This is a genomic window from Acinetobacter sp. YH16053 (assembly GCF_013417035.1).
Classification (GTDB): domain Bacteria; phylum Pseudomonadota; class Gammaproteobacteria; order Pseudomonadales; family Moraxellaceae; genus Acinetobacter; species Acinetobacter towneri.
The window spans coordinates 1-56,937 of record NZ_VPEP01000011.1 but is presented as its reverse complement, the minus strand read 5'-3'; the positions used below and the strand labels follow the sequence as shown (position 1 = coordinate 56,937).

The window sequence follows — 56,937 nt, the reverse complement described above, 5'->3', positions numbered from 1 at the left end:
AAATCCTGAAAAATTCTACGATGAATGGGGAATTGATACCAATTATGCGCATGTCGGTGGTTTAAAAGCAGCAAAAGTTGAAGAATCGCCACGTGAAATTTATTTATTGCAACGTAAAGCATCATCCGTGGGTGCTGGCTTGGGTAAAACAACAGGCTGGATTCATCGTACAGGTTTAAAAAACCGTGACGTTAAAATGATTGCAGGGGCAAGTTATGACCTGATTGATGATCAAGGCTTGCACATCACCGTCAATGGTCAAAGTACAGTGCTCGAAGTTGATCATGTGGTGATTTGTGCAGGGCAAGAGTCTTACACCGCCATGTATGAGCAATTACAGGCAGCAGGCAAAAATGTGCATTTAATTGGTGGGGCGAAAGAAGCAGGCGAGTTAGATGCCAAACGTGCAATTCGTCAGGGTGCTGAATTGGCAGCGAAAATTTAATGTAATTCCTTCTCCCTCTCCTTTGGGAGGGGGCTGGGGAGAGAGTTAATAATCGCTTCTGCCCAGTGCAGCAGTGCTTCAGTCTCACTCAGGGACTCTGCATAGAAATGAAATATCAAAACAAAAAAAAGGAACTTAACATGACTTTGGAAACAACAAAATTAGCGGTACAGCGTTGGCATACAATGCTGCAAAACCATGATATGTCTATTTTGAGTGAATTGCTGGCAGATGATGTGGTGTTTCGTTCACCTGTAGCGTACCAACCTTATGCGGGTAAACAAGTGGTATTTTTTATTTTGACCAATGTAATTCAGGTCTTTGAAAACTTTACTTATCACCGTGAGTTTTATACTGAAGATGGTTGCAATGTTGTACTTGAATTTTCCGCCAATGTGGGAGATAAAAAACTTAAAGGAATTGATATGATTCAATTCAATACACAAGGACAAATTGTGGACTTTGAAGTGATGATTCGCCCGAAAAGTGGTTTAGAGGCATTGGCTGTGCAAATGGGACAACGTATGGCTGCCTTTATGCCAACCGAAAAATAAAATACCGCGTGTGTATGGCAATGAAGTTGTTTTATAGAAATCGGTTTCGGGTTGGCATGCTTGAAAGTGCATGTATTGCTTGGGAGTAAAATGATGTCTACATTACAAAAAATAGCGAAAATTACACAAGCGGTTTTAGATCAGGTCACAGGCGCAGATTTACCGACGTTGTATTATCATCCACATGGAGAAATCCGTCGGGTATTGGATTATTTACCACAGCTCAAAGAAAAATACCGTCCAACACCGTGGCTGTCCAATACACATGCGCATCTTTTATATTTTGATTTAATTAAAAAGAAAACCATTCGTCAGCAGTATGATCGGGTTGATCAACTCACTATGCAAGATGGCGGTATCACCGCAGTTGCTTGGGTGGGTTATGACTTACCTGCAGATACTCCCACAATTGTTTTAATGCATACCATTACAGGTTCTTTGGAAAGTATGCGTGAGTTGGTGCGCGATTTACATCAGCAGACACAGTGGCGTATTGCCTTATGTTTACGTCGTGGGCATGGCAATTTACCTATGCCTGTACCACAAATGAATCTGTTTGGTTCGACGCATGATTTGCGTGAACAAATAGTGTTTATTCAGCAACAATTTCCACAATCTGAATTATATGCTGTTGGTTCTTCCGCAGGGACAGGATTATTGGTGCGCTATTTGGGCGAAGAAGGCGAGCAAACCCCAATTAAAGCCGCGTTTGCACTGTGCCCAGGATATAACACTGAACTAGGCTTTCAGCATGTGCATCCTTTTTACAGTAAAGTGATGACCAAAAAATTATTCCAGTTTTTTATTCAGCCCCATCAGGACATTTGGCAAAACGTAAAATCTTTATCGCAAGTGTTAAGTGCGACTACATTGGCAGAGTTTGAAAAGGCGTATTTTGAATTGGCGGGTTTTGAAGATTATGACAGCTACACACAAGCCATTAACCCAATTTATGTGTTTGAGAATGTCAAAATTCCGCTTATGGTTTTAAATGCAGAAGATGACCCAGTGTGCCACATCAAAAACTTTGACCCTTATAAAGAAACCATACGGAAAATGCCAAATATTATGGTAGTGACGACCCGTAAAGGCAGTCATTGTGGTTTTTATGAAGGTGTCGGTTTTACTAAATCTTGGGCATCGCGTTTAATTTCTAATTATTTTAAAGTGCAATCGCAGTTGCTGCAGGCAAGTTAAAGTGAAGCGCACAAACCTATATAGAAATAGGTAGCTGTATTGCAAATGTATTCACGAGTTATCTCAGCGAAGACTCATCCAAATGAATAAAAAACCCAGTACACAATGACTGGGTTTTTTAACGTCAATTCAAATCTAAGATAAGAACTTACACCTTAAAACTGACTTTAACTTAAAGCTTAGTTTTAAGTGAGCACTTAGTTCTCAAGTGCTGGGGTTGCAGCAGCAATCGCAGCGGCAACAGCATCATCTTCAGATTGAGCACCTGTGTTATTGCTTGGACGTGCTTGAGTTGGTTTATCTTCTGCTACAGGAGCTGCCGCTTTCGGCGCAGGCGCAGGTGCAGCAGCAGGTTGTGCAGGTGTTTCACGACGGATTTCAGTTGTGGTGTTCACTGTTTCAGTGCGCTCCACTTCTACCTGTGCAGGCGCTTCTGGTTCAGCATCTTGAATGTTTTCAACAGGTTCTAGTGGTTCAAATTGAGCAGTTTCAGTAGTTTGTTCAGTTTGAACCTCTACTTGTTCTTGCTCATCTTGCTTTGGCTGTTCTTTTTTTACACATGCAGTTAATAACAATGCCGTTGCAATTGCACCACAAATTAAAAGTTTCTTATTCATAATTGCACAAAATAAAAGATCGGATAGACGGACGTATTATAGCAATAAAATGACAGATGAAAATCCTCTCAAGAAGTTCTAATTTTTTATAGGAAATGCTGATAGAATAACCAATTGTTTATTGTTCTATGAATTGATGCGGAATGAGTTTGCTTTATTGGTGCAGAGTAAAGTAAAATTGCGCAACATTGCAGGCCGATTTAGGCTCGATTGTACGAGAAACCCAATGACCCATTTTATTTTCGTGACTGGTGGTGTAGTTTCATCACTAGGTAAAGGTATTTCAGCTGCTTCAGTTGCTGCACTTTTAGAAGCCCGTGGTTTAAAAGTAACCATGGTCAAAATGGATCCATACATTAATGTCGATCCAGGGACAATGAGTCCTTTCCAACATGGTGAAGTTTTTGTCACAGAGGATGGTGCCGAAACTGACTTAGATTTGGGTTATTACGAACGTTTCTTGCGTCGTGCGAAAATGACCAAGTTAAATAACTTTACATCTGGTCGCGTGTATCAAGACGTTCTAAACAAAGAGCGCCGTGGTGATTACTTGGGCGGTACTGTTCAGGTGATTCCACACATTACCGATAATATTAAAGAACGTGTACTTCGCGCTGGCGAAGGCTACGATGTCGCAATCGTAGAAATTGGCGGTACAGTAGGCGACATTGAATCTCTCCCATTCATGGAATCTGTACGTCAATTGATGGTGGAATTAGGGCATAAGCGTACTATGCTCATGCACTTAACTTTATTGCCATATATCAAATCTGCAGCAGAGTTAAAAACCAAGCCAACTCAACACTCAGTTAAAGAATTGTTATCTATCGGTATTCAGCCAGATATTCTCATCTGCCGCACTGAACATGATGTTGATGCTGACACTACCCGTAAAATTGCGTTATTTACCAACGTAGAAGCACGTGCGGTTGTGGTATGTAAAGATGCCAAAACCATCTACCAAATTCCGCGTACATTCTATGAACAAGACGTTGATGATTTAATTTGTGAGCGTTTTGGCTTCAATGATCTTCCAGAAGCAGATTTATCTGATTGGGATAACGTAGTTGATGCATTATTGAACCCTGAATACAGCGTTCGTGTGGCGATGGTGGGTAAATATGTTGAACTGCCAGATGCCTATAAATCTGTAAACGAAGCATTATTGCATGCGGGTATTCAAAACCGCGTCAAAGTTGAAATTGACTATGTCAATGCAGAAGACCTTGAAAGCCAAGACGTTAATACTGTACTTAAAGATGCCGATGCAATTTTAGTTCCGGGCGGCTTTGGTGAGCGCGGTACCGAAGGTAAAATGCAAGCCATCAAATATGCACGTGAAAACGGTGTCCCATTCTTGGGAATCTGTTTGGGTATGCAATTGGCTGTGATTGAATATGCACGTAATGTGGCAGGTATTGCCGATGCAAGTTCAACAGAGTTTAACCGTTCGACTAAGTCGCCACTTATTGGTTTGATTACTGAATGGTTAGATGAGCGCGGCGAAGTTCAACAGCGTTCTGTCGATTCTGACTTGGGCGGCACTATGCGTTTAGGTGCACAAAAATCTGAATTGGTTGAAGGTACCAAAACTCGTGAAGTGTATGGTTCTGCAGAAATTGTAGAGCGCCATCGCCATCGCTATGAAATGAATAACCGTTATATTCCTGTGCTTGAAGAAGCAGGTCTTAAAATTTCGGGTTATTCACCAATTCAGCACTTGGTTGAAACTGTTGAAATTCCGCAACATCCTTGGTTTATTGCGGTACAATTCCACCCAGAATTTACCAGCTCGCCACGTGATGGACATCCATTGTTTGCTGGCTTTATCGGTGCGGCAAAACAACAGCATCAAAAAACCAAATAAGATGGCTTTAGGGATAAACTAGGAAGTTGAAATGTCACAATTAAAACCACAAGAAATTGTACGTTTGGGTGATATACAAATGGCGAATCATTTGCCATTTGTATTGTTTGGCGGCATGAATGTACTTGAGTCTAAAGACCTTGCATTTGAAATTGCTGAAACTTATGTGGATATTTGCACACGCTTAAATATCCCGTATGTATTCAAAGCCAGTTTTGACAAAGCCAACCGTTCTAGCCTGAACTCATTTCGTGGTCCCGGTTTAGAAAAAGGCATTGAATGGCTGGCTGACATTAAAAAGCATTTTAATGTGCCAATTATTACCGATGTGCATGAGCCGTATCAGGCTGCGCCTGTGGCAGAAGTGGCAGATATTATTCAGCTTCCTGCGTTTTTAAGTCGCCAAACCGATTTGGTTGAAGCGATGGCAAAAACTCAAGCCATTATCAACATCAAAAAAGCACAATTCCTTGCGCCGCACGAAATGCGTCATATTTTGCATAAGTGTTTAGAAGCAGGGAATGACAAATTGATTCTTTGTGAGCGTGGTTCAGCATTTGGTTACAACAACTTGGTTGTCGATATGCTGGGCTTTGACATCATGAAAGAAATGAATGTACCTGTGTTCTTTGATGTAACCCATGCTTTGCAAACTCCGGGTGGTCGTGCAGATTCGGCAGGTGGTCGTCGTGCACAAATTACCACCTTGGCACGTGCAGGTATGGCAACTGGCTTGGCAGGTTTATTCCTAGAAGCACATCCTGAACCAGAGCAGGCAAAGTGTGATGGCCCATGTGCATTGCGTCTATCACAACTTGAGCCGTTCTTGGCACAGCTTAAAGAATTGGATACCTTGGTAAAAGGTTTCCAAAAGCTAGATACACACTAAATTAGATCCATATTAAATTATAGACTCATTGATGCCTAAAGCATCACGTTATTAATCAACTGAGGAATTGTTCATGAGCCAAATCGTTGACATTCGTGCACGTGAAATTTTGGACTCTCGTGGTAACCCAACCATCGAAGCAGACGTAATCTTAGCATCTGGCGTAGTTGGCCGTGCATGTGCACCATCAGGTGCTTCAACTGGTTCTCGTGAAGCTCTAGAACTTCGTGATGGCGATAAAGCACGTTACTTGGGTAAAGGCGTTAAAACTGCGGTAAATAACGTCAATACTTTAATTCGTGATGCTTTACTTGGTAAGTCTGTGTTTGAACAAAAAGACATCGACAACACCATGATTGCGCTTGATGGTACTGAAAACAAAGAAAAATTAGGTGCTAACGCAACTTTAGCCGTGTCTTTGGCTGCTGCGCGCGCTGCTGCTGATGAAAAGAAAATTCCTCTTTTCCAATACATCGCAGACCTTCGTAACAACAGCATTTTAACCATGCCTGTACCAATGATGAACATCTTAAATGGTGGTTCACACGCAGACAACAACGTTGATATTCAAGAGTTCATGATTGAGCCAGTGGGCTTTACTTCATTCTCTGAAGCATTACGTGCTGGTGCAGAAATTTTCCACTCATTAAAATCTGTATTGAATCAAAAAGGTTTAAACACAGCAGTGGGTGATGAAGGTGGTTTTGCGCCAAACTTACGTTCTAACGAAGAAGCAATCACAGTTATTCTTGAAGCTATTGAGAAGACTGGCTACAAAGCGGGTTCTGACATCATGTTGGCGCTTGACTGTGCATCTTCAGAATTCTACAAAAATGGTCAGTACATTCTTGCAGGTGAAGGCAACAAAGCATTCACAAGCAACCAATTCTCTGACTATTTAGCTGGTCTTGTAAATCAATATCCAATTATCTCAATTGAAGATGGTTTAGATGAGTCTGATTGGGAAGGTTGGTCTTACCTCACTTCGATCTTAGGTGACAAGATTCAATTGGTCGGTGATGACTTGTTCGTTACTAACCCGAAAATCTTACAACGCGGTATCGATGAAAAAGTAGGTAACTCAATCCTGATCAAGTACAACCAAATTGGTACTTTGACTGAAACGCTTGATGCAATTTACCTTGCGAAAGCCAATGGTTACACAACTGTTATTTCACACCGTTCAGGTGAAACTGAAGATTCTACAATTGCGGATCTTGCAGTAGGTACAGCAGCAGGTCAAATCAAGACTGGTTCACTGTGCCGTTCTGACCGTGTAGCAAAATATAACCAATTACTTCGTATTGAAGAATTGACGAATGCTGCATATCGCGGTAAAGCTGAGTTCAAAGGTTTGAACTAAGCGAAATCAGTAGATGTCATTATTAAATGTATTTGACTCCAAAGCGAGTAAAGCATTGTTGGGCCTTGCGATCTTTTTGATCGCAGGGTTTCAATATTTACACTGGTTTGGTGAAGGTGGTTATCGTGACCATGCTGCACTGACAGAAAAAATCCAACAACAAATAGAATTAAATACAGAGCTGAAGGAGCGCAATCGTGTACTTGCAGCAGAAGTTTATGATTTAAAAAATGGGGTAGAAGCCATTGAAGAGCATGCCCGTTTAGATTTAGGCTTAATTAAGCCACATGAAACCTTTGTGCAAATGAGCACCATCAGCACACAATATAAACCAATTTATATTCAACCGAATTCCACAGTAGATTTACGCACCAATGAATCACAACAACTTGCAGCAGCAACCGCCCCGACACCCTAAACTTTGGGCGGTTATTCCCGCAGCGGGTTCTGGTAGTCGTTTTTCTAGAACTGAACTTAAACAATATCAGTATATTCAAGATCAAACAGTCTTAGCGCACAGCATCGCACGTTTAAATCACTTGCCTTTAGCGGGTTATGTTTTGGCGATTGGTCAAGCAGATGATGTAGCGCAAAACCTAAACTTGGCACAAAAAGAAAAAGCACATTTTTGCGTAGGTGGTGCAGAGCGAGTGGATTCAGTCTTAAATGCACTGCATTATTTATCTGAAATCGCCCATGTAGATGACTGGGTTTTGGTGCATGATGCAGCGCGTCCTTGTGTGACAGCTGCTTGCCTTGAACAGTTGTATCAGACTGCACTGGCAACAGATCAAAGTGCAATTTTGGCTATTCCAGTGCGTGATACTTTAAAAAAGGTAAGCCAAGGCACAAAAATTGAAACCACGGTAAGCCGTGACCAACTTTGGCAAGCGCAAACTCCGCAAATTGCTAAACTTGATGTGCTTAAAACAGCCATTGAATCTGCATTAAAACAGCAATTGACGATTACCGATGAGGCCAGTGCTTTAGAAGCAGCAGGGCAAATTGTAAATGTTGTGCACGGTCGTTCGGATAATATTAAAATCACCTATCCCGATGATTTAGAGCTGGCACGTTTAATTTTAGCCTCACAACAACATGGATGATAAAAATCTAGTGTAATTAACACCGCGTTAAACTTGAATCTTCAACGATTAAGCTTTAATGATTCACTCTGTGCCGCTTTGCTTCTATAATTGTCCATCCTGTCTATTTTAAATACCTTTGAGTCGCATGAATCCATCGCAGCAGTATCGTTTTTTACGTCACTCATTACGTGATGGTAGAAGCATTAAAAATGATTCCTCACGCTGGACTAAATTACATTTAGATCCATGGTTGCTGTGTTTTCTGATTTTAAATGCGATTCTGGGTTTAATGGTGGTATATAGTGCCACCGCGCAAGATATGGGGATGGTGCTGCGTCAAGCAACCAGTTTTGGCATTGGTTTTATCGCCATGATTATTTTGGCGCAAATTCCGCCTAAGGTATATCAAGCTGCCAGTCCATATTTTTATATCTTTGCAGTCATCATGCTGGCTTTGGTTTTGGTCATTGGTGAAACCCGTATGGGGGCAAAACGCTGGATCAGCTTGCCGGGTATTGGCAGTATGCAACCCAGTGAATTTATGAAATTTGCCATGCCATTGATGATGGCGTGGTATTTTTCGCGTCGTGCTTTCCCGCCTAAATTGATCCATATCATTGTCGCTTTAGTGATTATGATGATTCCTTTTGTCTTGGTGGCATTGCAACCCGATTTAAACATTGGTTTGATTATTCCCGGTGTCTTTGCGCTATTTTTAAGTGGCATGTCATGGCGATTAATCTTAGGAGCAATCACTGCATTGGCGCTCGCAGCACCATTGCTTTGGATGTTCTTTTTGCAGGAGTACCAAAAGAAAAGGGTACTAACCTTATTTGACCCAGAGTCGGATGCCTTGGGGGCAGGCTGGAATATTATTCAATCTAAAATTGCCATTGGTTCAGGCGGCTTTACAGGTAAAGGTTATTTAGAAGGAACGCAATCACATTTGGGTTATCTGCCTGAACATCATACTGACTTTATTATGTCGACCTATGCCGAAGAATTTGGTTTTATTGGCGTATTTTTACTGTTCAGTTTGTTTGCTGCCATTATTTTACGTTGTTTGATGATTGGGATGAATTGTTTCCATAATTTTGGACGTTTGTATGCAGGCACGGTTGGTCTGACTTTCTTTTTCTTTGTATTTCTAAACTCAGGGATGGTGAGTGGTATTTTACCTGTAACGGGTGACCCATTGCCGCTGATGAGTTATGGTGGAACGGCTGTTATTTCCATGTTGGCGAGTATGGGGATTGTGATGTCTATCCATACTCATCGTTAATACAGAATCCATCTGAAAGATGATGTAGGTGAGTTTTGCTATTATCATCTTTTTCTCTTTTTGTGGTTTTAAAAAGCCTAAGCAATTAGGATAAACACAAAACAATCCTTATAATATCCAGTAAATTTACTTTATTTATTAAGCAATAATTTAAAAAGAACAGCATAACAGTAACACAGAGCACCCCATGACCCATTTAATTTTTATTGCACTTTTCCCTTTGATTGCCTTAATTGCAATGGGTTATCTGCTTAAGCAATCACGTATGTTGGATGAGCCATTTTGGAAGGGTGCAGAAAAGTTAAATTACTATATTTTGTTTCCTAGCATGTTGTTTTTAAACCTCGCTACAGCAAACATTGAAGCGAAATCAATCGCACAGATTTTGTCGGTCGTAGGGATTATTGTGGCTTTAGTAAGTTGTCTGTTATATGCCTTGCGCGGCTATTTCAAAACACCCGCAGTCCGTTTTGGGGTGTATATGCAAAGCATGGTACGTTTCAATACGTATATCGGTTTGGCTTTGGTCGCAGCATTGTTTCAGGTGCAGGGCATGGCGCTGTTTGCGATTATTTTGGTGTTCTGCATTCCATTGGTGAATGTTTTATCTGTGCTGGCTTTAAGCGATACTAAGACTTTACAGGCAAAGCAAATCCTATGGTCATTAATGAAAAATCCATTAATTTTAGGGTGTATTGTTGGCGGTCTATTTAATTTATCAGGTTTGAGCTTGTGGGAAGGTGCAGCGCATTTTATTCGTCAAATAGCGTTATGCAGTTTGCCTTTGGGATTAATGTGTGTGGGCGCAGCATTACAATTTAATGGCTTGCAACGAGATGTATTCGCATTGGCATTGAATGTGTTCGGGCGTTTGTTATTTATGCCTGCTTTGGCTTGGCTAATTTGTCAGAGCTTAAATGTTCCAGTGTTGGAGTCGCAAATTTTAGTCTTGTTTTTTGCTTTACCTACTGCATCGGCAGCTTATGTACTTACACAAGTTTTAGGGGGAGATAGTCGTTTAATGGCTTCAATTATTAGCTTGCAAACCGTATTCGCCGCATTAACTTTGCCAATTGTGTTGTGGTTGCTCATTTAATCTGTCTAATACAATCTATTGTTCAGCATTAATCGTATAAACGATAGATGCCCGCAAAGCGTTCACAACCTTTTTGTTTGGTTTGAATTTTTAAGATTGCTTTAGAATAATTAAACTCATAACTGCAATCGTGCTCATTGTCGATGATTTTGTTTTTTTGATCAGGTGTTGTATAAGCTAAAAAGGCAATACTTTGGCTTTCAAGGCGGTTATTTGGATTGCGATAAGCAATACCTTCAATTTTAATGCTGTTTTTATTGAGTTGATGAATTTGTAAATGTACGGGTTGTGCAGCAAATTGACCATTTTCATATTTTAAATAATGTTGAGTCATGCTTTGATTCATTGAAGTGAAAAAATTCAGTTGATCAATTCTAAAATCAAATTGCTGAGTATAACAATTTAAGCTTTTGCATTGCTGTAAGCGTTGGATCCACAATTGCTGAGTATCTTCTAACAAGCGAATAGGCGCATCACTCATCAAATAAGCTGTTAAATGTTGATCACTTAATTTTTCACGCAATTCTGAGAAATTTTCTGTGCACACCTGCGCCAACTTTTTATTGGGTGTAGATCTACAATCAATCCCTTGTGCATAAGAGAAAGATGAATATAAACAGCCAAATAACAGCAGTGTACTTAAGTTTTTGATAAGATGAATCTCAGATTTCAACAGCATGATCGCTTATACTTTCACTATGTTGCGCTAGGTCTAATATAGCGAAATCGAAAGTATGAATACAAGATTTCAATGATTTATTTCTACAGGAGTTGAACATGGTTGCACAGATTCGTATTGGACAAGGATTAGATGTTCATGCCTTTGAAGCGGGAGATTTTGTGACGCTTGCAGGTGTTCAAATTCCTCATACACAAGGTTTAAAAGCACACTCAGATGGTGATGTAGTGCTGCATGCACTATGCGATGCATTATTAGGTGCTTTGGCGCTGGGGGATATTGGGCAGCATTTTCCAGATACCGATCCAAATTATAAAGGTGCAGATAGTCGGGTATTGCTTAAACAGGTTTATCAACTCATTTTAGACCGTGGCTATAAACTGAATAACGCCGATATTACTGTGGCGTGCGAACGTCCTAAACTTGCACCGCATACGCTAGAAATGCGCCAAAGTGTCGCTGATGTATTGGGTGTAGAGGTCACGCAAATTAGTATTAAAGCGACAACTACTGAAAAATTAGGTTTTACTGGACGTCAGGAAGGTATTTTAGCAACCGCGACTGTATTGATTTCTCATACAAAATAATCGCATTGCAATTTAACTAGGTAATCTGCTGAATTAAGAAAGTTCAGCAGATTCTAAAGCTTGTTGTAAATCTTGCGTGGCTTTACGACCTTGTAATTGCAAAGAAACGGCGTGAATTAAGCCTGTCCAAGTTTCATTGGGTTTCCAGATATCATGTAAAAAGTCTTGAGCCGTTGCAATATCCACATCCATAAAATATTGACGATACAAATACATTAAACTACTGACGTGGTTGTTATTGCTGCAATGTACCCACACCATTTGGCTTTCTAATAAATGATTGACCAAATCGAGCAATAATAAACATTGATCAGAGGATGGTGTTTCCCATGAAATTGGCAGTTGAATATAGTTTAGTCCAACATCCAGACAAATTTTGTCTTCATGGGGAAGGGCGTGTTCCGCATCACTTTCAGCCAAATTAATGACAGTGCCAATACCATATTCTTTAATTTGTTTTAATTCTTCAGCCGTAGGCTGACCTGAAGAAAACAAACGCTCATGAATGAACTGGAAATTTTTAATTTGGCTAAGTTGGGTTTCAATGTCATTCATGCGCGCAGAATTTCCTATGCTACAAATAGAAACGCCATCATGAAGATGGCGTTTTTAAATCTTAACGATTCACTAAAACGTCTTTTAATGCTTCATGCATTTCAAGCAATGCTTTTTCAGTGGTATCCCAGTCGATACAACCGTCAGTCACAGACTTACCATACTCTAAATCGCATAAGTTTTCAGGAATATCTTGACGACCACCTTTCAGGTGACTTTCGACCATAATCCCAACAATAGACTTATTGCCATCTAAAATTTGCTCAGTGATATTTTTTAATACCAATGGCTGTAAGAATGGGTCTTTGTTTGAGTTAGCATGGCTGGTGTCAATCATGATTTTGGTGCTGACTTTGGCTTTGTTTAATGCATTTTCAGCATCTGCAACAGAGCCTGCATCGTAGTTAGGCTTGCCATTACCACCACGTAAAACCACGTGTGCATACGGGTTGCCGCTAGTACGAATTACTGAAACCTGACCTTGATCATTAAGACCCAAGAAGCTGTGACCGTGTTTTACCGACTGCATGGCATTGGTAGCAACTGTTAAGCCGCCATCTGTACCATTTTTAAAGCCGACTGGAGAAGAAAGACCAGATGACATTTCACGGTGCGTTTGGCTTTCTGTAGTGCGTGCACCAATTGCAGACCAAGAAATTAAATCTTGATAATACTGCGGAGAGTTTGGATCAAGTGCTTCAGTCGCACATGGCAAACCTTTTTCATTTAACTCAAGTAAAAGTTTACGACCAAGACGCAAGCCTTTTTCAATGTTAAAAGAGTCATTCATGTCTGGATCGTTAATTAAGCCTTTCCAGCCCACTGTAGTACGTGGTTTTTCAAAATAAACACGCATCACAATATAAAGAGAATCTTTTACTTTTTCGCTTAATACTTTTAAACGATCTGCATATTCATGTGCAGCAGCAGGGTCATGAATAGAACATGGACCAATCACCACAAATAGACGCTTGTCTTTACCATCTAAAATATTGCGGATTGTTTCACGACCACGAAGAACGGTTTGATAAGCATTTTCAGTCAAAGGTAACTCAGTTTTTAATTCTGCAGGAGTCACGAGTGGCTGAATACTTTCAATATTCACGTCATCGATGTCTGATTGTGTAAGAGGATTAGACTGTAAAGTATTCATTGCCGTCACTGGTTTGATCATACAAAAGATTGTTTAATAGTCTGAATATAACATGAATTTCACTGTATTTTGTTATAAAAAGATGAATACTTCTTTAAAAAATAAGTGATGAATCGGGTAGATAAATTAAACGGTCTGTTTTAGCAAAATCCTGTCAGATAAAGCATTCATTATTGGCTGGCTTGTGCCTCAGAAACTGCTGTTGCAGTTTCTGGTGTGCTGATAGGTTTTGATTTCACAGGATTGACCATAAAGTTAATCCCGATAATAAATAAGGTAATACCTAAAACTTTACGAATCACTTTTTCAGGTAAACGTGAACTGACTAAAGTTCCCACCACAATTGCAGGAATCGAGCCAACCAACAACCAAACCAATAGGTGAAAGTCGACATTGCCTGAACTCATGTGACCTAAGCCTGCAACTAGGGTAAGTAAGACGGCATGCACGACATCTGAACCGATAATACGAATCATCGGTAGATTCGGGAACATCAGCACCAATGCCATGATGCCAAAAGCACCTGCACCCACTGAAGAAAGTGTGACAAATACACCCAGTACAACTCCCATAATTACAATGAGGGCACGCTTATCTGCAGCCTGTAGTTTGACCTTTTCAAGGTCTTGGGTCATATCGGGCAATTCTTGTTTACGGTATTTATTAAAAAACGTTTCAATTTGACTGCGAAACACAATTGAGATGCCAGTTAAGGTCAACATAAAGCCCAGTACCACGGTCAGTACCATTTTGTAATGGGTAGATTGGCTTAAATAATTCTCTAAAACCCAGTGGGTCGCAAATGAAGCAGGGATACTGCCCACCGCAAGCCAAATGACAATGGGCCATACAATATTCATTTTTTTGGCATGAACCAATGAGCCGCAGAATTTTGAAATGGCGGCATAAAGTAGGTCTGTTCCAATTGCGATATGCGGTTCAATTTTAAACAAGCTGATCAGAATGGGAGTCATCAGTGAACCGCCACCTACGCCAGTCACACCCACGCAGAAGCCGACCAATACACCTGCCAAAATAAACTCTAAAGGACCAACCATGAAGATATGCCGAAGTCAAAAATCGTGAATATATTATGACTTTTGGCAATAAGCTGTTGTCTTGATTAATGATTTACTTATTCTTAAAACAGATATAGTCAATGTGGAAAATCAGTGCAAAAGATCGCAGATTCAAGCCACGGCTTACTTTCTGTTTCTTACAAAATACAGTGGCTATGCTAAAATGCGAAAATTCATATCCATTAAAATTTAGAGGACAAAACGCTTGCAAAATCGAGAACTTAAAATAGGTATCGTTGTGGGAGAAGTATCGGGTGATACTTTGGGGGCACAACTCATGCGACGTTTTCGTGAGCAAGGCATTGATGCTGAGTTTGAAGGCATTGGTGGTCCGCAAATGATTGCGGAAGGGTTTAAAAGTTATTATCCGATGGATATTTTATCGGTAATGGGCATTGTTGAAGTGCTGAAAGATTTGAAAAAACTCTTTGCAGTACGAGATGGTTTGGTCGAAAAATGGACTCAAGATCCAGTTGATGTCTTTGTTGGGGTTGATGCACCCGATTTTAATTTACGTCTTGCCAAAAGTTTAAAACAGAAAAACTTGCCAATTAAAACCGTGCAATATGTTAGTCCTTCGGTATGGGCATGGCGACAAGGTCGAGTGCATCGCATTAAAGCCAGTATAGATTTGGTGCTGTGTTTATTTCCGTTTGAAAAAGCCTTTTTTAAAAAATGGGATGTGCCTGCAGCCTTTGTCGGACATCCTTTGGCGAGTCAGTTGCCGTTGGAAAATCCAATTGCTGCAGCAAAACAAGAATTGGGTTTAGACCAACAGCAACAACATATTGCGTTATTGCCTGGTAGCCGACGTGGTGAAATTGAGCGTTTAGGGCCGTTAGTTTTAGATGCGGCTTATATTTTGACGCAAAAATATCCGCAGTTTAAGTTTTTAATTCCTGCAATTAATGATGCACGTAAACAACAAATTGAAGCGTTACTGCAGTCTTATCCGAGTGCATTACAAGACAAAGTGCAATTGATGGAAAATCGTGGCACAGAATCCAAAATTGGTCGTCAGGTAATGAATGCGTCCGATATGATTGCACTGGCTTCAGGCACGGCGACGTTAGAAGCGATGCTATTACATCGTCCAATGGTTACGTTTTATAAGCTCAATCGCATTACGTACTGGATTGCGAAACTGTTGGTGAAAATTCCTTATTATTCATTGCCAAATATTATTGCAGGTAAAAAGGTTATTCAGGAATTAATTCAGGATGATGCAACACCAGAGCGTTTGGCAGCAGAAATTGAAAAGTTAATTTATATCGAAACTGCACAAATTCAAGTGATGCAACATATCACTATGCATAAGCAATTATTGTCCGATAACAGCGAAGACCCTGCACAAGCAATTTTGGCGATTTTAGATCGTTAAACTGTTCATTTCGTGATTGCATTGTTGTTTTGAAACTGCTGCCGATACTGGCTAGGTGTTAGCTCGAATTGCTTTTTAAAAGTTTGGCTAAAGGCGGTTTCGGAAGAATAACCGACACGATGGGCAATTTGTTGAATCGACAATTGTCCTTGCTGTAAATAATGCGATGCCAAGCGTAGCCGATGTTGTTGTAAGTATGCCAAAGGCGGCTCACCAATCACCTGATTAAACAAATTGGCAAATTTAGAACGTGACATGCAACATTGTTCTGCCAAACTTTCTACCGTCCATGCTTTTTCGGGTTGACCATGAATAGCTGCGAGCGCATTGGAAAGTTCAGGATGTGCCAAAGCGCCGAGCCAGTTATTTGAGTCATCAAGCTGAAAAATATAATCACGCACACATTCAATCAGTAAAATACTGACCAAGTGATCTAATATTTTATCCCGTCCCGGTCGGATTTGATGACTTTCCACCGCTAAAAATTGCAAGCCAATTTGTAACCACTCGGGCGCTGTGCTGCACATGATATGCGGAATATGCAGATATTCGGGTAGGGCACTTAAAAGCGGTTTTGCCATGGTGGTGTCCATGTGGCATTGAATCACCAAAATAAATGCGTCTTCAGCTTGTGTGTGATTTATCGTGCCAAAATTTATTGACTGCTGTGACTGAATTTGAAATAAATCCGAAATATCAAAGTGTTCTGTCCAGTGAGTGTCTGCAGTTGCACTTGCGTAATGACTGCAACCCGATGGAATCAGGACAATATCACCTGCATCAATGTGAAGGTGTGTCTGTGCAGATAAATGGATATGCAGCGAGCCTTGTAGTACTACATAAGCCAGCATTGCCCCTTGGTCACGATATTGAAATGACCAATCTCCTTGAGGATTTAAATAGATATATTCTGATTGGTGCAGATGTATATCATCAAAAATTTTACTTAAAGCATCCATATTTTAAGCATAAATCATTATAAAAAATAAACCTGTGATTTCAGGACAATATAGCGCATTTTTGCGCCAAAGACTTTTGCATAGCTTTTTTGGACGTCTGCAACTGTTCATTCTCGTGTCTTTCCTCAAATATATAGGTAGAACAGCGTAGAAGGAAGAAAATAAGATGAACGCACCACTTCATTTGCTTAAAGAGATGGAACAGGATGTTCCTTATAAAAGCGCGGCTCAACTCGATAAAAAGCGTTATTTATGGTTGATCAGCCCATTTTTACCTGTATTGGGGATGGGGATTTTGGCGGGTTATCAATTCGCTCCGAAGCCTGCGAAAAAAGTTTTTGCTCTAGGTGGCCCTTTATTATTGCATGTGATTATTCCAACAATTGATACTTTAATTGGTCAAGATGCCAATAACCCAAGCAATGAAGATGTGAAACGACTTGAGGAAGATCGGTATTATTCGCGTTTGGTGAAAAGTTTTATTCCTTTGCAATATGCCGCCAATATTTATGCAGCTTATTTGGTTGGACGGCCACAAACCTCGTTAGTCGATAAAATTTTTCTGGGTATTTCCATGGGGATGGTGAATGGTATTGCTGTCAATACTGCGCATGAACTCAGCCATAAATCTTCAAAAATAGATCACTTACTGTCACATTTGGCTTTAGCACCAACAGGATATAACCATTTTCGGGTTGAGCATCCGTATGGGCATCATAAACGTGCTGCGACACCTGAAGACCCTGCATCTTCACGTATGGGAGAAACATTTTATGAGTTTTGGCCCCGCACGGTAAAAGGTTCGTTTAAGTCTGCACTGCAAATTGAAACTCAGCGTTTAAAACGTAAAGGCAAAAGTTTTTGGTCGAAAGACAATGAATTATTACAAGGCTGGGGCATGAGTGCGGCATTTCATGCTGCATTGTTGGCGCGTTTTGGTACTGGGATCATTCCGTATTTGGCGACACAGGCTTTTTATGGCATTAGCCTGTTTGAAATAATTAATTATATAGAACATTATGGCTTGCTTAGACAAAAAGATGCGCATGGCAAATATGAGCGCACTATGCCTGAACACAGCTGGAATAATAACAATATTGTGACCAATTTGTTTTTGTATCAATTACAACGTCATTCCGATCATCATGCTTATCCAACCCGACCATTTCAGGCTTTGCGACATTTTGATGAAGCGCCTGAATTACCAAGCGGTTATGCCAGCATGTTGCTGCCTGCCATGATTCCACCTTTGTGGTTTAAAATTATGGATAAACGTGTATTTGAACATTATCAAGGCAATTTAAACAAAGCCAATATTCAGCCTAAACGCCTGCACGAATTTTTAAGAAATTTGGTGTGGTGGATAATTGATTGAATTATTAAGATTATTTTTTGATATTTCTTTTGTATATATCTTTCAAAGGAAAGATTGAGATGTATACCAGATGTCTATTTTCACTCATCTTACTATGAATTGACTTCATCTCATTTTGGCGCATAATAAAGTTATATATTTATATAATATTGAGGTGGGTATGATTCATACAAACTTGAGAAAAGTAGGTGGTTCGGTCATGCTTGCCGTACCGCCTACATTATTAAAAAGTTTAGGTTTAGATGCGGGAAAGGAAGTTTCTCTGAGCATTGTGAATGGTAAGTTAGTGGTCGAACCTAAAGCGAAGCCATCTTATAAATTGGCTGACTTGCTGCAAGAGCATCAAGCTTTAGCATTAGAGCAAGATGCGTGGCATGATGTAAAAGCAGTTGGGCGAGAAGAAATCTAATGAATCAAGGCGATATTTATTTGATTTCATTAGATCCAACACTTGGACATGAACAACAAGGTAAGCGACCTGTATTTGTTATTTCACCTAAGTCATTTAATCTTATTACTAAAATGCCGATTGTTTTGCCTATTACTTCTGGTGGAAACTTTGCACGAAATATGGGTTTCGCTGTAGAGCTTATTGGTGGGAAAACTACAGGTATTGTGCATTGTGATCAATCTAGAGCTTTAGATTTTGAAGCTAGACACGCGCGGTTTTTAGAATCCTCGCACGCAGATGTTTTGGATGAGGTTTTAGCAAGATATATCGCAATTTTTTCACCTGAAGATTAATTTATATCGAAAAAGACAGAAATTTATAGCAATATTTCTATGAAAATCTGTCTTTTATCTTACTTTACTATATGCCTTAAATCATAAAATCACTTGAGCTCACTCGAACTTTTACCTAATTCACGACGGGCAATAATCAATAGCTGAATCTGTTGCGTACCTTCAAAAATATCTAAAATTTTCGAATCACGTGCCCATTTTTCCAATAACTCATCTTCGTTATAACCCACCGATGCAGCTAACTCGACACACCTGAGCGTGATTTCATTACACACGCGACCAGCTTTGGCTTTGGAAATAGAAGCTTCGCGTGAGTTAGGCTGTTTATTGTCTGCCATCCATGCTGCTTTGAGCATCAATAAACGTGCGGCTTCCCATTCTGCTTCCATCCGATAAGTCTGTGCTGCGATATGTGAACACTGTAAATAGGGCGTGGCATAATTTGCATCTAATTGGTCTTTAAAAATTTCCTTAATCCGCTCTAAAGCGGCTTTGGCACAACCAACGGCCATAGCTGCCACCAAAGGGCGAGTGTTATCAAAGGTTTCCATCACACCTGCAAACCCTTTGGCAACATCAATTTCTGCATTGCCTAAAAGGTTGCTCGCAGGAACACGGCAATTTTCAAATCGAATTGTTGCTGTGTCCGAGGCTTTAATCCCTAATTTATGTTCTAAGCGTTCCACGGTCATGCCAGGTGTGCCCTTAGTCACAACAAAGGATTTGATCGCAGCACGTCCCAGTTTTTTGTCTAAGGTTGCCCACACAACAACGGCATCGGCGCGGTCACCAGAGGTCACAAAAATCTTTTCACCATTTAAAATATATTCATTGTCTACTTTGGTGGCAGTGGTACGAATAGCCGCAGAGTCAGAACCACAGTTGGGTTCGGTAATTGCCATGGCTGCCCAAACACCATTAAAGCGTTGTAATTGTTCTTCATTGGCCACCGCAGCAATCGCAGAATTACCTAAACCTTGGCGTGGCATACTGAGTAATAAACCTGTATCGCCATAACACATTTCGACAATACTCAGTGCGGTAGACATATTTACGCCATTTTTGTTACCTGCAGATGTGTCACCACGTTTGTTGACTGCTGCACCTGCATTCATGCCATCGCCTGCTTGGTTCATGCCATCAACCAAGGCTGCAAGCATGTCTAATTCTTTCGGGTAGGCGTGTTCGGCTTTATCATATTTTCTTGAAATGGGACGTAATACATTTAAAGCAACTTCATGTGCCTGATCGACCAACATTTTGAATTTTTTTGGATTTTGTAAATTCATGCGTGTATTCCTTATTTTTCTAGCTGGCTATCGTTTATTGATGGTGTGAGATTAGGCATGCAAGCCTGAATGCATAATTGCAGTTGCACGTAAATCACGATACCAACGCTCTACAGGATGTTCTTTGGTAAAGCCATGACCACCTAAAATTTGCATACCATTGGTGGCAATTTGCATAGATTTTTCTGCACAGAGCAGGCGTGCTAAATACGCTTCACGATGAAAATTCTTACCCGATTCGGCAAGACTCGCTGCATTCAGCAACAGCATGCGCATGGCTTCAATTTCAATGGCCATATCTGCAATCATAAAAGCCACACTTTGACGATGTGAAATTGGTTCGCCAAATGCAGTGCGCTCATTGGCATAGCGAATACAATAACTTTTCACTGCTTCACAGCAACCAACTGCCATGGCGCACCACATGAGATTGCCTAAATCTAAAAATGCGCTGTAATCGAAATCATCTGTGCCTAAACGCTCCGCAGGGGTTTGATTAAACTTTAAAGTCGCCGTTTCGCAGGCTTTTAAGCCCATTGCAGGCGCTGCTTTAAATTGAATAGAAGCATCACGTTGCACAATGAACACATCGGCTTGACCATTTAGCTCTGCACTAACCAAAAATAAATCTGCTGTTTCGGCCAAAATCACCAGCGTTTTTTCACCTGTAATTAGGTACTGTCCATTTTGCAAAGTCGCTTTGGTTTTTAGCTGATACGGATTAAACGCAGCAGTATTTTCCTGAATCGCAAAAGTGGCTTGAAGTGGCGTTGGATGGTTCGCGTCTGTTTCGGAAAACGCAGATAAATACTGATTTTGAACCTGTTCTGAACCCCAGCGAGTTATGGCATTCATTACGCCAAATGTGGAAAGTAATCCTGCGGTTAAGCCAAAGTCGCCACGTGCCAATTGTTCGGCAATTAAAATATGGCTGACAATATTTTGTTCAGTGGCAACACCGCCTAAAGCTTCGGGCAGAGCATAGGTGTTCAAACCTAAATCTGTGCTGTATTGCCATAATACTTGTGGGAATTTCGCATCATGATCTGCCTGATGTGCCAATGGATAGATCACTTCTGTAGCAAATTGCTGCATGGCATCGACCAGCATTTGCTGTTCTTCACTCAATGACAAATCAAATAAATCTTTGGATTGACGTGTCAGTCGTTGTTGCGGTAATTTTTGTGTGCTTTTAAAATTTTTTTGAGTGGTTTCAAAGGTTTTAAAACCTGCTTTGGCTGAGTGATATAGAGATTGTTCAACCCATTTGCGTAATTTGAATTGATCGAGCAGATCACTCGATGCCATTTTAGTGAGTAGCGCTAAGCCGAATCCTTGGGCTTTGTTTATCATTTGACTCATGATAGTGTTGTCCTACACAGAGAATGCTTGTTTTTTATGCTGACATGCAGACTATAAAAAAACTATGTCATTGCTGACATGCAGAATTGTCAAAGATAAACGGTAAAAATTTTCTTATAACTGGACTAATATGTGGATTTTTATAGATTATTAATTTTATAGAAATCTACGCTTTTAAAATAAATTGACCTAAATGACAATTGCATCGAGTGGGCAACAATCATTTAGGTCTATATAACAGCTTTGATCAAAGAAATAAAAGTTGGGACTTAAATAAACTTTTGAATCATTTTGCGGACATTGGTTTTCGCATCAATCACGGTCATAAAGGTGTAGGCACCAATAAATTTACGGCTAATAAACATAAATTCTTTAGGCGGGACACTAAAGTAACGCGAAGCCATCGATTTAGATGCTTGTTGCATGACACGGCTATGCAGCTGACTTTTTTTCCAGTCATAGCGCGATTGTTCATCCATCACGCCAGCAGGTAAATCGCGGTTATTGTCTAAGTGACTAAAGGCTTCGGTTGCCAATAGAAACACTTTTGCCATGTCAGGTTTAATGCTTTCAGGGATGCTGTCAAAAAACTCATAACCCGTCATGGCATTCACCATCATTTGTGGGTCGTGGTAATAACCCGCCTTGATCAAATTACGCGCCACAGTCAGCAAGTGTTGATCAAATTGACGAATAGCACCAAAGTCGAGCAGTACAATTTTATCGTGAATATCTTCACCATTACCTAAGCGAACTAAGTAGTTGCCAAAGTTCGGGTCAGTCTGCATTTCGCCCCATTCAAATACTTCACGCACAGCAATTTCTAAAGAGGCTTCGCCTAATTGGTTACGGCGTTCTTGAGGTAATGAGAGCATGACAGGGCTGTTAATCGGTACGCCACGTTCAAAGGTCATACACAGCACTTGGTCGCTACAGTATTCATCCACAATTTGCGGCACAATGTAGCGCGGATCATCTTTTAAACGGGCAGCAAAACGACGTGTCGTTTCCGCTTCAATTTGATAGTTGACTTCACGATGCATCATTTCACGCACTTCATCAAACCACTGATCAAATTCACGGGTTTGCGGCACCATGCGTGTCAATTTGAGCATATTTCTAAATAGGCTCATGTCTGAGTCAATCGCATCTGCTACGCCTGGATATTGGATTTTTAATACCAACTCCAAACCATCCGACTTGCGGGTCGCGCGGTGAACTTGAGCCAAAGAGGCTGTACCTAATGGCTCATGATCAATGGTGAGATCATCAAGTTTGGCACCTAACTGTGCCTGTAATTGCTGTTTAATTGCAGGCCATGCCAATGCGACAGTCTGGTTATTCAGCGTGTTGAGTGCTTGCGTAATTTCTTCAGGTAAAAAATGTTCGCCGTACAGCGCCATCATTTGCCCAATCTTCACGATAGAGCCTTTGAGTTTGCCAATTTCAGCCACCAAGTAATCGGCTTGTTCTTTCATGGCTTTTTTTCGTTTACGTTCTTTTTCTTCTTCGCTTGAAAACATAGAGGTGGCATTCGAGGCTGCCCATCGTGTTCCTGCAAGTAAAGATGCCTTTGCGATGGATAAGCGTCGATCCATAGAGGAAGTCTTGAGTTGTTTAAGCTTATCGTTCTGATCTGACATTAAAATCAATCCTTAAATCAGCAATACGCAGGAAAATTAGATTGTAACGGATATTAGCGCGTCTTAACGTATTAAAAAAGTTCAACTTGCTGAACGACGAGTTTCCTCGTGAAAAAAGTATGAAAAACGGCTTAAAAGTACTTTTACATCCGATATTGCACTTTGGTTTCGGCTTTTTTCATCAATTGCGCTTTGTTGTCTTGGATAAATTTGAGAATCATCAATTTTACAGAATCGTGTAAAAAACCATGCGCATATCCCTTAACAATAATCACGCTGGGCAAACTAAAAAATAGATATTTGGCATCATCTAATGACGAATTTTCAAAAATGCCGTTTTCAATCAAAATTTGCTGAAAAAATTGTTTTTCAATCAAGACTGCTTCGGAGTGGTTGTCGTTCCAATAGCTTTGGCGCATGGCCATCAAATTATTGTGTTTGTAGCTCATAAGGCTGAAAGTTTCATCTATAAAATGAGTAATTCAATTATTGGGATATTGTCACATTTTTCAATGATTGTTGTGCATTTATCATAGACTGAATCATAAAAAGCAGGGGATTGACTATATGCTTTTTAACCTGAATCTTGTAGCATCAATGCAGCAATTTGGGTTTTGTAAAATTATAAAATATTGAAAATTTACCGCGCTTTAAAAACAGACTGCGCTCAGGGGAAAATATGAAAGTTTGGATATTTACACTATTGGGGATGCTGACTTTGGGTACAGCTCAAGTTTGGGCGAATGGCGTTTCACAAGGCTATACGCAATGTATGAACAATAGTTATGGCAAAATTTCCCAATCGCAAAAATGTATTAAAACTGAGCAAAAAGCACAAACCAAACGACTCAAAAAACACTATAAAGCCTATGTAAAACGCAGCGCAGGCAATGCCAGTAATATTCAACAACAGCATCAACTTTGGGAAAACCGTGTAAAACAACGCTGTTATTTATCGACTCAAAGCGATTTTGCCGCATTACAACGTGCACAATGTGTTTTGCTGCAAACAGCAGAGCGCGCTGATTATTATCAAGGTCAGTTTGTGGGAATCAAATAAGTAAAACCATAGTAAATAAATTACTTGGAAACTGCTTAAACATTATAAAACCGAGCAAAACAAGGTATCATAAGGCGTTTTAAAATTTGACCTTGGAGCGCCTTAAGTGGATCGACCGACAATTAGCCCTGAACATTTGCAGGAAGCTGCTGAAAACCTATCAACCATTCGTGATTTTATTCGCTTTGGGGTTACAGCACTACGTCAATACGATGCACATTTAGGTCAAGGTACAGAAGATTATTTTGCAGAAAGTTCTGCATTGGTGTTACAAACTTTGTCTTTAGACTGGAATGCAGACGCTGAAATTTTAGATGCAAAATTATTGCCGAGCGAAGCAGCTGAATTTTTAAGCTTGCTCGAACGTCGTATCAATGAAAAAGTACCAACTTCTTACTTATTAAACTTGGCGTATTTCTTCGGAAAACCATTTTATGTCGATGAGCGTGTTCTAATTCCACGTTCACCTATTGCCGAGCTAATTGAAAATCGTTTTGCGCCATATTGCCTAGATGAAGAAGGTCAAATGCGCGAAGCAGATAACAATTTACCAGCCAATGCTGCGCCTAAAACCCCACAACGTATTTTGGATATGTGCACGGGTTCAGGTTGTATTGCGATTGCTTTGGCTTATGCTTTTCCAGATGCTGAAGTCGATGCAACTGACATTTCAAAAGATGCTTTGGAAGTTGCACAAATTAACTGTGAACATCACAACAAACAATACCAAGTGGCGTTGCTTGAGTCTGATTTATTCGCCAAAATCCCAGCCGAAAATCAGTATGATTTAATCGTATCTAACCCGCCGTATGTTGATGCGGAAGATATGGCAGATTTACCTGAAGAATTCCATCATGAGCCAGAATTGGCATTGGCAGCAGGGCAAGACGGCTTAGATTTAGTCCGTAAAATGTTGGCGCAGGCGGCAGATTACTTAACTGAAGATGGTCTGATTGTGATTGAAGTAGGTAATTCTGAATGGGCGATGAAACAGAATTTCAACACGGTTGATTTGCACTGGTTAAAATTCCAAAAAGGTGGTTCAGGTATTTTTGCATTGACTGCAGCACAATGCCGTCAATATCGCGATTTATTTATTCAATCTGTTCAAGCATAAGGAGTCGTTGGACGTGGCAGGTAATAGTATAGGGCAACTTTTCCGTGTAACGACTTGTGGTGAATCTCATGGCGTAGGTCTGATGGCGATTGTCGATGGCGTGCCACCGGGGATTGAACTGTCTGCAGAAGATTTACAAAAAGATTTGGATCGCCGTAAACCGGGTACGTCTAAGTTTGCGACACAGCGTAAAGAACCCGATGAAGTTGAAATTATTTCAGGTGTCTTTGAAGGTAAAACCACTGGAACTTCAATTGGTTTACTGATTCGTAATACTGACCAAAAATCGAAAGACTACGGTAATATTGCACAGACTTTCCGCCCTGGGCATGCAGATTATACCTATACGCAAAAGTATGGTTTCCGCGATTATCGTGGTGGTGGACGTTCAAGCGCACGTGAAACAGCAATGCGCGTTGCAGCAGGTGCAATTGCAAAAAAATACCTGTTCGAAAAATTTGGAATTGTGATTCGTGGTCACGTCACTCAAATTGGTACAGAAAAAGCTGAAAAGCTAGATTGGAACGAAGTACCAAACAATCCATTTTTCTGTGGCGATGCCGATGCTGTACCACGTTTTGAAGCATTGGTAACGTCATTGCGTGAACAGGGTACAAGCTGTGGTGCAAAACTGGAAATTGTGGCTGAAAAAGTGCCTGTGGGTTGGGGCGAACCTGTTTTTGATCGTTTAGATGCCGATATTGCCCATGCCATGATGTCTATCAATGCTGTGAAAGGCGTTGAAATTGGAGATGGTTTTGCAGTGGCAGCGCAGTTTGGGCATGAAACCCGTGACGAACTGACCACTGACGGCTTTTTGGCGAACCATGCAGGCGGTATTTTAGGCGGTATTTCTAGTGGTCAAGATATTCGTGTTGCGATTGCTTTAAAACCAACAGCCAGTATTACTACACCTGGTAAAACCATTAATTTAAACCGTGAAGATACGGATGTACTGACCAAAGGACGCCATGATCCTTGCGTAGGTGTGCGTGCAACGCCAATTGCAGAAGCTATGCTTGCGATTGTATTGATGGATCATTTCATGCGTCATCGTGCGCAGAATGCCGATGTGGTTGCACCGTTTGCACCCATTGAGCCGAAATAACAATATGCTTTAAGCAAGGTGCATAATCATTGCCAAGTGCGAAAATATGTTGTGAAAAAAGCCAAACCGTAGTGTTTGGCTTTTTTCTGCCTGAGTTTTGAGCTTAGTTCTTCTTTTAGATTGTAAGTTTCAAAATTTTATACGCTGTTTTATATGGTGAAGATGCAGAGGAATGATCTGCGGCTCCTAAATATTAAGCCAATAAAAAAGAGCGCATATTGCGCTCTTTTCAAGGAATTTATTTACACCTCATTAAAGAAACCAAGTGTAATAACCCCAAATCATCAATGGCCAAGCCACAAATGGGCTAAATAACCATTTCCAAAACCAAAAGCGTGGAATAAAACCAACACCGTGTACAAAGCCACCTGAAATACCAATCATAATAAACATCATGGCACGGTGGCTATATTCACCGTTGGCATCCAGCATTGCTGCTGGATGAAGAAGCAGTACAGCTGCGAGTGGGAATGCCAATAAACATGAAATAACCATCGCAATCTTGTTCGGTTTTTGAACTGTTGTTTCAGCGTTCACTGCAGTGTCTGTCATCTAATTATTCCTCGTCAAGGTCTTGATGAGATTCAATATACAGGGCACTCAAGACACCTGCAAAGCATGCCATCAGAATACCGAGAATCCATGCAAAGTACCACATAATTTATTCTCCTTAGACACAGCCTTAGTAAAGGCTGTGTGAATTCTCTTTAATGTGCTTGTTGGTGATAACGCCCCACATTTTGTAGTAACACCAAGTGGTGTATAGCAAAATAATTGGTACGAAGATACATGCTGCAACAGTCATTACAGTTAATGTGTTTTTACTTGATACCGCATCCCACATGGTCAAGCTTGCAACTGGGTTGAGGCTTGATGGCATTAAGAATGGGAACAATGCAAAACCAGCAGTTAAAATTGCACCGATCACCGCTAAAGATGAACCTGTGAAACTTAAACCCGCTTTATTTTTACCTGCTGCAAGAACAATCAAAATACCGCCCAAGATGCCCATAATTGGTGCAATCATGGTAATAGGGTACGCTGAGTAGTTATTCATCCAGCCTGGGTTTGCATTGGTTAAAACTTCTTTAGCCAATGGGTTTGCTACGCCATTCGTGTCGTATGGAGTTACTAGGGTATAACCTTCGATACCACCGAAGTATAACCATGCGCCTGCACCTAAGAAACACACAAGGAACACAATACCCATGATTTGCGTTGCTTTTGCAGAGCGTGCACGTAAGTCACCATCGGTACGCAGCATTAACCATGCACCACCATGCGCACAAAGCATAGACAAGCTGACTAAACCACAAACTAAAGCAAATGGGTTTAATAATGCAAAGAAGCTGCCTGTATATGTTGAACGTACAGTTTCGTCTAGGGTAAATGGTACGCCAAGGAACATATTACCAAACGCAACACCGAACACTAATGCAGGAACTGCACCACCTACAGCCAAACCCCAGTCCCAAGATGTACGCCATTTGGTGTTTTCAAGTTTTGAGCGGTAGTCAAAACCAACTGGGCGCAGGAATAGGGCAAACAGAACTAAGAGTAGTGCCCAATACATGCCTGAGAATGCTGTTGCATATACCATTGGCCAAGCAGCAAATAACGCGCCACCCGCTGTAATGAACCAAACCTGGTTACCATCCCAGTGCGGTGCAATCGTGTTGATTGCAGCACGGCGTTCTTCGTCATTTTTACCTACAAATGGCATGATCGCCATTGAGCCCATGTCGAAGCCATCGGTGAGGGCAAAGCCAATGAGTAATACACCCACTAACACCCACCAAATGATTTTGAGTAATTCATATTCGATCATGCTTAAGCCTCCTCATTGGCTTTTTTCGCAGCTTCAATTTTCTCGAAGTGGTATTTACCAGTATGAAGCGAGCTTGGGCCTAGACGTGAGAATTTGATCATCAAGTACATTTCAATAATCAGCAAAACGGTATAGAACGCTGCCAATGCAATGATTGAGCCCCATACGTCGCCAGTGCTGAGTGAAGATGCAGACAAGTGTGTTGGAAGTACTTCACCAATTGTCCATGGTTGACGACCAACTTCTGCTACATACCAACCTGTTTGCGCTGCAATCCAAGGTAATGGTAATGAGAATAACGCAAATTTTAATAACCAAGGTTTACTTTCTGCGTTGCGTTTAGCCACTGCAAAAGTTGCAAGTGCGAATAACAACAGCATTAAGAAACCAGAAGCTACCATGGCACGGAATGCCCAGAACAAACTTGGTACGTGTGGAATAGTATCCGCAGCAGCCATTTTAATTTGTTCGTCAGTCGCATCTACTACGTTTGGCGTGTATTTTTTCAACAATAAACCATAACCCAAATCGGTTTGAGTTTGCTCAAATGCAGCTTTAAGTTCAGGAGATTGGTCGCCCGCACGTAATTGCTCAAGTTGTTGATAAGCAACCATACCGTTACGAATACGAACTTCGTGGTTTGCGATCAGGTCTTTAATACCAGTCACTTCTTCGGTGATAGAACGCGTTGCAATAATCCCCATTACATAAGGAATTTTAACTGCGTAATCTGTCGTTTGCGTTTCTTCGTTTGGAATACCAAATAAAGTGAACGCTGCAGGAGCAGGGTGAGTATCCCATTCTGCTTCAATTGCTGCGAGTTTGGTTTTTTGAACATCACCTAATTCATAACCTGATTCATCACCAAGTAGAATTACAGATAAAGTAGAAGCTAAACCGAAAATTGCTGCAATAGCGAATGAACGACGCGCAAATGGCAAGTCTTGCTTTTTCAATAAGTAATAACTTGAAATCGCTAAAACGAAAATAGCACCCGTTACATAACCTGCAGAAACAGTGTGTACGAATTTAACTTGCGCAACAGGGTTAAAAATTAACGCCCCGAAGTCAACCAATTCCATACGCATGGTTTCGTAGTTAAAGGTAGAACCCACTGGGTTCTGCATCCAGCCGTTGGCAACTAAAATCCAGAGAGCGGACATATTAGAACCAAGCGCAACCAGCCACGTTACACATAAGTGCTGCACTTTGGAGAGGCGATCCCATCCAAAGAAGAATAAACCAATGAAGGTCGATTCTAAGAAGAAGGCCATTAAACCTTCAATTGCGAGTGGTGCACCAAAGATATCACCCACGTAGTGTGAGTAATACGCCCAGTTTGTACCAAACTGGAACTCCATGGTTAAACCAGTGGTTACCCCTAAGGCAAAGTTAATACCGAAGAGTTTTCCCCAGAATTTGGTCATGTCTTTATAAATTTCTTTACCAGAAATCACATACGTGGTTTCCATAATGGCAAGAATAAAAGCCAGACCTAAAGTCAGTGGAACAAAAATAAAGTGATACATCGCGGTCATTGCGAATTGGAACCGCGAGAGATCGACCACGCTTTCAGAAATCATCAACGTGTCTCCTTGATTGAGGAAGGACTGCCAGCAATACGCTCAGCAACTTGTGAATCAAAATTTTGAGGAATAGTTGGGGCATCAAACCAAATATTTTTGATGACCATTAACAGCACGACCTTAATTATTAAAATGATCGTGAGTTCACGAACTACTTTTCTATTTAAATCTTTAGGAACTAAGCTCACTTTTATAAGCCTATTTTTTAAACTGTGTTTTATATTATTAAACAAAAACATACAAAAAAAAATAGCTGGCACAGTTAAAATGCAAATATATTGTTAACTTATTATAAATCAATAGTTTGTTTTTGGGTGTTGCAGAGAATAAATGGAGGAAAGTAATATTTTTTAAACTTGACAGAAACACTTGTAATTAATAATTCAAAATCTGACTAAAATACTTATATTTTAAAAAAGCAAATCAGACTAAATTGCTATGAATAAAAATCAATCTAAAAATAGCAATAAATTAGAGATATTATCAGCTAATAATTATTCTCATTCTTTTGTTAAAGTTTAATGACGATTCCGCATATTTTTTTATTTCCCTACAATGTAGTGGTGCTTTGTCTTTGGCTTAGTCTAGGGTAAACAGCATTTTTTTCATAATGATTTTGTGTAAATATTGTTCAGATCACATGAAATGTATCGTTTATAAACAAACAGATTGTGTTGAGTTTGAGTGAAAAATTTTAACTTTCTTAGGTCAGCAAGATTGGTTTTAAATCTTAAAAAATAACTTATTGATTGCTAAATAGGTTATTTGATGCCGAAATTTTTTTGGCAAGATAGTGAGATCTTTTTTTGCGCACAATAATAATTTGAGCTTGAAATTCAAGTTCACCAAATTCAGGTTCAACCTGCACATAATGCAGTTGCCCAAACTCATCACGTACACGTGCTTGTGCAGAAAAACCAGGACGGGCATTACCACTGGAAATTGTGGCTAAACGTCCGAGTAAATCGACTTGGCGCACGCTATATTTGGGCTTAATCACTTGGTCTAAACAGTGAATCATGAAGACTGTAAAAAAGATGGCAATAATAAACGCTGGAATAATAATGTAATAAGCAGGAACGAAATGTTGTTGTTGTGAGTAAATCAAAAACTGTAAAAAATATCCTGCAACACTGAAATTCATCAGTAAAAAAACAAAAATCAGTACTTTAGAAAATTTAACATCTAAAAGTGGCGATTCTGTAATTCGTTGTGAAAATGCACGTTTGAGCAACTGACTTGGGCGAAAATTAAAGTAATAACCAATCGTTTCGACAGTGCTGAGTAGCAATAAAACAACTAGGCTGAGATGAAAGGGCATTAAGTTCAAATCAGATAAAAACTCATGCATGCGCTAAACTCACGTGTTGAAATATTTATAGGTGATGTTATTAGATGCAGATCATTGATCTAACTCTGCTTAGAGAGCATAGATAAATGATCTGGTTTTGTATAGAGCTAAGATTTGGAACTTTTCGCTTCTTTCTGAAAGTTGCAAAAAAGTTAGTCGTTGATCAAGTAAATCCCACCATCTGAATGAACGCTGATCTCAACTTTCTCAAGTGATTGACCTAAACATGGGCCAGAAATACATTCACCTGTTTCAACTAAAAATAAAGCACCATGCGTTGAGCATTCAATATATTCTTGGTCACGGTCTAAGAATTGGTTTTCTAAAAATTCTAATTCCACTTGTAGGTGTGGGCAGACGTTTTGGTAAGCGTAATACATGCCATCACGTTGGGTGATAAAAATTGTGTCACCATTTGGCGTTTCGTAGGCACGTGCTTCACGCTCAGGAATGTCTTCCATCATACAAATTTTATTCATTATGCAGATTCCTTTTGAATGCTATGCAAAAGTTTAGCGTAATCTTCTACCGCAAGACGAGGGCCGAATTGAGAAACCACTTCACTTGAAATCAGAATGGCAAGTTGAGCTGCAGTTTGGAAACCTAAGCCTGCATTGAGTGCATACAGGAATGAACCTGCAAAGGCATCACCCGCACCGTTGGCATCAACAGCAGTGACTTGACGACCTGGTACAGAAAAAGCGTTGTTGCCATCATAAATTAGGGCACCTTGTGCGCTCAATGTAATGACAATGTATTTGCTTTTTTGTTTTAGTTGTTCTAATGCCGCTTCAGCCGTTTCCGTTCCTGTGTACATCATGGCTTCTTGCTGGTTACAGAAGATCAAATCCACACCATCATCTAGTAACTCATCCAAACCTTCACGCGCATATTGCACCATGGCAGGATCAGATAAAGTCAGTGCAATTTTAACCTGATTGGCTTTGGCAATTTCACGCGCTTGTTTTACCGCAGCACGTGCAGTATCACTAGTAGATAAATAACCTTCGATATAAAGCCATTTTGCTGTTTTAAGTGGCTCAAAATCAATTTGTGTAGCAGAAAGTTCTGCGGTAATGCCCAAGTAAGTGTGCATGGTACGTTCAGAGTCATCACTCACAAGTACCATACAAGTCCCTGTAACGCCTTCACTGACCGATTTGGTTGTGGTGTGAATACCTGCTTCATTTAAGCCTTTGAGGTAAATATCACCCAATTCATCGTTACCAACACGGCAGGCATAGAAGGCTTGACCACCTAAAGCACTAAATGCAACGGTGGTATTTGCGGCAGAACCACCCGAAGCTTGGCCTTTATGTCTTTGTGTTTTAATTAAGTTGTTGTATAAATTTGCTTGTGTTTCACCATCGGTTAATTGCATAGTACCTTTTTGCAAGCTATGTTGAATGAGAAAGTCATCCGAGACTTGAAATTCTTGGTCAATTAATGCATTACCAATTGCAAAAAGGTCAACAGTTGCCATGTCTTTAAATCACAGTCAAAATTAAAAACGCTAAGTTTACACCAATGCTCAGGATTGCTGTAGTTTCATGAATAAAATTCAGCTGAATGAATGTTATTGATGAAAAATAGGGGTTTAGCAGAGTTATCAGGAAGGTTAGATGAACATCGAAATTAAAGAAGCACAAGAGTTACCAACGCAAATTCAGACTTTGGCCAAACATGCTGCTCAAGAAGGCTTTGATTTTGTCCATCGTTTAATTGAAGAATGGGAAAGTGGTAAAAACCGCTTTAATCAGCCTGGTGAGTTTTTATTGTTTGTTTACGATGGTGATCAATTGGTTGCATGTGGTGGCTTAAACCAGCAATGGAATGAGCAAGATATTGAAAGTCGTATTGGACGTGTACGTCGTTTTTATGTTTTGCCAAATTATCGTAAACATGGCGTAGGTAAACAGCTCTTGCAACATTTAGAGAAAAAAGCACGTGCTAATTTTTCGGCGTTGTGTTTAAACACTGATACCAAATCGGCAGCGCATTTTTATCAAAAACAGAATTATGTGTATGTCGAAAATCATCCAAACTATAGTTATTTTAAATACCTGATCTAGTTTTGCTCATGCTACAGCCAGTGCAGCGCAGCATTTTGTTGATACTTTGCAAATTTCAATCAATTTAGTCGGGTTTTCAACGTGAATTATCTAAAGAACTAAAGCTATAATGGCTTTAGTTTTTTATTTGCTTATTTTTAGGAGATCACATGACTGTAGATGTCACTGAAACCATTTCCCAGACTGTACATCCTGCGTTTCAGTTGGTACGTCAACACCATGTTGAAGCCTTAGACATTTTAGTGTCTGAATATAAACATAAAGTTACAGGTGCGGTGCATTATCACTTAGCGACAGAACATGATGAAAATGTATTTTTAGTCGCATTTCGCACTCAGCCGATGGACTCCAAAGGTGAGGCACATATTTTAGAACATACTGCGTTGTGTGGTTCTGAAAAATTCCCTGTCCGTGACCCGTTCTTTTTAATGATTCGTCGTTCATTGAATACTTTTATGAACGCATTTACCGCGGCAGATTGGACGGCTTATCCATTTGCAACACAAAACAAAAAAGATTTCCAAAACCTGCTTGCGGTATATATGGATGCGGCTTTTGCAGCCAATTTAAATCCTCTCGATTTTGCTCAGGAAGGTATTCGTATTGAGTTGGAAAATGGTGAGCCTGTTTATAAAGGCGTGGTATTTAATGAAATGAAAGGTGCGATGAGTTCGCCATCCGATCAGCTTTATCACCAATTGGCTTATCATTTATTCCCTGAAACAACTTACCACTACAATTCAGGTGGCGACCCGAAAGATATTCCAGATTTAACCTATCAAGAATTGGTAGATTTTTATAAGTCACATTATCACCCAAGTAATGCGGTATTTATGACTTTTGGCAATACGCCTGCATACGATTTACAAGAACAGTTTGAACAGTTGGCTTTGGCGAAATTTGAACAGGGCGAAACGTTGTATTCGAAGCCTGAGCGTCGTTTAGCTGCGCCAGTGGCAGTGACTGAAAGTTATGCAGTCGATGCAGAAGAACTCAAAGATAAAACTTATCATGTTTTGGCGTGGTTATTGCCTGAAGCGAGCGATATTAAATTACGCTTAGGTATGCGTTTGGTTGAAGGTGTTTTACTTGAAAATTCTGCATCACCACTGCGTCATTATTTGGAAACTTGGGCGCATGCACAATCTACAGGGCCATTGACGGGCGTGGATGATTCCAACTTTGAAATGACGTTCTTCTGTGGTGTGCAAGGTTCTAACCCTGAACATGCAGCAGAATTTCAGGCGGGCGTTTTAAAAGTTTTACAAGACGTGGCTGCACAGCCTGTGGATACGGCATTGGTCGATGCAATTTTGCATCAAATTGAATTGCATCAGCGTGAAATTAATGGCGATGGTATGCCATACGGGTTGAGCTTGATTTTAAATGGTTTAAGCAGTGCAATTCACCACAATGACCCAATTCAGGTGTGGGATGTAGATACTGCGATTGAGCAAGTCAAAGAAGAACTTAAAGACCCAATGTGGTTATCACGGCTAATTCAGACGCATTTAATTGATAACCCGCACCGTGTTCAAATGACTTTGGTTCCAGATGCAGAAAAATCGGCCAAAGATGCTGCACTTGAAAAAGCACGTCTGGCTGAGATAGGCGCACAACTCACAGATGAGCAAAAAGCAGAAATCGTCGCGCAAACGGAAGCTTTAAAAGTCCGTCAAGATACGCCAGATGATTTGAATTTATTGCCAAAAGTTGGTTTGGAAGATGTGCCTGCAGCTTTGCATATTGTGCAGGGTGAGTTGCGTGAAATTATCAGTAACCGCATTGATTATCCTTTAAATTTATATCATGCAGGAACCAATGGAATTTACTATCAGCAAGTATTGATTCAAATTCCTGATGAAATTGTTCAATCGCCATATTTTAATTTGCTGTCTATTTTGATGGGCGAAGTGGGTGCAGGTGAATATGGCTATTTAGAATTGCAACAGCTACAAACCGCAGTTAGCGGTGGTTTGGGCATGGGTGCATCTTTACGTTCTAAAGTCGATGACAAAAATCAGATCAGTGCATGGCTCACATTAACCACTAAGTCTTTGGTGAATAATCTTGAAGCCATCCGCTTGCTGAAACTGGCATTTGAGCAATTACGTTTTGATGAAAAAGACCGTATTATCGAGCTATTACAACAACGTAAAACCCGTTGGCAGTCACGTTTGTCGGGTTCGGGGCACAGTTATGCCATGCAAATTGCAGGGCGTCATCACAGTGCTTTGGCGCAGCGTGATTACAACAACACAGGTTTGGGCGCATTAAATTGGTTGGCTGACTTGGTTGCTAAAATTGAAAAAGATACAGCGGAGTACGAGAAACTGATTGCTGAATTGCAATTGATTCACCATAAATTACTGCAAGCACCTAAACAATTTTTGTTGGTATGTGAAGAACATCAATCTGACCGTTTGGTCGAAGAAGTTCAAGAAGTTTGGGATAAACTTACTGTTGCAGAAAATCCTGCTGCTTTAACTCAAGTTCCTGTAGATGATTCAGCGCAAGATCAAGCATGGTTGATTCAAGCCAATGTGCAATTCTGTGCAGCAGCGTATCCTGCGGTGGAAGTGTCGCATCCTGATGCTGCACCTTTGATGGTATTGGCTGCATATTTGCGCAATGGTTTCTTACACAGCGCAATCCGTGAAAAAGGCGGCGCTTACGGTGGCGGTGCAAGCTACGATGGCAATGCATGTTCATTCCGTTTCTATAGTTATCGTGACCCACGCTTGGCAGAAACTTTTGCAGACTTTGAAGCGAGTATTGATTGGTTATTTAATGCAGAGCAGTTGCCGCATCAACTTGAAGAAGCGATTTTAGGTTTGATTGCCAGCATGGATAAACCGGGTTCACCTGCAGGTGAAGCGATTACTGCATGTTATGCATTATTGCACGCGCGTACACCCTCATTCCGCACGGTATTGCGTGAGCGTTTATTGGCAGTGACTTTAGATGATTTAAAACGTGTTGCTGAGCAATATTTGCGTCAGCAGCAAGCATCTAAAGCCGTAGTCGCACCTGTGTCAAAACGTGAAGCATTGCTCGAACTTGGTTTTGAAATTAAACAAGTGAACTGATACGTGAAATAACAACGAAAACTTAGGGGGATTTATGAGCGCGTTCAAACTGTTTGAACGCACAGGACTGTCGCTGAGTGTTGCCGCACTCAGCACTGTGTTTGTGGCGAAAACCTATGCACAAGACCCAGCTAGCTTAGTTGCACCTGCAACACCTGAAGCCTGTGTGGCTTTAGAGTCAAATGCTGATCGTTTGGTGTGTTACGATGCTCTGTTTAAAATTCCTGAAGCAGAAAAAACAGCGCTGATTAGCGAACGTCAAGCCGCTCAGGCACTTGCTCCTGCACCTGAAACTGTGAAAGAAAAAATTGCAGTGGGTGTGAGTAATTTATTTTCATTTGATGTACCAAAGCTTGATCCGAATGTATCTTTACTGGATAAGCGCTGGGAGCTTTCACCCGATAGCAAATTAGGCACATGGAATTTACGTGCTTATCAACCTGTGTATTTGATGCCTACTTTTTGGACGTCCGATAAAAATGAACGTCCACAAAGCTTGAATGAGCAAAATACCGTTCCCGTGGGTAAGGAGCAAAACCTGACCTCAATGGAAACCAAATTTCAGCTGTCTTTAAAAACCAAAGCGGTAGAAAATCTGTTGGGTGATAACGGTGATGTGTGGCTAGGTTATACCCAGTCATCACGTTGGCAGGTTTATAATGGTGATGAGTCACGTCCATTTCGTGAAACCAATTATGAGCCTGAAGCCAGTTTGATGTTCCGCACCAACTATACACTTATGGGGCTGCATGGTCGTTTATTGGGTGTGACGTTGAACCATCAATCCAATGGTCGTTCTGATCCATTATCACGCAGTTGGAATCGGGTGATTTTTAATTTAGGTTTTGAAAAAGACAATTTTGCCTTGATGTTACGTCCGTGGTATCGCATTGAAGAAGACCGCAGCGATGACAATAACCCTGAAATTAAAAATTATATCGGGCGTGGCGATATGTTGGCATTTTATCGCTGGAAAGAGCATGACTTTTCTTTGATGCTTCGTCATAGCTTAAAAGGCGGTGATGACGCGCACGGTGCAGCACAGTTTGACTGGGTTTTCCCAATCAGTGGAAAATTACGCGGTCATTTCCAGTTGTTTGATGGTTATGGCGAAAGCCTGATTGATTATAACCACCGCGCCACCTATGTTGGTTTGGGTGTGTCTTTAATGAATTGGTTTTAAGTAGATTAAGATTGATTTCTCATTATTGCTCGCTGAATATAAAACGCCAATCTTGAAGATTGGCGTTTGTTTTTGAAGTCGGATCGTATCCAGCTTTTATCCAACTTGAATATCTGCGGTTGGATGTTTAAGTCGGCTTTTTTGTGGTGTGGCGATTAAATAAGCCAAAGTCAGCGGCCCTAAACGACCTGCAAACATCAACAACATTAAAATAATTAAGCTGGCAGGTTGTAATTCACCTGTAACACCACGGGATAAACCCACCGTGCACGCTGCAGATACAGCCTCAAACAACAGGTCTAAAAAATTCAGTTTCGGTTCAAGGGCAAGTAAGCTAAACAAACCGAGGCAAATTAACATACCTGTGATGCTGATCACCGCCAAAGCTTTAAAGGTGGTACGTTCAGGTACAGCATGATTAAACACACGCACCTCATCTGAACGTCTTAAAAAACTGATCACACTTAAAATGACAATAATAAATGTGCCAACTTTAATACCGCCTGCGGTACTGAGCGAACCACCACCAATAAACATCAGAAGCATGGTGAGCAAGGTCGAGCTATTTTGCATACTTGCGACATCTAGACTATTAAAGCCTGATGAGCGAGGAACGGTAGCGTGAAACCATGCATTGAGGGCTTGATCGCCAATACTCATGGCTGCAAGGGTATGTGGATTATTGGCTTCAATCGCCCAAATCAGCAGAAAGGCCACAAAGTTTAAACCAGCAATGGTCGATAAAATCAGCTTGCTATTGGGTGAGAGTTTTTTCCAGCGTTTGGCACGTTTAATATCCATGAGTACCACAAAACCAATACCGCCAATGATATACAGCATACTAATAGTTAAGGTAATCAGGTATTGATCTGCAAAACTCATTAAGCTATTGGGAAATAATGAAAATCCACCATTGTTAAAGGCTGAAACACTATAGAAAGCCGCATAGAAAAATGCATCGCTAAATGGATAATCCTGCATCCATGCCAAGGTTAAAATAACCGTGCCAATCCCTTCAAAAAACAATGAGTAGAGCAACACGCTTTTAATGGTCATCGACACTTTAGACAGGTTGGTTTGCCCAATGGTGTCTTGCGCCATGATTTGTTGTTTTAAACCAATTTTGGATGACAAACTTAAAACCGCTAAAATCGCAAAAGTCATAAAACCTAAGCCACCACATTGTAACAACAACATAATGACCATTTGCCCAAATACGGTATAAGCATCGCCAATATTCACTACAGACAATCCAGTGATCGTCACTGCAGATGTAGCAGTAAATAAGGCATTAATCCAACTCATCTCGCCATGATGGGAAATGGGCAGTTTCAGCAAGATTGTGCCAATGCTAATAAAGCTTAAAAAGCCCAGTGCCAAAAGACTGGGTGGGCTTAAATTGACAGTTTTGATTGGTTGTTTCGCTGTTTTTTTCATTCTGACTTAAATTGTTTAGATAAGCGTTTTAATGGTTCAAGTTGTCCTTCAACCACCAAAATATCATCTGTTTGTAGCATTAAATTGGATTCAAGCGTATAGAAAATCGTTTCGGCACGTTTAAACAGTAAAAGTTTAACTTCGGGTGCATGTGACATCAGACTATGAATGCGCGTGCCATGCAAGTTGTCTTTAATTTTTACTTTTACAATATAGTGGTTGTCGTTTAGGCTCATATAACGACTCACCATCGGATAACTCAGCGATTGCGCGATGCGAACGCCCATATCTTCTTCAGGGTGAATAATTTTACTTACGCCCAAGTGGGTCAAAATCATGGTGTGCGCTTTACTTTTGGCTTTAACGTAAATTTTAGAAATACCCAAATTCTTTAAATTTAAGACACACAAAATACTGGCTTCAATATCTTCACCAATGGCGACCACCACTGCATCACAATTTTGAATATTCAGTTCTTCCAAAACGTGTTCATCGGTTGCATCGGCAATCACCGCATGGGTAATTTGATCGGCAATGTTTTCTACAAACTTTTTATTGCTATCAATCCCAATGACATCATGGTTGAGTTTGACCAATTGTGTCGCCACAGTTGCACCAAAGCTACCTAAACCAATGACAGCAAATTGTGCCATAGCATCATCCTGAAAAATTATATTATTCTTCCAATATTCTAAAATATTTTAGGGCTCTATACTGTAGCAATATGACTAAAAAACCGCTGAAATCAGCGGTTTTTTGCACTTATTGAGATGTGTGATCGGTTATTTTAAGAAACGCTGATAACCCAAGTTATTAGTAATCTCTTGGTATGGATAAGTGATCTTTTCCAAAGTTTCAATTAAACCATCTGGGTTCTGTTTGGCATCCGAAGCTTCTAAACCGACCAATACACGACCTTCCGCTGCACCGTGGTTACGGTAATGGAACAGGGTGATGTTATGGGTTGGGCCTAAGCGCTCCAAGAAAGTCAGTAATGCACCCGGACGCTCTGGAAATTCCACACGGAATAGACGTTCATTTTCAATATCGGCATGACCACCGACCAAATAACGAATGTGTAGTTTTGCTACTTCATCATCCGACAAATCATCAACATCGTACTGGGTTTTGAGTAACTCATAAATGTCGTGGCGTTCTTTTTCACCAGATTTTAAGCTGATGCCGACAAAGACTTGTGCAGCAGTAGCATCGCTGGCGCGGTAGTTAAACTCGGTGATATTACGACCTTGCAGCGCACGGCAGAAGTTAAGGAACGCACCTTTTTCTTCTGGAATGGTCACGGCAAAAATTGCTTCTTTATGTTCACCGAGTTCAGTACGTTCCGCAATATAGCGTAAACGGTCAAAGTTCATGTTTGCGCCACAGACAATTGACACAATATTTTTATTTTGCAATTGGTGTTGCTCGACATATTTTTTGATGCCTGCCAAAGCCATTGCACCTGAAGGTTCTACAATGCTGCGGTTTTCATCAAAGGTGTCTTTAATTGCCGCACAGATTTCATCGGTATTCACCAAAACTACATCGCGCTCAACAATTGGGCCTGATTGATCTGATTTTTGTAGTTGTAAAACTTCAAACGGTTTCTCACCAATTTGTGCGACAGCAGTACCATCGGCAAATAAACCCACTTGCGGCAAAATAACCCGTTCATTGGCTTCAAAAGCCGCTTTTAAGCAAGCCGATTCATCATATTCTACAGGAATGACTTTGACATGCGGTGCGACATCGCCCAAGTAGGCTGCAACACCTGCAATTAAACCGCCACCACCAACAGCAACGAAAACATATTCGACATCGCGCCATTGACGCAAAATTTCGTTGGCAATCGTACCTTGACCTGCCATGACCAATTCATCGTCATACGGTGGAATAAAAGTCATGCCTTCATCTTGGGCACGTTGAATTGCATATTTGTTGGCAACATCAAATGAGTCACCATGTAATACCACTTCGCCACCCAAGCGTTTTACCGCTTGTACTTTAATATCTGGCGTGGTTTTAGGCATAACGATAATGGCGCGAATGCCCAGTTTTTGCCCAGACAATGCTACACCTTGCGCATGGTTGCCTGCAGAGGCAGTAATTACACCACGTTCAAGTTGGTCTTTGGGTAATTGGCTAATACGGTTATACGCACCACGCAATTTAAAAGAGAATACAGGTTGTAAGTCTTCACGTTTAAAGCGAATGTTATTGTTCAGTTTTTCACTAATTCGTGGCGCTGCGTCGAGTGGGGTTTCGATTGCAACATCGTAGACCGTTGCTTGTAAAATTTGTCGAACCAAACGAGACAGCATGTTAATCTTCCATCTAACAGTTTAAAATAGGGGGTTATTGTAACAAACCCCTGCACATTTGCGCTGTAAAATCGGCAACAAATGTCAAAAATAGTTGAGTGAAGTCATGAGTCTGTATGCTACCCAAGATGAAAAGAAGCAAGCGGCTGCCAAAGCAGCATTAAAACATTTGCCTAAAGGCGGGATTTTGGGGGTAGGTACAGGCAGTACAGTCAATTTCCTGATTGATTTATTGCCTGAATTACAATTAGAAGCAGCTGTGGCAAGTTCTGAAGCGACTGCGGAGCGCTTAAAGAAACTTGGTATTGAAGTGGTCGATATGAACTCTGTGGGCAGTTTAGATGCTTATGTTGATGGTGCAGATGAAATTGACCGTCACATGCACATGATTAAAGGCGGCGGCGCAGCGTTGACCCGTGAAAAAATTGTGGCTTCTATTGCACGTAAGTTCATCTGTATTGTCGATGATTCAAAATGGGTAGAGCAGTTAGGACGTGAGTTTGCATTGCCAATCGAGGTCATTCCAATGGCTCGTTCTGCGGTAGCACGTAAAATTGTGGCTTTAGGTGGCGATCCTGCTTACCGTGAAGGTGTGGTAACTGATAACGGTAACGTGATTTTAGATATTTATAATTTAAATATTTTAAATGCGTTGGAATTAGAAAAAACCTTGAATGATATTCCGGGTGTTGTGACCAATGGTATTTTTGCCATCAATAAAGCAGATATTGCAATTGTAGCGACCAATAACGGCATTGAAGAACGTACTGCGGTTTAATTCGTCTCCCAAGTCCCTTGTTTTTAATGGGGGGCTTTTCTTCCTCCTTTATTAAAGGAGGGGTCGGGGAGGATTTAATAAAAGAACAACAATGACATTATCCGACTTACCTGAAATTCAAATCACACCACATGCAAAAGCAACACGTTTACGTTTGCGTGTCGAGCCGCATCAAATTCGCTTAACTGTACCGAAATATTGTACTCAGCGACAAATTCAGGATTTTTTGCAGCAATCTGAACAGTGGATGATTGAAACTTGGCATAAACAGCAGGCGCAGCAAGGACTTGTTCGGCGTGAATTGCCAAATCAGTTATCACTTTTTAATTTGGCTAAGCCTTTAAATATTCATTATCAAACACAAAAACACAGTTTTATTTTAGATTTAAAACAGCATTGCCTATGGGTTAGTGACCGCCAACCTGCGGCATATTTAAAAGCCTTTGTTATTGCTTATGCCAAACAAATGTTGCCGATATATTTGCAAACAGTCAGTCATGAAATTGCTTTGCCATTTAAACAGTGCGCAATTCGTCAACCGAAAACCCGTTGGGGCAGTTGCAGTACGCAACAGCATATTATGCTCAATAGCGCCTTGGTGTTGTTTCCTGAACAAATTGTGCGATATGTTGCTGTGCATGAGTTGGCGCATACACGACATTTTGATCATAGTCCTGCATTTTGGGTTGAAGTACAACGGCATGATGCGCACTATTTGCAGCATCGCAAGCAGTTAAAAACAACGTCTTTGCCTTGGTGGTGGTATCAATAAAAAAGCCAACACCCACATGATAAGACTACAATGCAAAGGTGTTGCACGTATTGACTACAATCCAAATCATCTTTTATAAAATCAACAGAATAAAGAAAAGCCCCAAAACCCTAGTAAAACAGTTCAGAAAACCAAAACTTCCTGTCATACTATAGCGTTAGCTTAAACATGCTTTTGAATTGAGGTAATGCACGTGATTTCAGTTGGTATTGTCGGTGGTACAGGTTATACAGGCGTTGAATTATTGCGTCTTTTGCTACGACACCCAAATGTGAAAGTAAATGTACTGACTTCACGTACAGAAGCGGGTCGCCGTGTAGATGATATGTTCCCAAGCCTGCGTGGACACACAGACCTGTGCTACTCAGATTTAAACATCGAAGAATTAAAACAGTGTGATGTGGTGTTCTTTGCTACACCGCACGGCGTTGCAATGCAACATGCTGCGGAGCTTGTTGCAGCCAACACCAAAGTGGTCGATTTAGCAGCAGACTTCCGTTTGCAAGATTTAGCACAGTTTGAAAAATGGTATGGCATGCAACATGCTTGCCCAGACATTTTAAAAGATTCAGTTTATGGCTTGTCTGAACTCAACCGGGAACAAATTAAACAAGCACAGGTGATTGGTAACCCAGGGTGTTATCCAACCACAGTGCAACTTGGTTTAGCGCCATTATTTAAACAAGCTGAAGCTTTAGTGAAACCTGAAAGTATTATTATTGATGCAAAATCGGGTGTATCTGGTGCAGGGCGTAAAGCCAGTTTGGGCATGATTTACTCTGAAAATGCCGACAACTTTAAGGCTTATGGCGTTGCGGGGCATCGTCATCATCCAGAAATTGTAGAAGCATTGGAAAATATTTCGGGTCAAAAAGATGTGTTTAATCACATTGTGTTTGTACCGCATTTAGTACCTATGATTCGCGGTATGCTCAGCACCATTTATGTAGATTTAACTGATGCAGGTGATGCAGCAGATTTACAAAGCCTGTATGAGCAGTTTTATGCCAATGAACAGTTTGTAGATGTCATGCCAGCCAACAGTTCACCAGAAACACGCTCAGTACGTGGCGCTAACCAGTTGCGTATCGCATTGTATAAGCCACAACCGAAAAAATTAGTACTTTTGGTGGCACAAGATAACTTGGTGAAAGGTGCAGCAGGGCAAGCAGTACAAAATATGAACCTCATGTTTGGTTTTGCAGAACATGCAGGACTTGAGGTGATTGGTTTATTACCATAAGAACACGTTTTTCAACTTCACACACATTTAGATTTCGATTTAAATGTGTGCTTTGAATGAATCAAAACAAGAGACGACGATGCATAACACCGATACAGAAACCACGTCACAGTCGAATTCAAGCATGACACCCTCATCTACACCGCCAGAAAAAAAGCCATTTCTTGAAAGCAATGCGCCTTTGGCAATTGGTGCTGCCATTTTAATTTTAGGTAGTGGCTTTTTGGGCTATTCAGTCGGGCATCGTCAGGGCTTAACTGTGGTTGGTTACGATGCCGATGCAGAACAACTGGTTGAAGTGGTGCAAGAACAAAAAACGCGTTTGGAAAGTCTGAATAAGAGCTTAAATGCTGCGGTTCAAGAACGCGATGTTGCGGTCAGTAACTCCAATGATTTGTATCAAGCTTTCACTCAAGCAACTGAAGATAAGCAACGTACTGAAGGCATGAGTGCGATTTATCGTGAAGTTTTGCGTCAACGTGGTGGTTTAAGCCTGACCGTGCAAAATCTTGGGGTGAAACCATTACCAGACAATGCTTATGAATATCAGGTCGATTTGGTACAAGTGAGTCCAAACAAGCGACGTGCAAGTGGTACGGTAGAACTGCGTTTAATTCAAGGCACAGAAGTGCTGGTTGTTCCGATGGAAGACAGCAATTTTAATTTTGATAATTATGAGCGTTTAACAGGGCGCTGGAGCATGCCTAAAGGCTTTAATCCAGACTTTATTGAAGTCCGTTTAAATGGCGCAACTCCTGTGATTAAACGCTTCAGTTGGAGCAAAGGCAAAGCCGTGGAGGCAGATTCTGCCTTTATTTCTGAAATTCCACAAGCAGAAGCTAGCGCTCAATAATGTGTGATATGTAAAACTTATGCGAACCCAAAAAAGATCCATCTGTTTAAATGAAATTAAAACCACTTTTCATCAATCTGGCTATGTCGATTGGCATTTAACCCCGCGTTTAAGTGTGGATGATGCAGGACATGAAGATGATGGTGATATTGCGGTACAAACTGCGCCGCCACAATTAAAACGCCCACCTTTATATGTTGTCGTTTTAATGAACGATGATTACACCCCAATGGACTTTGTAATTGAAATTTTACAACAATACTTTGCAATGAATCTTGACCAAGCGACTCAAGTAATGCTAACTGTACACTATGAAGGAAAAGGTGTCGCAGGGGTCTATCCGCGGGATATTGCGGAAACGAAAGCGAACCAAGTCAATAATTACGCTCGATCACAAGGTCATCCATTACTTTGTCAGATTGAGCCTAAAGATTAAGGGGGTTACATGCTCAGTCGTCAATTAGAAGTATCACTACGTTTGGCTGTTAGCATGGCTCGTCAAAAGAGACACGAGTTTCTAACGGTTGAACATTTATTATTGGCTTTATTAGACAATGATTCGGCAGTCAACGCACTCAAGGCGTGTGGTGCAGATGTTATTGTGCTGCGTAAAGAACTCGAAGAATATGTAGAACAACATACCCCTAAACTTGCTGAAAATAACGATCAGGCGCCGCACCCGACCGAAAGTTTTGACCGCATTTTGCAGCGTGGTATTTTCCATGTGCAATCTAGCGGTGGTGACCGTACGGTTGAAGGCGCAGATATTTTAGTGGCAATGTACTCTGAACGTGATTCATTTGCCGTGTATCTACTCAAGCGTCATCAAATTAACCGTTTGACCTTAACGCAATACCTATCACACGGGACCCGTAAAGATGAAACACAAGCTGAAGAAGAAATTGAAGAGTTAGATGGTGAAAGTTCAAGCTCTGCCAATGCAGGCCCGCTTGAGCTTTACACGCTGAATTTAAATACCGAAGCTCAAAAGGGTAAAACCGATCCGTTAATTGGGCGTGAAAAAGAAATTGAGCGTGCTGCACAAATTCTATGCCGTCGTCGTAAGAACAACCCATTGTTGGTGGGTGATCCAGGCGTGGGTAAAACCTCTATTGCCGAAGGTCTGGCGTGGCTGATTGTGAATGGTAAAGCGCCAAAACCACTCGAAAATGCCGAAGTATATAGTTTGGATATCGGTGCGTTGGTAGCGGGTACAAAATACCGTGGTGACTTTGAAAAGCGTTTAAAACAACTGTTAAATGCTTTGAAAAAGAAACCTGATGCCATTTTATTTATTGATGAAATCCACATGATTATTGGTGCAGGCTCAAGCATGGGCAGCACTATGGATGCATCAAATTTAATTAAACCTGCATTGGCAAATGGTACGTTGCGTTGCATTGGCTCGACCACTTTCCAAGAATATCGTCAGGTATTTGAAAAAGACCATGCACTTTCACGCCGTTTCCAAAAAATTGATGTGAATGAGCCTTCAATTTCAGAAACGATTGATATTTTACGTGGTTTAAAATCGAAATTTGAAGAATTTCACCATGTTAAATATGATGATAAAGCATTGGTGTCTGCGGTAGAGTTATCGGCCAAATTTATCAATGACCGTTTCTTGCCAGACAAAGCCATTGATGTGATTGATGAAGCAGGTGCGCAGCGCCGTTTAAGAGCTGAGCAAGATGATACTTTAATCACAGTAGAAAACATTGAAGATATCGTCTCTAAAATTGCACGTATTCCACCTAAAACCGTATCGAAAGATGACAAGACTGTACTTGAACATCTTGAGCGTGATTTAAAACGTGTGGTCTTTGGTCAAGATGAAGCTATTGAAGCGTTAGCATCAGCAATTAAACTGTCACGTGCTGGTTTAAAAACACCAGACAAACCAGTGGGTAGTTTTGTATTTGCTGGCCCGACAGGCGTTGGTAAAACCGAAGTTACCAAGCAGTTGGCAAAACTGTTGGGTGTGGAATTGGTTCGCTTTGATATGTCTGAGTACATGGAGCGCCATGCCGTTTCACGTTTAATTGGTGCACCTCCAGGCTATGTCGGTTTTGATCAGGGTGGCTTACTCACCGATGCGATTCATAAAAATCCGCATTGTGTGTTGTTGTTGGATGAAATTGAAAAAGCGCATCCTGATGTATTTAACCTATTGCTGCAAATTATGGATCATGGTTCATTGACCGATAATAATGGTCGTAAATCAGACTTCCGTAATGTGATTTTGGTTCTTACCACTAATATTGGTGCGGAAAGTATTTCCCGCGTGAGCATTGGTTTCATGGATCAAGACAACAGTAATGACAACCAAGAAGCGATGAAAAAAGCCTTCTCACCTGAGTTCCGTAACCGTTTGGATGGGGTCATTCAATTTAAAGCTTTACCTACTACAGTAATTGAAAATGTAGTGGATAAATTCTTGACTGAATTACAAGCGCAGTTGGATGATAAAAAAGTCATTCTTGAGGTTGATCAAGATGCGCGTGAATGGATGGCTGAGCATGGATATGATCGCTTAATGGGCGCACGTCCAATGCAACGTCTGATTCAGGAACACTTGAAAAAGCCATTGGCAGAAATGATTCTGTTTGGTGAACTTGCAGAACAGGGCGGTAATGTGGCTGTTTCTGTGAAGAAAGAGAACGGTAAGGCAGTCGGTTTGAAACTTGAAGTCTTTGAAGATCAAACGGCCGAACCAGCCTAATCAATCCTTATTTGAATTTTGAAAATAACCCATGTTGAACATGGGTTATTTTTTATGAATTCGCAGATGCGTGAACTTGAATCGTTACTGCTAAAAGAGAGACCACACAGGATTTATGGATTTTCAGATCACTAAAATTGCCAGCACAACGTTCTTGTTTTTTGTTACGGCAGTTATGGAAATATTAGGCTGTTATTTTCCTTATTTGATTTTAAATCAGGGGAAATCACAGTGGTTATGGCTGCCAACAATTTTAGCCTTAGCGGCTTTTGTGTGGTTATTGACTCTACATCCTGCGGCATCGGGGCGAATTTATGCGGCTTATGGTGGTATTTATATTTGTACAGCCTTGATTTGGTTAAAGTATGTAGATCAAGTCAATTTAACACGTTGGGATATGTTCGGTGGAATGATAGTAGTTTTAGGCGCATTGATCATTATTTTACAACCGCAAGGTTTAATACGTTAACTCTCAACTGTTTATTGAGTATTCAACCTATTAAACCTGTAATGAGGATGTGATGCTTAACTTAAGAGCACTTTAATTTAATCTGCTTTAAATTTACATTCACTATTCGACAATTGCACATTAAATTGTGTTTTCTCCGCACTGAGTTGTAAATTCAACACATACGGATTTACACGCTGAAATTGATGCTCAAACATTGAATCACAGTTGTGAATCAAATTTTGCTTAATCATATTTTTAACATTGTTGTAGCCCGTGCTTTCTACAAACTGAGTAAAATCGGGTGAAATAATCATGCCGCGAATGTTAATTTGCTTGTCTGTAGTTGTACTTTGTTCAATCACGGTATTTTGATCGACTTGATACGGCATAGTGCGGGAATCTTCATCGCTGATTACATCTAAAATTTCATTTAAAGCTGCTACATTTTTAATTTTGTAGTCAGCCGTTAAAATATCGTGCTGAACCAAATATTGGTCTAATTCGCTAGGTTTAGCATAGGCTGTGCTATGAGCAAGCATTGCAGCTGCGCAAAGTGTTATTGTCGCAAGTGTTTTATACATCATATTATTCATCTAGGCTCTTTTTGAAATTTTAGAAAATAACCGTCGTTTTAGATTATAACGAGCCAAATAAAAAACAGCACCATTTGGTGCTGTTTGTAACAAAACTCATCAAAGCGTACTCAATGCTTTGAAGTCGTTTAGTCTTTTTTGAGGCTTTCGTTCAATAAAAACTCAACCAATGCTTTTTGAGCATGCAAGCGGTTTTCGGCTTCATCCCAAACCACAGCGTTTTTATGATCGAGCATATTTTCAGAAATTTCTTCACCACGGTGCGCAGGTAAACAATGCATAAACAAGCAATCTGGATGTGCCAAGTCCATCAAGCGCTCATTGACTTGATAGTCTGCAAAGGCTTTTTCACGGATTTTTTGTTCTTCTTCCTGCCCCATACTCGCCCAAACATCGGTCACAATCAGGTCAGCATTGACTGCGGCATCTTCAGCAGAATCTACTAATTCTACGCAGTGTGCAAATTCAGACAGGAAACGTTGTTCAGGTTCATAGCCTTTAGGCGTTGCAATTTTTAAATTAAAGCCCCACATGTGCGCAGCTTCAATATAAGAGTTACACATGTTGTTGCCATCACCAATCCAAGCCACGGTTTTACCTTCAATTGAACCGCGATGCTCTAAGTAAGTTTGCATGTCTGCAAGTAACTGGCAAGGGTGGTGATCGTCAGTTAAAGCATTGATTACTGGAACTTTTGAATAAGATGCAAAACGCTCTACAATGTCATGTCCGAAAGTACGAATCATCACAATATCAAGCATGCTTGAAATGACACGTGCAGAATCTTCAATCGGTTCACCACGGCCTAACTGTGTGTCACGTGATGATAGGAAGATTGCGCTACCACCAAACTGACTCATACCTGCTTCAAACGATACACGAGTTCGGGTACTAGATTTTTCAAAAATCATTCCCAAGACTTTGCCCACAAAGGGTTGGAAAACTTCATTGTTATGCTGTTTACGCTTAAGCTCAATGGCGCGTTGCAAAATTTGATTCAGTTCTAAAGTCGATAAATCGCGTAATGTTAGAAAGTGACGTAGAGCCATTCGTTACTCCACAATAATTGCTGAATGAGAAAAACAACAATTAGTTGTTGGTTGGTTAAGTGAAAAAGGGAATCGGCTAATATACTATAGGATGAAGAAATTGCAAAAAAACTAGACTTTTTGATGGGCGTCTAGAAAGCGATCTACACAATAACTTACATAATTGATTGTTTCTTGTTCAGTTTCTTGTTTTGGAATGCCCATAATAATGCGCCATTCTAAATTTCTTAAAATTCCAAAATACAATTGTGCCGAATAAACAGGGTGTTCGCAGCGAATGAGCCCTTGTTGGCTGGCATGCTCTAGCACTTTGGCAATGCACAATTGCACGTGCAGAGGGCCACGCTCATGAATATGCAAGGCAATGTCGGGGTTGCGCTGACTTTGCTCTAAAACTAAACGCATAAAAGCTGCATTTTCAGGCGCTAGAATATGATGATAAAAATTCAGCAAGGTTTGAAGCAAATAACCACGTAAATTAGAATCTATTTGTTCAAAAGGGATGTGAATATCCTGAAAAAACTTGTCACGGCGATAATCACAAATCGCTTTAAACAAGCCTTCTTTATTGCCAAAGTATTTATAAATAGAAGCTTTAGAACCGCCAGCATGTTGCACAATATCATCTAAAGATACGGCATCGTAGCCACGTTCTAAAAACAGATCAGTTGCACTGACGAGCAGCGCCACACATCGCTCATGTCCACGCTTTGTAGGAGGGACATCTTTACCGAAAGGGGTTAAATGAGCGATATCTTGCATATTGGATAATATTTCAGCAAATGATCAAAGGGAGAGATTGTTATTATAGCAAATTTATGCACAGCGTGCTGTGTTGAAGTGTACGGGCAGCGTGCTTGAATTTAGAAAAAATAGAAATACACTCAAAATAAGCTAAATTTTGCTTATTTAGTATGCAAAAAAGCTATGTTTATTAAATTTAAATAATAAGCAATATCACGAAAATTTATTGTGCAATAAAATTTCGAATTATTTGACTAAAGTTTTAGAGCATAGATTCTAAAAAGTCATGGCGCAGCGTTGCATTCCCGATATACTCAAACCTCGAAAAATATAGTAAGAAAAGCGGAAAGGAAGATGATAGAACAAACATCTGCGGGCTTAAGATTCAGACAAGCTTTAGAAGTGGAAAAGCCATTACAAATTATCGGCACGGTAAATGCTTATGCTGCAATGATGGCAAAGCAGGTTGGCTATAAAGCCATTTATTTATCTGGCGCAGGTGTCGCCAATTACTCTTACGGTTTACCTGACTTGGGCATGACCAGTTTAGACAACGTCTTGGAAGATGTGCGTCGTATTACTGAGCGTGTAGATACTCCATTATTGGTGGATATTGATACAGGTTGGGGTGGTGCATTTAATATTGCCCGCAGTATTAAGCAAATGATTGCTGCAGGTGCTGCTGCAGTACACATTGAAGATCAGGTTGCACAAAAGCGTTGCGGACATCGTCCAAACAAAGAAATTGTAACTCAGCAAGAAATGGTCGATCGAATTAAAGCTGCGGTTGATGCAAAAACTGATTCAAACTTTGTAGTCATGGCACGTACAGATGCCTTGCAAAAAGAAGGTTTGCAAGCGGTGATTGACCGTGCTTGTGCATGTGTGGAAGCGGGTGCAGATGCAATTTTTGCTGAAGCGATGACAGACATTACCATGTATAAAACAGTATGTGATGCAGTTGGTGTACCAGTACTTGCAAACATTACTGAATTTGGTGATACCCCATACTACACCACAGAAGAATTGGCGGAGCAGGGTATTCGTATGGTGTTGTATCCACTTTCACCAACACGTGCCATGCAAAAAGCTGCCTTAGAAGTGATGCAATCTATTCGTAAAGATGGCACTCAAGTTAATGTCTTAGACAAAATGCAGCAACGTAAAGAATTATACGAATTCCTTGATTATCACACTTTTGAAAATACATTAGACAAGCTGTTCAAACAGGAGAATTAAAAAAATGGCTGAAGGAAAAGTACTCACAGGCGCAGGATTGCGTGGACAAGTGGCAGGTAAAACCTCACTCTCAACTGTTGGTAAAAGTGGCGCAGGCTTAACTTACCGTGGTTATGATGTGCAAGACTTGGCAGAAAACTGTCAGTTTGAAGAAGTTGCATACTTGATTTTCTTTGGTGAATTGCCGACTTCAGAGCAATTGGCTGCCTATAAAGCAAAATTGAAATCTTTACGTGCATTGCCTCAAGCACTCAAAGAAGTGCTTGAGCGTATTCCTGCAGATTCACACCCAATGGATGTGATGCGTACAGGTGTTTCAATGCTAGGTAACTTAGAAACCGAACAGTCATTTGAACAGCAACAAGATGTAGCAGACCGCATCTTGGCGACTTTGCCAGCTATTATTTGCTACTGGTATCGTTATAGCCACGATGGCGTGCGTATTGAAGAAAATACGGATGATGATTCAATTGGCGCACAATTCCTGCATTTATTACGTGGTGAAAAACCAAATGAATTGCATGAACAAGTCATGAATGTGTCATTAATTTTGTATGCAGAGCATGAGTTCAACGCATCAACATTTACAGCACGTGTTTGCGCATCAACTTTGTCTGACATGCATTCATGTATTACAGGCGCGATTGGTTCATTACGTGGCCCATTACACGGTGGCGCGAATGAAGCAGCGATGGAAATGATTGAAAATTGGACATCGCCAGAAGAAGCTGAACGTGAAATGCTAGGCAAGTTGGAACGTAAAGAAAAGATCATGGGCTTTGGTCATGCGATTTATAAAGACAATGATCCACGTAACGGCATCATCAAAATCTGGTCTGAGCGTTTAGCGCAAGATGTAGGTGATACAGTACTTTATCCTGTATCGGTGCGTTGTGAAGAAGTGATGTGGCGTGAGAAGAAATTATTCTGTAATGCTGACTTCTTCCATGCGTCTGCGTATCACTTTATGGGTATTGCGACCAAACTATTTACACCAATCTTTGTGATGAGCCGTGTAACAGGTTGGGCAGCACACGTGATGGAACAGCGTGCAGATAACCGTATTATCCGCCCAAGTGCAGATTATGCAGGCCCAGAATTGCGTAAAGTTGTACCAATTGCAGAGCGTTCGGCTGCTTAATTGGTTGTCTAAAAAGCTGTACCGTGCATGAACATCATGTGATGCAGCAGTTTAGGCTGAAGATAAGGTTTCATTGTTAAGCAATGGAACCTTATTTTTTTTGAGGTTTGGATGAGGGTAGTCAAAAATACAATGAGTAATTATTGAAGCGTTAGAGAATTAAAAAAGATCGGGCGTACGATAGCGCATTTTTAAATATTTGATCATAAAAGAAGGTTGTTGTATTTTGTTTCTTAGGGTTGTAAATGGTTGCATGATTGGCTAAAATTTATTCCATAATTAATATGAGGAAAAAGCAATGTCACATGTAGCAGTTAAAATAGACAGCGATATTGTTGAATCAGCAAAGATTTACGGGATGGCTGAAAGTAGAAGTGCAACTAAACAAATTGAGTACTGGGCTAAAATTGGAAAAATCGCACAAGACAATCCCGATTTAACTTTTCAAGATATAGCAGATTTGTTGCTTAGTATGGCGCATGTCAAAGCAGGGAATACAACACCATATAGCTTTGGTTGAGTTCAATGAATATACAACAAACTCCCTTATTTGAACGGACAGTGAAAAAACTAACCAAGCAGCAGAAAAAAGATGTTGATAATGCCGTAATAACCGTTTGGAATAATCCTGATATCGGAGAAGCTAAAGTGGGGGATTTAGCAGGAGTATTTGTTTATAAATTTAAAATGGACAAACAGCTTGTGCTACTGGCTTACTCTGTGAGTGATGACGAAATCATGACACTCTATCTTTTAAAATTGGGCAGTCATGAGAATTTTTATAGAGACTTAAAAAGATAGGTTTACTTCAGGGTGCAGTACAAGTGTTTGTATCTTGCATTAGATCAATCAGGTCTTGAGCGACTAACAGAGTGAGCTGTTCTAGTCGTTGTAATGGATTGCCATCTAAAAAATATTTGTACTGAAAAGTTTGCTGCTGATAATGAATGGCGATAAAAAATGTCCCTACAGGTTTTTCTGGTGTGGCACTGCCGCCTGGTTTCAGTAACCCTGTGCATGCCACAATAAAATCTGCATGTTGAAATAGTTTTTTGCCTTGAACTGCCATGGCTTGTGTGACTTCTGCGGATTCAGCGGTATAGGTGGCAATTAAGTCACTATTCACATGCAAAATCTCACGTTTAATGCTTGGGTCGTAACTGACTAATCCACCAAGTAAAATATTGGCACCGCTATTTTTATAAATAGAAAACTGACTACATAAGTAACCTGAGCTGGCACTTTCAATAAAAGCCACAGTCTGTTGGCGTTGTTCAAGTATGGCACAGCATTGTTTGAGCATGATAAATCTGCAAGTGAATAGAATAAGTTGCTCAAGTGTACTGAATTTTGTCGACTTGTGCGAAAAAACATCAAAAAGTGAAATGTTAAAATAAGAATGTTCACGATTTAACTGCCTATAAATACAGCAAAATTTACAATTATAGGTTTAATCGTGGCATGAACGGTGATACAAATAAAAGTAAAGCAAAAAGTAATAAAAAGGATGCTGTGATGAAAACAACGGTGAAATATATCGTTTTAAAAAGTTTGGACTATCAACTTGGTACATCATTATTTGAGGATGAAATTGATGCTGATGCACAATATTTTGACCAAATTCCAAGCATTATTGAATATCAAAACTTGCGCTTTAAAGTGGTGAGTAAAGAACAAAAGCGTTTACAGTTGATTGAGGAAAATGAAGAACATCAAACCATCATTGTCAGAGTTTTGGTGATTTAAAGTCATTTCAATCTAGATTAGTCAGAGCTTCAATATAACAGCAGAATGATTGAGCATCAGTGGAGCGTATCGAAGTTGGTGTTTTTTTAGTCACTGGATGCAAAAAATTGTATTTCACATCACAAGAAAAAATTGAAGAATTGATTAAAAATGCTAACTACGTCACGTATTTGTGTTGGTATTTTTGTAGATTAGCATTTTTCAAACGGGCTGTAATGGCTTAAATAAGCTTATGTTTTTTAGATCAATTTTTATTTTAACAGACTGATAATTGAGATAGAGAGAAAATTAATTAAAATATCTTAAAAATATAATCATGACAGATAGAACAAAATATAATTGAATTTTAACGTATTTTTTGAATGCGTGTTACATTTTGGTTTTTATTATATTGTTAAATAATAAAGTGTTTTTCTTAGATAAAATTAAAAAAAACAGTGTATTTTCTTTATTGGAATTGAGCATTTTTGTTATTGCTGTGTATAGTCCTTGCATCTCACAATAGTGAGGAAGTTTAAAGGGGCTAAATATAATGAATCATAATGCAATTATCATGATGACGCTGATCATTTTAGCTGTGGGATTTTCTCTAGGCATTTATGTGTATTTTGAACAAAAGAGAAAGCAAAATGAAGAAATTCAACTGATCATTACAGAAGCAAGACAGGGCCTAGTAGAGTTAGATCGGAAATAATAATCTAGGTGTAAATCGTATACTTCGATGCGGATCCAATGGGATATGTTAAAGGTGAAAAATAGACTTAAAAAAGTAATTTTATGCCACTGTTTGTCGGTCAGATGACGATAAAATAAATGAACGAAACATAGCTGTAGTTTCTTAGTTTTCCCACATTCCCATGTGGGATTTTTTTTGTCTAAAATTTAGACTAGCGCAGTATTTATTAAGATAAGTCATTATTTTTATGTACAAAAGTGACCTTTATTATAAAGATCAAAATAAGGTGCATATTCCTGCATAAACCTACCACCTATTCCTATTCGTTCCCTACCACTCATTCCTATTCCAAGTCGGCCACTTAGGGTTTATTCAGTAATAGAATTACAAGAAGAATGAACCTCATAAAAAGTATTCAAATGCCAATATTGCACAACAGCGCTACTTATATCATTTAGCGATGAACTGATTTACGATTACGTTCGATGATCGATTAAAAAATCGAACTTACACAAAATAATTTACAGGCTCTAAAATACGTTTAGTACTTTTAGCAGTATCAATAACAATACCACCACCTTTCTTCGCAACCGTTACCATCCCTGTACTAATCGCTGCTGAAAGACCATTGAGTGCTGTTGTCATCTCCTAATTTTGGTGGGTATTTAGCCTTATCGACTACAGCCCCTTAATTAATTACAGAGATGGATCCGGAAATTTGAACAACTCCTATAAGTGATACTCTGCTCCTCAAATGATGTTATAAACATCAATATATGGAGTATTTTATGGCACGTAGACCAAGAAGAAATCATTCAAACGACTTTAAGGCTAAGGTAGCACTTACTGCGATCAAAGCAGAAAAAACACTTGCTGAATTGAGTTCTGAGTTTGATGTTCATCAAAACCAAATTATTGACTGGAAAAATCAATTGATCTCAGCTTCCTCACAAGCTTTCGATCAATCAAAAGCTCCATCAGAACCTCCCATTGATCTTAAAAAGTTACATGCAAAAATCGGTGAGCAGGCATTAGAAATTGATTTTTTAGAAGGTGTGTTGAAGAAACTTGGCCGCTTCAACCACAAAAGTTAATCGATTACTCACTTCAGATTTCAGTATCTAAACAAGCTAAGTTACTGAAAGTCTCTCGTGGTTGTTATTATTATCGCCCAAAACCTGTTAGCTCATCAGATCTGAAGCTGATGCGATGTATTGATGAATTACATATGCAATATCCTTTTGCAGGCAGTCGTATGATGCGTGATTTGTTGAATCGTCAAGGGCATCATATAGGACGACGTCATACACGTACTTTAATGAAGAAAATGGGTATTCAGGCGTTATATTGCAAACCAAATTTAAGCCAGGCTAATCAAGCTCACCGAAAATATCCATATCTGCTCAAAGGATTGGCTATTCAGCGCAGTAATCAAGTGTGGTCTACTGATATAACGTATATCCCTATGGCAAAAGGCTTTGTTTATTTATGTGCTGTGATTGATTGGCATAGCCGCAAGGTACTTGCGCATAGGGTATCGATTAGTATGGAGGTGGATTTTTGTATTTCGGCTT

General features: G+C 40.2%; 59 protein-coding genes and 2 pseudogenes (1 of these 61 only partly in view). 35 read left to right on the top strand and 26 right to left on the bottom strand.

Annotated elements, in window-relative coordinates; translation table 11 throughout:
* The 3 genes from FTV43_RS09780 to FTV43_RS09770 form a co-directional block, all read left to right on the top strand.
* Window positions 1-445: the 3' portion of an NADPH-dependent 2,4-dienoyl-CoA reductase gene (locus FTV43_RS09780; RefSeq protein WP_004973335.1), read on the top strand. The gene continues 1,580 nt to the left of window position 1, outside the view; the window shows 445 of its 2,025 coding nt (coding positions 1,581-2,025); its start codon lies beyond the left edge, outside the window; it ends in the stop codon at window positions 443-445.
* 140 nt (window positions 446-585) lie between these two features.
* Window positions 586-999: a nuclear transport factor 2 family protein gene (locus FTV43_RS09775; RefSeq protein WP_004973337.1), complete on the top strand. Its 414-nt coding sequence runs from the start codon at window positions 586-588 to the stop codon at window positions 997-999.
* Between the two features lie 90 nt (window positions 1,000-1,089).
* Window positions 1,090-2,196: a YheT family hydrolase gene (locus FTV43_RS09770; RefSeq protein WP_026438425.1), complete on the top strand. Its 1,107-nt coding sequence runs from the start codon at window positions 1,090-1,092 to the stop codon at window positions 2,194-2,196.
* Window positions 2,197-2,393: 197 nt separating this feature from the next.
* On the opposite strand, the gene FTV43_RS09765 is transcribed toward FTV43_RS09770, so the two are convergent.
* Window positions 2,394-2,813 (bottom strand): internalin, encoded by a 420-nt coding sequence (locus FTV43_RS09765; protein WP_096900861.1) that lies wholly within the window; start codon window positions 2,811-2,813, stop codon window positions 2,394-2,396.
* Between the two features lie 226 nt (window positions 2,814-3,039).
* Between FTV43_RS09765 and FTV43_RS09760 the strand changes: the two genes are divergently transcribed.
* The 7 genes from FTV43_RS09760 to FTV43_RS09730 all read left to right on the top strand — a co-directional run bounded on the left by FTV43_RS09760 (window position 3,040) and on the right by FTV43_RS09730 (window position 10,398).
* On the top strand, window positions 3,040-4,680 hold the full coding sequence (locus FTV43_RS09760) for a CTP synthase (RefSeq protein WP_004973343.1): 1,641 nt from the start codon (window positions 3,040-3,042) through the stop codon (window positions 4,678-4,680).
* Between the two features lie 31 nt (window positions 4,681-4,711).
* Window positions 4,712-5,569, top strand: a complete 858-nt coding sequence (gene kdsA / locus FTV43_RS09755; RefSeq protein ID WP_004973345.1) for a 3-deoxy-8-phosphooctulonate synthase — start codon at window positions 4,712-4,714, stop codon at window positions 5,567-5,569.
* Window positions 5,570-5,642: 73 nt separating this feature from the next.
* Window positions 5,643-6,932, top strand: a complete 1,290-nt coding sequence (gene eno / locus FTV43_RS09750) for a phosphopyruvate hydratase (RefSeq protein ID WP_004973347.1) — start codon at window positions 5,643-5,645, stop codon at window positions 6,930-6,932.
* 13 nt (window positions 6,933-6,945) lie between these two features.
* Window positions 6,946-7,350 (top strand): septum formation initiator family protein, encoded by a 405-nt coding sequence (locus FTV43_RS09745; protein WP_004973349.1) that lies wholly within the window; start codon window positions 6,946-6,948, stop codon window positions 7,348-7,350.
* The gene (ispD, locus tag FTV43_RS09740; RefSeq protein ID WP_179995380.1) at window positions 7,307-8,038 is read left to right on the top strand and encodes a 2-C-methyl-D-erythritol 4-phosphate cytidylyltransferase; all 732 of its coding nucleotides are present in this window, start codon (window positions 7,307-7,309) and stop codon (window positions 8,036-8,038) included. The genes FTV43_RS09745 and ispD overlap by 44 nt, the downstream gene beginning before the upstream one ends.
* Window positions 8,039-8,165: 127 nt before the next feature.
* Window positions 8,166-9,302, top strand: a complete 1,137-nt coding sequence (gene rodA, locus FTV43_RS09735) for a rod shape-determining protein RodA (protein WP_154320713.1) — start codon at window positions 8,166-8,168, stop codon at window positions 9,300-9,302.
* 187 nt (window positions 9,303-9,489) lie between these two features.
* Entirely contained in the window at window positions 9,490-10,398 is a 909-nt protein-coding gene (locus FTV43_RS09730) for an AEC family transporter (protein ID WP_154320714.1), read from the top strand.
* Between the two features lie 28 nt (window positions 10,399-10,426).
* Here FTV43_RS09730 and FTV43_RS09725 read toward each other — a convergent pair whose 3' ends face one another.
* Window positions 10,427-11,077, bottom strand: coding sequence for a hypothetical protein (locus tag FTV43_RS09725; RefSeq protein WP_004973366.1), 651 nt, complete (start codon window positions 11,075-11,077; stop codon window positions 10,427-10,429).
* Window positions 11,078-11,175: 98 nt separating this feature from the next.
* Between FTV43_RS09725 and ispF the strand changes: the two genes are divergently transcribed.
* On the top strand, window positions 11,176-11,664 hold the full coding sequence (ispF, locus tag FTV43_RS09720; RefSeq protein WP_104852076.1) for a 2-C-methyl-D-erythritol 2,4-cyclodiphosphate synthase: 489 nt from the start codon (window positions 11,176-11,178) through the stop codon (window positions 11,662-11,664).
* 33 nt (window positions 11,665-11,697) lie between these two features.
* Here ispF and FTV43_RS09715 read toward each other — a convergent pair whose 3' ends face one another.
* From FTV43_RS09715 to FTV43_RS09705, 3 genes are all read right to left on the bottom strand, one after another.
* Window positions 11,698-12,219 (bottom strand): protein tyrosine phosphatase family protein, encoded by a 522-nt coding sequence (locus FTV43_RS09715; protein WP_004973370.1) that lies wholly within the window; start codon window positions 12,217-12,219, stop codon window positions 11,698-11,700.
* A gap of 61 nt (window positions 12,220-12,280) precedes the next feature.
* On the bottom strand, window positions 12,281-13,372 hold the full coding sequence (locus FTV43_RS09710; RefSeq protein WP_042068745.1) for a 3-deoxy-7-phosphoheptulonate synthase: 1,092 nt from the start codon (window positions 13,370-13,372) through the stop codon (window positions 12,281-12,283).
* A gap of 170 nt (window positions 13,373-13,542) precedes the next feature.
* Window positions 13,543-14,430, bottom strand: a complete 888-nt coding sequence (locus FTV43_RS09705; RefSeq protein ID WP_104852074.1) for a sulfite exporter TauE/SafE family protein — start codon at window positions 14,428-14,430, stop codon at window positions 13,543-13,545.
* Window positions 14,431-14,656: 226 nt separating this feature from the next.
* Between FTV43_RS09705 and lpxB the strand changes: the two genes are divergently transcribed.
* Complete coding sequence (gene lpxB / locus FTV43_RS09700; RefSeq protein WP_179995379.1) at window positions 14,657-15,832, top strand: lipid-A-disaccharide synthase; 1,176 nt, start codon at window positions 14,657-14,659, stop codon at window positions 15,830-15,832.
* 5 nt (window positions 15,833-15,837) lie between these two features.
* Here the strand turns inward: lpxB and FTV43_RS09695 are convergent, their stop codons facing one another.
* Window positions 15,838-16,791 (bottom strand): AraC family transcriptional regulator, encoded by a 954-nt coding sequence (locus FTV43_RS09695; RefSeq protein WP_096900855.1) that lies wholly within the window; start codon window positions 16,789-16,791, stop codon window positions 15,838-15,840.
* 166 nt (window positions 16,792-16,957) lie between these two features.
* Between FTV43_RS09695 and FTV43_RS09690 the strand changes: the two are divergent.
* The 3 genes and pseudogenes from FTV43_RS09690 (at window position 16,958) to FTV43_RS09680 (ending at window position 18,910) form a co-directional block, all read left to right on the top strand.
* Window positions 16,958-18,162, top strand: a pseudogene (locus FTV43_RS09690) (alkane 1-monooxygenase).
* A 164-nt stretch (window positions 18,163-18,326) separates the two neighbouring features.
* Window positions 18,327-18,575 carry an AbrB/MazE/SpoVT family DNA-binding domain-containing protein gene (locus tag FTV43_RS09685; RefSeq protein WP_004973383.1) on the top strand — a complete coding sequence of 83 codons (249 nt, stop codon included), beginning with the start codon at window positions 18,327-18,329 and terminating at the stop codon, window positions 18,573-18,575.
* Window positions 18,575-18,910 carry a type II toxin-antitoxin system PemK/MazF family toxin gene (locus tag FTV43_RS09680; RefSeq protein WP_179995378.1) on the top strand — a complete coding sequence of 112 codons (336 nt, stop codon included), beginning with the start codon at window positions 18,575-18,577 and terminating at the stop codon, window positions 18,908-18,910. The genes FTV43_RS09685 and FTV43_RS09680 overlap by 1 nt, the downstream gene beginning before the upstream one ends.
* Window positions 18,911-18,999: 89 nt before the next feature.
* Here FTV43_RS09680 and FTV43_RS09675 read toward each other — a convergent pair whose 3' ends face one another.
* From FTV43_RS09675 to FTV43_RS09660, 4 genes are all read right to left on the bottom strand, one after another.
* Window positions 19,000-20,199: an acyl-CoA dehydrogenase family protein gene (locus tag FTV43_RS09675; RefSeq protein WP_179995377.1), complete on the bottom strand. Its 1,200-nt coding sequence runs from the start codon at window positions 20,197-20,199 to the stop codon at window positions 19,000-19,002.
* A 51-nt stretch (window positions 20,200-20,250) separates the two neighbouring features.
* Window positions 20,251-21,561 carry an acyl-CoA dehydrogenase family protein gene (locus FTV43_RS09670; RefSeq protein WP_179995376.1) on the bottom strand — a complete coding sequence of 437 codons (1,311 nt, stop codon included), beginning with the start codon at window positions 21,559-21,561 and terminating at the stop codon, window positions 20,251-20,253.
* A gap of 269 nt (window positions 21,562-21,830) precedes the next feature.
* The gene (locus FTV43_RS09665; RefSeq protein ID WP_004973390.1) at window positions 21,831-23,204 is read right to left on the bottom strand and encodes an AarF/ABC1/UbiB kinase family protein; all 1,374 of its coding nucleotides are present in this window, start codon (window positions 23,202-23,204) and stop codon (window positions 21,831-21,833) included.
* 143 nt (window positions 23,205-23,347) lie between these two features.
* Window positions 23,348-23,653, bottom strand: coding sequence for a hypothetical protein (locus FTV43_RS09660; protein WP_154320717.1), 306 nt, complete (start codon window positions 23,651-23,653; stop codon window positions 23,348-23,350).
* 230 nt (window positions 23,654-23,883) lie between these two features.
* On the opposite strand from FTV43_RS09660, the gene FTV43_RS09655 reads away from it, so the two are divergent.
* From FTV43_RS09655 to aroC, 3 genes are all read left to right on the top strand, one after another.
* Window positions 23,884-24,264 (top strand): DUF1311 domain-containing protein, encoded by a 381-nt coding sequence (locus FTV43_RS09655; RefSeq protein WP_004973395.1) that lies wholly within the window; start codon window positions 23,884-23,886, stop codon window positions 24,262-24,264.
* Between the two features lie 106 nt (window positions 24,265-24,370).
* Window positions 24,371-25,381: a 50S ribosomal protein L3 N(5)-glutamine methyltransferase gene (gene prmB / locus FTV43_RS09650; protein ID WP_004973398.1), complete on the top strand. Its 1,011-nt coding sequence runs from the start codon at window positions 24,371-24,373 to the stop codon at window positions 25,379-25,381.
* A gap of 13 nt (window positions 25,382-25,394) precedes the next feature.
* Window positions 25,395-26,489: a chorismate synthase gene (aroC, locus tag FTV43_RS09645; RefSeq protein WP_004973401.1), complete on the top strand. Its 1,095-nt coding sequence runs from the start codon at window positions 25,395-25,397 to the stop codon at window positions 26,487-26,489.
* Window positions 26,490-26,741: 252 nt separating this feature from the next.
* Here the strand turns inward: aroC and FTV43_RS09640 are convergent, their stop codons facing one another.
* The 8 genes from FTV43_RS09640 to FTV43_RS09605 form a co-directional block, all read right to left on the bottom strand.
* The gene (locus FTV43_RS09640) at window positions 26,742-27,041 is read right to left on the bottom strand and encodes a cyd operon YbgE family protein (RefSeq protein WP_004973403.1); all 300 of its coding nucleotides are present in this window, start codon (window positions 27,039-27,041) and stop codon (window positions 26,742-26,744) included.
* A gap of 4 nt (window positions 27,042-27,045) precedes the next feature.
* Window positions 27,046-27,147 (bottom strand): cytochrome bd-I oxidase subunit CydX, encoded by a 102-nt coding sequence (gene cydX, locus FTV43_RS09635; RefSeq protein WP_004860610.1) that lies wholly within the window; start codon window positions 27,145-27,147, stop codon window positions 27,046-27,048.
* 24 nt (window positions 27,148-27,171) lie between these two features.
* On the bottom strand, window positions 27,172-28,317 hold the full coding sequence (gene cydB, locus FTV43_RS09630; RefSeq protein WP_104852065.1) for a cytochrome d ubiquinol oxidase subunit II: 1,146 nt from the start codon (window positions 28,315-28,317) through the stop codon (window positions 27,172-27,174).
* Between the two features lie 2 nt (window positions 28,318-28,319).
* Entirely contained in the window at window positions 28,320-29,900 is a 1,581-nt protein-coding gene (locus tag FTV43_RS09625) for a cytochrome ubiquinol oxidase subunit I (protein WP_096900849.1), read from the bottom strand.
* Entirely contained in the window at window positions 29,900-30,091 is a 192-nt protein-coding gene (cydP, locus tag FTV43_RS09620) for a cytochrome oxidase putative small subunit CydP (RefSeq protein ID WP_070155611.1), read from the bottom strand. The genes FTV43_RS09625 and cydP overlap by 1 nt, the downstream gene beginning before the upstream one ends.
* 554 nt (window positions 30,092-30,645) lie before the next feature.
* Window positions 30,646-31,254: an OB-fold-containig protein gene (locus tag FTV43_RS09615; protein ID WP_096900848.1), complete on the bottom strand. Its 609-nt coding sequence runs from the start codon at window positions 31,252-31,254 to the stop codon at window positions 30,646-30,648.
* Between the two features lie 152 nt (window positions 31,255-31,406).
* The gene (locus FTV43_RS09610) at window positions 31,407-31,718 is read right to left on the bottom strand and encodes a Rieske (2Fe-2S) protein (protein ID WP_171287411.1); all 312 of its coding nucleotides are present in this window, start codon (window positions 31,716-31,718) and stop codon (window positions 31,407-31,409) included.
* Between the two features lie 14 nt (window positions 31,719-31,732).
* Window positions 31,733-32,737, bottom strand: coding sequence for an adenosine kinase (locus FTV43_RS09605; RefSeq protein ID WP_004973415.1), 1,005 nt, complete (start codon window positions 32,735-32,737; stop codon window positions 31,733-31,735).
* Window positions 32,738-32,876: 139 nt separating this feature from the next.
* On the opposite strand from FTV43_RS09605, the gene FTV43_RS09600 reads away from it, so the two are divergent.
* From FTV43_RS09600 to FTV43_RS09590, 3 genes are all read left to right on the top strand, one after another.
* Complete coding sequence (locus FTV43_RS09600) at window positions 32,877-33,326, top strand: GNAT family N-acetyltransferase (protein ID WP_004973417.1); 450 nt, start codon at window positions 32,877-32,879, stop codon at window positions 33,324-33,326.
* 149 nt (window positions 33,327-33,475) lie between these two features.
* The gene (locus FTV43_RS09595) at window positions 33,476-36,415 is read left to right on the top strand and encodes an insulinase family protein (protein WP_179995375.1); all 2,940 of its coding nucleotides are present in this window, start codon (window positions 33,476-33,478) and stop codon (window positions 36,413-36,415) included.
* A 34-nt stretch (window positions 36,416-36,449) separates the two neighbouring features.
* A complete protein-coding gene (locus tag FTV43_RS09590) occupies window positions 36,450-37,598 on the top strand; it encodes a phospholipase A (protein ID WP_096900844.1) in 1,149 nt (382 codons plus the stop codon).
* Window positions 37,599-37,694: 96 nt separating this feature from the next.
* Here the strand turns inward: FTV43_RS09590 and FTV43_RS09585 are convergent, their stop codons facing one another.
* From FTV43_RS09585 to ilvA, 3 genes are all read right to left on the bottom strand, one after another.
* On the bottom strand, window positions 37,695-39,035 hold the full coding sequence (locus tag FTV43_RS09585) for a TrkH family potassium uptake protein (protein WP_004973423.1): 1,341 nt from the start codon (window positions 39,033-39,035) through the stop codon (window positions 37,695-37,697).
* Window positions 39,032-39,688: a TrkA family potassium uptake protein gene (locus tag FTV43_RS09580; RefSeq protein WP_004973425.1), complete on the bottom strand. Its 657-nt coding sequence runs from the start codon at window positions 39,686-39,688 to the stop codon at window positions 39,032-39,034. The genes FTV43_RS09585 and FTV43_RS09580 overlap by 4 nt, the downstream gene beginning before the upstream one ends.
* Window positions 39,689-39,817: 129 nt before the next feature.
* Window positions 39,818-41,356, bottom strand: a complete 1,539-nt coding sequence (gene ilvA / locus FTV43_RS09575) for a threonine ammonia-lyase, biosynthetic (protein ID WP_019837302.1) — start codon at window positions 41,354-41,356, stop codon at window positions 39,818-39,820.
* 106 nt (window positions 41,357-41,462) lie between these two features.
* Between ilvA and rpiA the strand changes: the two genes are divergently transcribed.
* From rpiA to FTV43_RS09540, 7 genes are all read left to right on the top strand, one after another.
* Window positions 41,463-42,134 carry a ribose-5-phosphate isomerase RpiA gene (rpiA, locus tag FTV43_RS09570; protein WP_179995374.1) on the top strand — a complete coding sequence of 224 codons (672 nt, stop codon included), beginning with the start codon at window positions 41,463-41,465 and terminating at the stop codon, window positions 42,132-42,134.
* A gap of 91 nt (window positions 42,135-42,225) precedes the next feature.
* Window positions 42,226-42,906 (top strand): M48 family metallopeptidase, encoded by a 681-nt coding sequence (locus tag FTV43_RS09565; protein WP_004973431.1) that lies wholly within the window; start codon window positions 42,226-42,228, stop codon window positions 42,904-42,906.
* Between the two features lie 187 nt (window positions 42,907-43,093).
* Entirely contained in the window at window positions 43,094-44,149 is a 1,056-nt protein-coding gene (gene argC, locus FTV43_RS09560) for an N-acetyl-gamma-glutamyl-phosphate reductase (RefSeq protein WP_171287379.1), read from the top strand.
* 79 nt (window positions 44,150-44,228) lie between these two features.
* Window positions 44,229-45,002 (top strand): DUF6776 family protein, encoded by a 774-nt coding sequence (locus tag FTV43_RS09555; protein ID WP_096901621.1) that lies wholly within the window; start codon window positions 44,229-44,231, stop codon window positions 45,000-45,002.
* A gap of 19 nt (window positions 45,003-45,021) precedes the next feature.
* On the top strand, window positions 45,022-45,438 hold the full coding sequence (clpS, locus tag FTV43_RS09550; protein WP_004973438.1) for an ATP-dependent Clp protease adapter ClpS: 417 nt from the start codon (window positions 45,022-45,024) through the stop codon (window positions 45,436-45,438).
* A gap of 9 nt (window positions 45,439-45,447) precedes the next feature.
* Window positions 45,448-47,724: an ATP-dependent Clp protease ATP-binding subunit ClpA gene (gene clpA, locus FTV43_RS09545; RefSeq protein WP_179989473.1), complete on the top strand. Its 2,277-nt coding sequence runs from the start codon at window positions 45,448-45,450 to the stop codon at window positions 47,722-47,724.
* A gap of 115 nt (window positions 47,725-47,839) precedes the next feature.
* Entirely contained in the window at window positions 47,840-48,193 is a 354-nt protein-coding gene (locus FTV43_RS09540; RefSeq protein WP_004973443.1) for a YnfA family protein, read from the top strand.
* Window positions 48,194-48,270: 77 nt separating this feature from the next.
* On the opposite strand, the gene FTV43_RS09535 is transcribed toward FTV43_RS09540, so the two are convergent.
* From FTV43_RS09535 to FTV43_RS09525, 3 genes are all read right to left on the bottom strand, one after another.
* Window positions 48,271-48,768: a hypothetical protein gene (locus FTV43_RS09535; RefSeq protein ID WP_257224106.1), complete on the bottom strand. Its 498-nt coding sequence runs from the start codon at window positions 48,766-48,768 to the stop codon at window positions 48,271-48,273.
* A gap of 128 nt (window positions 48,769-48,896) precedes the next feature.
* Window positions 48,897-49,817 (bottom strand): ornithine carbamoyltransferase, encoded by a 921-nt coding sequence (argF, locus tag FTV43_RS09530; protein WP_179995373.1) that lies wholly within the window; start codon window positions 49,815-49,817, stop codon window positions 48,897-48,899.
* A 111-nt stretch (window positions 49,818-49,928) separates the two neighbouring features.
* Entirely contained in the window at window positions 49,929-50,579 is a 651-nt protein-coding gene (locus FTV43_RS09525; protein WP_179995372.1) for a TetR/AcrR family transcriptional regulator, read from the bottom strand.
* A 336-nt stretch (window positions 50,580-50,915) separates the two neighbouring features.
* Between FTV43_RS09525 and prpB the strand changes: the two genes are divergently transcribed.
* From prpB to FTV43_RS09505, 4 genes are all read left to right on the top strand, one after another.
* Window positions 50,916-51,800: a methylisocitrate lyase gene (gene prpB, locus FTV43_RS09520; protein ID WP_168417357.1), complete on the top strand. Its 885-nt coding sequence runs from the start codon at window positions 50,916-50,918 to the stop codon at window positions 51,798-51,800.
* A 4-nt stretch (window positions 51,801-51,804) separates the two neighbouring features.
* The gene (prpC, locus tag FTV43_RS09515) at window positions 51,805-52,941 is read left to right on the top strand and encodes a 2-methylcitrate synthase (protein ID WP_179995371.1); all 1,137 of its coding nucleotides are present in this window, start codon (window positions 51,805-51,807) and stop codon (window positions 52,939-52,941) included.
* 298 nt (window positions 52,942-53,239) lie between these two features.
* Complete coding sequence (locus FTV43_RS09510) at window positions 53,240-53,461, top strand: hypothetical protein (RefSeq protein WP_004973462.1); 222 nt, start codon at window positions 53,240-53,242, stop codon at window positions 53,459-53,461.
* Between the two features lie 5 nt (window positions 53,462-53,466).
* A complete protein-coding gene (locus FTV43_RS09505; RefSeq protein ID WP_004973465.1) occupies window positions 53,467-53,742 on the top strand; it encodes a type II toxin-antitoxin system RelE/ParE family toxin in 276 nt (91 codons plus the stop codon).
* 7 nt (window positions 53,743-53,749) lie between these two features.
* Here the strand turns inward: FTV43_RS09505 and FTV43_RS09500 are convergent, their stop codons facing one another.
* Window positions 53,750-54,244 (bottom strand): CinA family protein, encoded by a 495-nt coding sequence (locus FTV43_RS09500; protein WP_096901591.1) that lies wholly within the window; start codon window positions 54,242-54,244, stop codon window positions 53,750-53,752.
* A gap of 212 nt (window positions 54,245-54,456) precedes the next feature.
* Between FTV43_RS09500 and FTV43_RS09495 the strand changes: the two genes are divergently transcribed.
* Together FTV43_RS09495 and FTV43_RS09490 are read left to right on the top strand one after the other, a co-directional pair.
* On the top strand, window positions 54,457-54,687 hold the full coding sequence (locus FTV43_RS09495) for a hypothetical protein (RefSeq protein WP_026438431.1): 231 nt from the start codon (window positions 54,457-54,459) through the stop codon (window positions 54,685-54,687).
* A gap of 532 nt (window positions 54,688-55,219) precedes the next feature.
* On the top strand, window positions 55,220-55,381 hold the full coding sequence (locus FTV43_RS09490) for a hypothetical protein (protein WP_004973471.1): 162 nt from the start codon (window positions 55,220-55,222) through the stop codon (window positions 55,379-55,381).
* Between the two features lie 489 nt (window positions 55,382-55,870).
* Here FTV43_RS09490 and FTV43_RS09485 read toward each other — a convergent pair whose 3' ends face one another.
* Window positions 55,871-56,008 carry a hypothetical protein gene (locus FTV43_RS09485; protein WP_158660382.1) on the bottom strand — a complete coding sequence of 46 codons (138 nt, stop codon included), beginning with the start codon at window positions 56,006-56,008 and terminating at the stop codon, window positions 55,871-55,873.
* Window positions 56,009-56,139: 131 nt separating this feature from the next.
* Between FTV43_RS09485 and FTV43_RS09480 the strand changes: the two are divergent.
* Window positions 56,140-56,937, top strand: a pseudogene (locus FTV43_RS09480) (IS3 family transposase); the annotation flags it as partial.

What these genes read in the sequence shown, in the direction of transcription:
- FTV43_RS09535 (WP_257224106.1), bottom strand. Translation starts at nt 48,768, where the DNA reads ATGAATAATATGATGTATAAAACACTTGCGACAATAACACTTTGCGCA.
- prpB (WP_168417357.1), top strand. Translation starts at nt 50,916, where the DNA reads ATGATAGAACAAACATCTGCGGGCTTAAGATTCAGACAAGCTTTAGAA.
- FTV43_RS09615 (WP_096900848.1), bottom strand. Translation starts at nt 31,254, where the DNA reads ATGCATGAGTTTTTATCTGATTTGAACTTAATGCCCTTTCATCTCAGC.
- cydX (WP_004860610.1), bottom strand. Translation starts at nt 27,147, where the DNA reads ATGTGGTACTTTGCATGGATTCTCGGTATTCTGATGGCATGCTTTGCA.
- kdsA (WP_004973345.1), top strand. Translation starts at nt 4,712, where the DNA reads ATGTCACAATTAAAACCACAAGAAATTGTACGTTTGGGTGATATACAA.
- FTV43_RS09580 (WP_004973425.1), bottom strand. Translation starts at nt 39,688, where the DNA reads ATGGCACAATTTGCTGTCATTGGTTTAGGTAGCTTTGGTGCAACTGTG.
- FTV43_RS09510 (WP_004973462.1), top strand. Translation starts at nt 53,240, where the DNA reads ATGTCACATGTAGCAGTTAAAATAGACAGCGATATTGTTGAATCAGCA.
- FTV43_RS09585 (WP_004973423.1), bottom strand. Translation starts at nt 39,035, where the DNA reads ATGAAAAAAACAGCGAAACAACCAATCAAAACTGTCAATTTAAGCCCA.
- ispF (WP_104852076.1), top strand. Translation starts at nt 11,176, where the DNA reads ATGGTTGCACAGATTCGTATTGGACAAGGATTAGATGTTCATGCCTTT.
- cydB (WP_104852065.1), bottom strand. Translation starts at nt 28,317, where the DNA reads ATGATCGAATATGAATTACTCAAAATCATTTGGTGGGTGTTAGTGGGT.
- FTV43_RS09760 (WP_004973343.1), top strand. Translation starts at nt 3,040, where the DNA reads ATGACCCATTTTATTTTCGTGACTGGTGGTGTAGTTTCATCACTAGGT.
- FTV43_RS09660 (WP_154320717.1), bottom strand. Translation starts at nt 23,653, where the DNA reads ATGAGCTACAAACACAATAATTTGATGGCCATGCGCCAAAGCTATTGG.
- FTV43_RS09775 (WP_004973337.1), top strand. Translation starts at nt 586, where the DNA reads ATGACTTTGGAAACAACAAAATTAGCGGTACAGCGTTGGCATACAATG.
- FTV43_RS09600 (WP_004973417.1), top strand. Translation starts at nt 32,877, where the DNA reads ATGAACATCGAAATTAAAGAAGCACAAGAGTTACCAACGCAAATTCAG.
- FTV43_RS09525 (WP_179995372.1), bottom strand. Translation starts at nt 50,579, where the DNA reads ATGCAAGATATCGCTCATTTAACCCCTTTCGGTAAAGATGTCCCTCCT.
- FTV43_RS09765 (WP_096900861.1), bottom strand. Translation starts at nt 2,813, where the DNA reads ATGAATAAGAAACTTTTAATTTGTGGTGCAATTGCAACGGCATTGTTA.
- FTV43_RS09595 (WP_179995375.1), top strand. Translation starts at nt 33,476, where the DNA reads ATGACTGTAGATGTCACTGAAACCATTTCCCAGACTGTACATCCTGCG.
- argF (WP_179995373.1), bottom strand. Translation starts at nt 49,817, where the DNA reads ATGGCTCTACGTCACTTTCTAACATTACGCGATTTATCGACTTTAGAA.
- FTV43_RS09770 (WP_026438425.1), top strand. Translation starts at nt 1,090, where the DNA reads ATGATGTCTACATTACAAAAAATAGCGAAAATTACACAAGCGGTTTTA.
- FTV43_RS09675 (WP_179995377.1), bottom strand. Translation starts at nt 20,199, where the DNA reads ATGAATTTACAAAATCCAAAAAAATTCAAAATGTTGGTCGATCAGGCA.
- FTV43_RS09730 (WP_154320714.1), top strand. Translation starts at nt 9,490, where the DNA reads ATGACCCATTTAATTTTTATTGCACTTTTCCCTTTGATTGCCTTAATT.
- FTV43_RS09665 (WP_004973390.1), bottom strand. Translation starts at nt 23,204, where the DNA reads ATGTCAGATCAGAACGATAAGCTTAAACAACTCAAGACTTCCTCTATG.
- FTV43_RS09710 (WP_042068745.1), bottom strand. Translation starts at nt 13,372, where the DNA reads ATGAATACTTTACAGTCTAATCCTCTTACACAATCAGACATCGATGAC.
- clpA (WP_179989473.1), top strand. Translation starts at nt 45,448, where the DNA reads ATGCTCAGTCGTCAATTAGAAGTATCACTACGTTTGGCTGTTAGCATG.
- rodA (WP_154320713.1), top strand. Translation starts at nt 8,166, where the DNA reads ATGAATCCATCGCAGCAGTATCGTTTTTTACGTCACTCATTACGTGAT.
- FTV43_RS09625 (WP_096900849.1), bottom strand. Translation starts at nt 29,900, where the DNA reads ATGATTTCTGAAAGCGTGGTCGATCTCTCGCGGTTCCAATTCGCAATG.
- FTV43_RS09540 (WP_004973443.1), top strand. Translation starts at nt 47,840, where the DNA reads ATGGATTTTCAGATCACTAAAATTGCCAGCACAACGTTCTTGTTTTTT.
- FTV43_RS09590 (WP_096900844.1), top strand. Translation starts at nt 36,450, where the DNA reads ATGAGCGCGTTCAAACTGTTTGAACGCACAGGACTGTCGCTGAGTGTT.
- FTV43_RS09670 (WP_179995376.1), bottom strand. Translation starts at nt 21,561, where the DNA reads ATGAGTCAAATGATAAACAAAGCCCAAGGATTCGGCTTAGCGCTACTC.
- rpiA (WP_179995374.1), top strand. Translation starts at nt 41,463, where the DNA reads ATGAGTCTGTATGCTACCCAAGATGAAAAGAAGCAAGCGGCTGCCAAA.
- FTV43_RS09725 (WP_004973366.1), bottom strand. Translation starts at nt 11,077, where the DNA reads ATGCTGTTGAAATCTGAGATTCATCTTATCAAAAACTTAAGTACACTG.
- FTV43_RS09715 (WP_004973370.1), bottom strand. Translation starts at nt 12,219, where the DNA reads ATGAATGACATTGAAACCCAACTTAGCCAAATTAAAAATTTCCAGTTC.
- argC (WP_171287379.1), top strand. Translation starts at nt 43,094, where the DNA reads ATGCACGTGATTTCAGTTGGTATTGTCGGTGGTACAGGTTATACAGGC.
- ispD (WP_179995380.1), top strand. Translation starts at nt 7,307, where the DNA reads ATGAATCACAACAACTTGCAGCAGCAACCGCCCCGACACCCTAAACTT.
- FTV43_RS09485 (WP_158660382.1), bottom strand. Translation starts at nt 56,008, where the DNA reads ATGACAACAGCACTCAATGGTCTTTCAGCAGCGATTAGTACAGGGATG.
- FTV43_RS09745 (WP_004973349.1), top strand. Translation starts at nt 6,946, where the DNA reads ATGTCATTATTAAATGTATTTGACTCCAAAGCGAGTAAAGCATTGTTG.
- FTV43_RS09500 (WP_096901591.1), bottom strand. Translation starts at nt 54,244, where the DNA reads ATGCTCAAACAATGCTGTGCCATACTTGAACAACGCCAACAGACTGTG.
- prpC (WP_179995371.1), top strand. Translation starts at nt 51,805, where the DNA reads ATGGCTGAAGGAAAAGTACTCACAGGCGCAGGATTGCGTGGACAAGTG.
- FTV43_RS09490 (WP_004973471.1), top strand. Translation starts at nt 55,220, where the DNA reads ATGAATCATAATGCAATTATCATGATGACGCTGATCATTTTAGCTGTG.
- FTV43_RS09640 (WP_004973403.1), bottom strand. Translation starts at nt 27,041, where the DNA reads ATGACAGACACTGCAGTGAACGCTGAAACAACAGTTCAAAAACCGAAC.
- eno (WP_004973347.1), top strand. Translation starts at nt 5,643, where the DNA reads ATGAGCCAAATCGTTGACATTCGTGCACGTGAAATTTTGGACTCTCGT.
- FTV43_RS09610 (WP_171287411.1), bottom strand. Translation starts at nt 31,718, where the DNA reads ATGATGGAAGACATTCCTGAGCGTGAAGCACGTGCCTACGAAACGCCA.
- FTV43_RS09555 (WP_096901621.1), top strand. Translation starts at nt 44,229, where the DNA reads ATGCATAACACCGATACAGAAACCACGTCACAGTCGAATTCAAGCATG.
- FTV43_RS09505 (WP_004973465.1), top strand. Translation starts at nt 53,467, where the DNA reads ATGAATATACAACAAACTCCCTTATTTGAACGGACAGTGAAAAAACTA.
- FTV43_RS09695 (WP_096900855.1), bottom strand. Translation starts at nt 16,791, where the DNA reads ATGGATGCTTTAAGTAAAATTTTTGATGATATACATCTGCACCAATCA.
- FTV43_RS09495 (WP_026438431.1), top strand. Translation starts at nt 54,457, where the DNA reads ATGAAAACAACGGTGAAATATATCGTTTTAAAAAGTTTGGACTATCAA.
- FTV43_RS09655 (WP_004973395.1), top strand. Translation starts at nt 23,884, where the DNA reads ATGAAAGTTTGGATATTTACACTATTGGGGATGCTGACTTTGGGTACA.
- FTV43_RS09705 (WP_104852074.1), bottom strand. Translation starts at nt 14,430, where the DNA reads ATGGTTGGTCCTTTAGAGTTTATTTTGGCAGGTGTATTGGTCGGCTTC.
- FTV43_RS09680 (WP_179995378.1), top strand. Translation starts at nt 18,575, where the DNA reads ATGAATCAAGGCGATATTTATTTGATTTCATTAGATCCAACACTTGGA.
- FTV43_RS09685 (WP_004973383.1), top strand. Translation starts at nt 18,327, where the DNA reads ATGATTCATACAAACTTGAGAAAAGTAGGTGGTTCGGTCATGCTTGCC.
- clpS (WP_004973438.1), top strand. Translation starts at nt 45,022, where the DNA reads ATGCGAACCCAAAAAAGATCCATCTGTTTAAATGAAATTAAAACCACT.
- FTV43_RS09605 (WP_004973415.1), bottom strand. Translation starts at nt 32,737, where the DNA reads ATGGCAACTGTTGACCTTTTTGCAATTGGTAATGCATTAATTGACCAA.
- ilvA (WP_019837302.1), bottom strand. Translation starts at nt 41,356, where the DNA reads ATGCTGTCTCGTTTGGTTCGACAAATTTTACAAGCAACGGTCTACGAT.
- FTV43_RS09565 (WP_004973431.1), top strand. Translation starts at nt 42,226, where the DNA reads ATGACATTATCCGACTTACCTGAAATTCAAATCACACCACATGCAAAA.